Below are 56,597 nucleotides of genomic sequence, written 5' to 3' on the forward strand. Positions count from 1 at the left end.
CCGGGTCAGCGGGCCGCTGCGCTGGGGCGTGGCCGGCGGGTCCTCGACCACGGCGTGCATGGTCTCGATCGGGTCACCCCGGTCGAACGGCGGCCGCCCCTCCACGGCGGTGTAGAGCGTCACGCCGAGCGAGAAGAGGTCGCTGGGCGGCCCGAACTCCTGGCCCATGGCCCGCTCGGGGGAGATGAAGTGCGGCGAACCGAGCACCATGCCGGGGGTGGTGAGCTGGACGTCGGTGGGCATCCGGGCCACGCCGAAGTCGGTCAGCACGCAGCGGCCGTCGGTGCAGATCAGCACGTTGGCCGGCTTGACGTCGCGGTGCAGCACGCCGTTGGCGTGCGCCACCTCCAGCGCGCCGAGCAACGCGATGCCGATCTTGGCCACCGCCCGGGGCGCGACCGGCCCGTCCTCGATCACCATGTCGGCGAGGCTGCGCGCGTCCAGCAGCTCCATCACGATCCAGGGGCGGCCGCCCTCGGTGACCACGTCGTACACCTGGACCACCGCGGGGTGCTGGATGGCCGCCGCGGCGCGGGCCTCGCGCAGGGTGCGTTCGTACATCGAGTCCCGGTCGCTGGGGGCCAGCCCGGGAGGCAGGACGACCTCCTTGACCGCGACGTCACGCCGCAACAGGGTGTCGGTGGCACGCCAGACCGTGCCCATGCCGCCGTTGCCCACCGCGGACCGCAGCGAGTAGCGACCGCCGATGGTGGTGCCGGGTGCCGCACGTCCGTTCGGAGGACTGACTGGTCCGCCGCTCCACGTCGGGATCTGAGTCACAGAAAAGCCACCGGGGGATATCGAGGGGGGCTGGGACACAACCCCCCTATCTTGCTGGTTCCGACGCCCGATGCGAAACCCGACGCGGCGGACCTTTGCGCTACTCGACGGTACGTGCCCGGGTCTTCACCTCCGGTCGATCTCCGTCGGCGCTGGTGTGCGGTATCCCTCACCCATCGACGGCGTCCGGCGTCCTACCATCCGGTAATGAGCGAACGGTCGAGCGAGTCCGGTTTCCCGATCAAGGGCGTCTACACGGCGGCCGACCTGCCCGACGAGTTGGAGACGCGGCTCGGCGGGCCGGGCGAGTATCCCTATACCCGTGGGGTCTACCCCACCATGTACACGTCCCGGCCGTGGACCATGCGGCAGTACGCCGGCTTCGGCACCGCCACCGAGTCCAACGCCCGGTACCACCAGCTCCTGCGGGCCGGCACGATGGGCCTCTCCGTCGCCTTCGACCTGCCCACCCAGATGGGCTACGACTCCGACGACCCGATCGCGCACGGCGAGGTCGGCAAGGTCGGGGTGGCCATCGACTCCATCGAGGACATGCGGCTGCTCTTCGCCGGCATCCCGCTGGACAAGGTCTCCACCTCGATGACCATCAACGCGCCCGGTTCGGTGCTGCTCCTGCTCTACCAACTCGTGGCGGAGGAGGCCGGCGTCGCGGGCGGCGCGCTCAACGGCACCATCCAGAACGACATCCTCAAGGAGTACATCGCCCGGGGGACGTACATCTTCCCGCCGAAGCCCTCGCTGCGGCTGGTGGCCGACACTTTCGCGTACTGCCGCAAGGAGGTGCCGAAGTGGAACACCATCTCCATCTCCGGCTACCACATGGCCGAGGCCGGCGCGACGCCCGCGCAGGAGATCGCGTTCACCCTGGCCAACGGCGTGGAGTACGTCCGGGCGGCGCTGGCGGCCGGGCTGGCCGTGGACGACTTCGCGCCCCGGCTGTCGTTCTTCTTCGTCGCCCGCACCACCCTGCTGGAGGAGGTGGCGAAGTTCCGCGCCGCCCGGCGGATCTGGGCCCGGTTGATGCGCGACGACTTCGGCGCCAAGGATCCGAAGTCGATGATGCTGCGCTTCCACACCCAGACCGCCGGCGTGCAGCTGACCGCCCAGCAGCCCGAGGTGAACCTGGTCCGGGTCGCGGTGCAGGGGCTGGGCGCGGTGCTCGGCGGCACCCAGTCGCTGCACACCAACAGCTTCGACGAGGCGATCGCGCTGCCCACCGAGAAGGCCGCCCGGCTGGCCCTGCGTACCCAGCAGGTGCTGGCGTACGAGACGGACCTGACGGCCACCGTCGACCCGTTCGCCGGGTCGTACGTGGTGGAGGCGATGACCGCGGAGATCGAGGCGGCGGCGCTCGAGCTGATGGAGCGGGTGGCCGACCACGGCTCCGCGGTGGACGCCATCGAGGCGGGTTTCCAGAAGCGTGAGATCGAGCAGTCGGCCTACCAGATCGCCCAGGAGATCGACTCGGGCGAGCGGGTGGTGGTCGGGCTCAACCGCTTCACCATCGACGAGGAGGAGCCGTACGAGCCGCTGCGGGTGGACCCGACGATCGAGGCGGCCCAGGCCGACCGGCTGGCCCGGCTGCGCGCGGAGCGGGACAACGGGGCGGTCGAGCGGGCTCTCGCCGAGCTGCGGGCCGCCGCCGAGGGCAGCGACAACGTGCTCTACCCGATGAAGGAGGCGCTGCGGGCCCGGGCCACCGTCGGTGAGGTCTGTGGGACGCTCCGCCAGGTGTGGGGGACGTACCGTCCCAGCGACCGCTTCTGACCTGCGCTTTTTCGACGGCCCCCGGCGCGATGCGGCGCCGGGGGCCGTCGCGCGTCCGGGTAGGGGTGTCCGGTCAGGGGTCGCGGGCGGGGCCTGGACGGAGCTACCGTCGGTGACAGATTCCTGGTGCGCCGCCCGTGCGGGCCGCCCGGGCAGCGTGGCCCTCCGGGCGCGGGCGTGTGCCCCCGGGGTTCCTGGGTAACCCGAACGGGTGAACCGGACGGACAGCATGTCCGGCCGCGCGCGGGACCGTCGTGTCACCGTCGGGAGTCGCCCGGCTGCCGTGGGTCGTCGGTTAATTGTCGGAGTGCCAGTTAACCGCAAAGACTAATGCGACAATTCGGAACGACGGCTCGGATCGACGGCGATTTCGTGACCGCCGAAACGGTTACGCGTTGTAGGAGGTGTGGGGCAGATGACGGCGTTCGAACGCGATCTACCTGCTGTCCCGCTGTTTTTCGAGCCCTCTCACCAGGGCTTACGTGACGCTGCGCGGTCCGATCACTACCGTAACGAGGTTGCGCAGCGTCACCGCCGGAGGTCTAGGCTGTCTGCTGTCCGCTCCGATGATCCATCCATTCCTAGTGATCGAGAATTCGACGTGACGAGTGCGTTGACGCTGCCGAACGGCAGCCAGCTGGCGTCGTCCTGGCCGGAGGCGCCATCCGGGTCCCAGCCCCTGCCCCATGAGCTCGACCATCTGCTCGCCCTGCGGGTACCCGGCCTCATCGCCACCCGTCGCCACATCCACTCCCACCCGGAGCTCTCCGGCGAGGAGTTCGAGACGGCGGCGCTGGTCGCCCGAGAGCTCTCCCTGGCCGGCCTGCACCCGCGGCTGCTGCCGAAGGGCAACGGGGTCATCTGCGACGTCGACGGGCGCCCCGACGGCCCGGTGATCGCGCTCCGCGCCGACATCGACGCGCTGCCGCTGACCGACCCGAAGGACGTCTCGTACCGGTCCACAGTGGACGGGGCCTGCCACGCCTGTGGCCACGACGTGCACACCACGGTGCTGCTCGGCGTCGGGATGCTGCTGGCCCAGCTCAAGGAGATCGGCCAGCTCGACGGCCGGGTCCGGCTGATCTTCCAGCCGGCGGAGGAGATCCTGCCCTGCGGCTCGCTGGAGGTCATCGAGGCCGGCGGCCTGGAGGACGTGGTGCAGATCTTCGCGCTGCACTGCGACCCGGCCCTGCCGGTCGGCAAGGTCGGGTTGCGGGTCGGCCCGATCACCGCGGCCGCCGACAACGTCACCGTCCGGCTCACCGGCCCGGGCGGGCACACCGCCCGCCCGCACCTGACCGTCGACCTCGTCGACGCGCTCGGTCGGCTGGTCACCGAGGTGCCGGCCCTGGTCAGCCGCCGGGTGCCGGCCAACAGCGGGCTGCTGCTGGTGTTCGGCCACGCCTCGGCCGGCACCCGGTACAACGTCATCCCCTCCGAGGCGTGCGCCTCCGGCACCCTGCGGGTGATGGACCGCGACACCTGGGAGCAGGCTCCCAAGATCGTCGCTCAGGTCGTCCGGGACGTCATCGCGCCCACCGGCGCCACCGTCGACCTCGAATACCTGCGCGGCCGGCCGCCGGTGAGCAACGACTCCCGGGCGATCCAGGTGCTCACCGCCGCCACCGCCGCGTCGCTCGGCCCCGAGGGGATAGCCGAGACCCCGCAGAGCATGGGCGGCGAGGACTTCTCCTGGTACCTGGAGTACGTCCCCGGCGCGCTGGCCCGCCTCGGCGTCGGCCGGTCCGGGCCCAACGTGGACCTGCACCGGGGTTCGTTCGACGTCGACGAACGGGCCATCCCCGTCGGGGTGCGGCTCATGGTCCAGACCGCGCTGCGGGCACTGGCGGCGGCGCGATAGGAGCCGGCGGGTGGCCACCGCCGATCGGCGCCGTCGGGGGCGCCGGGGGTGCGGGCCGCCGCCGACGCCGCCGGCGCGCCAGCACCATCAACAGCGCCACGGGTACGCCGAAGGTCAGCAGCCAGGGCAGCACCGCCCCCAGCACGGTGAGCAGGATGGTCATCGAGGCCACGAAGACCCGCCACCCGCCGCGCAGACCCACCATGAAGCCGGTCTCGGTCTCGTCCTCGGCCGTCGAGGCGTCCTTGCCGACGAAGGTCACGGTGATCGTGGAGAGCGCGGTCAGGTCGCCGAGCTTCCGCTTCTTCGCCTCCAGCGAGGCCAGGTCGGCCTGCCGCTTGCTGACCTCGTCCTCCAGGGACACCAGCTCCGGGATCGAGGACGCCCGGGCGAGCAGCTTGCGGGCGCTCTCCACCCGGGCCCGCTGGGTGATGATCCGCGCGTCCAGGTCGACCACCTCCTCGGTGACGTCCTGGGTCTTCACCTCCCGGCGCTGCTGCTTGCCGTAGGTGGCCAGCTCGTCGATGAGCGCGGTGAACTTCGCCGCGGGCACCCGCAGCTCCAGCTCCGCCTCCGCGTCGGCGGCCACGCTGCGCCGGTTGTCCCCGCCGACGAAGCCACCCGCCTCGCCGACCGCGGCGACCGCCTTCCGGGCCGCACCCTCCACGTCGTCCACCTGCACCCGCATCGTTCCGGTGTAGATGATCGAACGCTGGTCGACCCGCAGGTCCGGCGCCGTACCGCCGGCCTTGCCCGGCTCGGCGGCGCCACCTGCCGGCGCCTGGGCCGCCGGCCGGCCGGAGTCCGAGGCGGAGTCGCTCCCACCCGCCCCGCAGCCGGTGGCCAGCAGGGCCACCAACCCGATCACCGCCAGGGCCACACCCCGGCGTCGTACCGTTCGTCCTGTCATCCCCGCTCCTGTCCCGTGACCGCCCCGACCGCCGGGGCGATGGTTCGGACGCGACGCGACACCGCGCCGGTTCCGGCAGACTGCGCTGAGGACGTCACGATTCGATACGCGAGGAGTCACGATGCGGCTCACCAAATACGCCCACTCCTGCCTCCGGGTCGACCACGACGGGTCGGTGCTGGTCGTCGACCCCGGCGGGTTCAGCGACCCGGCGGCCCTGGACGGGGCGGACGCGGTGCTGATCACCCACGAGCACCCGGACCACGTGAACGTCGAGGCGCTCACCCGGCAGCTGGAGAAGAACCCGGTGCCGGTGCACGGGCCGGCCTCGCTGGCCGGCGTCCTGGGCGACGCGGCCGAGGCGCTGCGCCCGGTACGACCGGGTGAGTCGTTCACCGTCGCCGGCGTGCCGGTACGCGCCTTCGGCGGGCGACACGCCGTCATCCACCCCGACATCCCGGTGATCGACAACATCGGCTACCTGCTCGACGGGCGGATCTACCACCCCGGCGACGCGCTCTTCGTCCCCGAGGACGTCGAGGTGGAGACGCTCTTCGCCCCGATCCACGCGCCCTGGTCCAAGTTCTCCGAGGTGGTCGACTTCATCCGGGCCGTCGCGCCCCGCCGGGCGTACGCCCTGCACGACGCGCTGCTCAACACCAACGGGTACGCCATCCTCGACCGCCAGTACACCGCGCTCTCCGGCACCGAATACCAGCGGCTCGAGCCGGGCACCCGGATCGACGTCTGAGCCGTGCCCGCCGCCCCGTCCGACCTCGTCCGGGAGCTCTACCGCACGCCCCCGGACCGGTTCGTCGCCGCCCGGGACGCCGCCGTCGCCGAGGCCCGCCGGGCCGGTGACGCCGCCGGCGCCCGCCAGATCGCCCGGCTGAAGCGGCCCACCGTGGCCGCCTGGTTGGTCAACCTGCTCGCCCTGGACCGCCCCGAGCTCGTCGCCGACCTGGCCCCGCTCGCCGAGGCGCTACGCGCCGCCCAGCGCGACCTCAAGGGCGCGAAGCTGCGCGAACTCTCCGCCCAGCGGCGGGCCGTGGTCGCCGCGCTGGTCGCGGAGGTCCGCCGGATCGCGGCCGCCACTCCGGACGCCCCCGGGGCCGGAAAGCTGCCGTTGGGCGAGGTCGAGTCGACCCTCAACGCGGCGCTGGCCGACCCGGAGGTGGCCGAGCAGGTGCGCTCGGGGCAACTGCTGCGGGCCGCCCACTACGCCGGCTTCGGCGAGGTGCCCCGTCCACAGTTGCGGCTGGTCACCGGGGGCGAGCAGGAGCTCCGGCGGGCGCCGGACCGGGAGGCGGAGCGGGCGGCGCGCCGGGCCCGGGACGAACGGACGGCGGCCCGGGCCGCCCGGGCCGAGCGGGCGAACCGCCGCCGGGCGCTGGAGCGGGAGCGGAGCGCGGCGCGTACCGACCAGGAACGGGCCGAGTCCGAGCGGGACGGCGCGGCGCAGGCCGAGCAGGACGGTGCCGCCGCCCTGGACCGGATCGAGGCGGAACTGGCCGAACTGGAGCGCCGGCGGGCCGCCGCCGAGCAGGAGCTGAGCCGGTCGAAGCTGGCCCGACGGGCCGCGGAGCGGACGCTGACCGCGGCCCGAAGGCGGGCCGGCGAGGTCGAGGCGGCCATCGAGGCGCTGGATGCCGAAGAGGAGGATGCCGACCCGGCCGACGACCGTCCACAATGAGCTGGATGGATGCGCGCAGCGGGCGGCCGGCGTGACGCCGGAACAGGTGGCAGCCGCGAGCAAGCCCGCCGTGCTGGAGCTGGGCGAGGCGTTCAGCCGCTGCCCGGCGACGCTGCGCCGGGCCCGGCTGCTCGGCATCTCCGGGTGGGCCTTCTACATCACCGGCCGGGCCGGGGCGCTCGGCGACGTCCGCGCCGAGACGGTCGCCGCCGCGCTCGGCTTCATCGCCCCGGAGGCGGTCGCCGACGGGTGGGACGCCGCCGCCCGGGTGGTCCGCCCGCTGGAGGTGGCCTCGGCCAACCTCGCCGAGTGCTGCCGGTGGGGCGGCACGCGCCTGGACGACCTGCCGGGCGTGCCGCGACTGGCGGCCCTGCTGGAACGGGTGGTGGCCGCGGCGGACGCCACCGGGATGCCGCTCTTCGCCGCCTGGCGGGCCATGCCGGCGCCGGCCCACACCGCTGGGGCCCGGGCCGCGGTCGCGCTGCTGCTGCTCCGTGAACACTTCACCGGGGCGTATCTGCTGGCCGTCCGGGCCGGCGGGATGACCCCGCTGGAGGCGGTGCTGGCCGGACCCGAGGGCGCCACCGGGGCGACGGCGTGCGGGTGGTCGCCGCCCTACCCGCCGGTGGGCCCGTTGGTCCGCCGGCGGCTCTGGGCGGAGGCGGTCACCGACCGGCTCACCTCGGCGGCGTTCCGGTCGCTGCGTCCTGGCGAGGGCGCGGAGCTGGTGGAGCTGCTCGCCGGCATCCGGGCCCGGCTCGCCACCCCGGCGGGGCGGTAAATCGGCGGCGGGCGCGCCACCCCGCTGCCACAATCTCCGACCGTGACCCTTCCCGCCGGTTGGACCGCCCGCCGCCCCGCCCTCGACGACGTCCCCGCGATCCTCGCCGTGGTGCACGCCTCCGACACCTTCGCCATCGGGTACCCCGACTTCGACGCCGCGGACGTCCAGGACTGCCTGACCGCGCCCTTCTTCGACCCGGCCCGGGACTCCTGGCTGGTCACCGACCCGGACGGCCGGGTCGTCGCCTGGACGCTGGTGGACAACCCCACCGGCGTCGGACGGGAGTGGGTCGAGGTCTACGTCGACCCCGAGCGGGCGACGGAGCTGCGGGCCCCGCTGCTCGCCCGCCAGCTCGACCGGACGGCCGAGCGTGCCGCCGAGCGTGGGCTGGCCGGGTTGACCGTGCGCACCGGCGTCTACCCGCCGGAGACCCGCTGGGCGGCCGAACTGACCGAGGCCGGCTTCACCCGGCTCAAGCGGTACATCCGGATGAGCCGCGAGCTGGCCGACCTGCCCGCCGAGCCGCCGCCCCCGCCCGGGGTGACCGTCCGCCCGCTGCGCGCCGACGACGAGGCCGACCTGCGCGAGTTCCACCGGATCTACGACACCGCGTTCCGGGACACCCCGGACTACGAGCCGCTGGACTTCGACCGCTGGCGGGAGCACATCCCCGCCTCCTGCCAGGTCTGGGACGAGTGGTTCGTCGCCGAGGTCGACGGCGCCCCGGCCGGCGCCCTCGTCTCCTCCAACCAGGCGCTGGACCAGGACATGGGGTGGGTGCGCACGCTGTCGGTGCTGCCGGAGTACCGGCGGCGCGGAGTGGGCGCGGCGCTGCTGCGGCGGGCCTTCGCGGTGTACGCGGCGAAGGGCCGCACGGCAGCCGGCCTCGGCGTCGACCTCGCCAACCCGACCGCCCCGGTCACCCTCTACCGCTCGGTGGGGCTGCGCGAGGTGCGCTGGACCGACATGTACGAGCGGATCGTCCCCGCCGCCGCTGTGTGATGCACGACCCTCGCCGGGGTCGGCGGCGGAAGCCGGCGGCCCCGGGAGCAGACTGGGGGCGTGCGATACGCGCTACGCCGACGCGGTGCCGGTGGGGCGGGACCGCAGCTCGGTGACGTAGTCGTCCGGCGCGCCCGCCTTCTCCGCCGCGTTCGCGATCTCCGACAGGTACCACGAGGTCGGCAGGCCGCCCTCGTACCCGTCGAAGACGTACACCCAGGCGGTCACGTCCCCGTCGAGGGTCGAGACCCGGACGGTGAGCTTGCGGTACGTGCCGGCGGTGACGCCCTCGATCTCGTCGAGCTGTGCGGCGTCGTACGGGTGGATGTCGTACAGCGCCACGAAGACCCGGTCGCCCGGGGACTCGACGACGGTGCTGACCGAGCCTTCCCAGCCGATCACGTCCTCGCCCGCGAAGGTCAGCCGCCAGCCCTCCAGCCAGCCGACGCCCACCATCGGCGAATGCGGACAGTAGGCGCGCATCCGGGCGGGGTCCAGGTTTGAGCCGTAGGCCGCGTAGTGACGCACGGCGATGACGATAGCCCGGCCGACGGGTGGGGGAGAATACGACGGTGCGTGTCGGACGCGTTCGGGAGAAGAAAGTCACCATGAGCACTGACGGAGGGCGAGGGCTGTGACCCACATCGTGATCATCGGCGGGGGGCCGGCCGGCTACGAGGCGGCGCTGGTCGCCGCTCAGCTGGACGCCGACGTCACCGTGGTGGAGGCCGAGGGGGCCGGCGGCGCCTGCGTGCTCTCCGACTGCGTCCCGTCGAAGACCTTCATCGCCAGCTCGTCGGTGGTGACCGGCTACCGGGACACCGAGGAGTTCGGCGTGCACTCCGACGGCCTGGAGGCGGTGACGGTCGACGCCACCGCGGTCCACGAGCGGGTGAAGCGGCTGGCGCTGGCCCAGTCCGCCGACATCCACACCAAGCTGGTGAAGGCCGGGGTCACCTTCGTCGCGGGCACCGCCCGGCTGGGCGAGGACACGCTCGGTCACACCCACCGGGTGATCGTCACGCCCGCCGACGGTGGTGACGAGTACTCGATCGCCGCCTCGACCGTCCTGGTCGCCACCGGGGCCACCCCCCGCCAGTTGCCCACCGCCGTGCCGGACGGCGAGCGGATCCTGACCTGGCGCCAGGTGTACGACCTGCCGGAGCTCCCCGAGCACCTGATCGTGGTCGGCTCCGGTGTGACCGGCGCCGAGTTCGCCAGCGCCTACCTGGCGATGGGCGTGCAGGTGACGCTGGTCTCCAGCCGGGACCGGGTGATGCCGCACGAGGACGCCGACGCGGCCATGGCGATCGAGCGGGTCTTCCGTAACCGGGGCATGAGCATCCTCAACAACTCCCGGGCGGACGCGGTCCGCCGCACCGACGACGGCGTCGAGGTCCAACTCTCCGACGGCCGCGTCGTGTACGGCTCCCACGCGCTGATCGCCGTCGGTTCGGTCCCGAACACCGCCGGCCTCGGTCTCGCCGAGTACGGCGTCGAGCTGGCCAGGGGTGGCTACGTCACGGTGGACCGGGTGTCCCGGACCAACGTCCCCGGCGTCTACGCCGCGGGCGACTGCACCGGGGTGCTGCCGTTGGCCAGCGTCGCGGCCATGCAGGGCCGGATCGCGATGTGGCACGCGCTCGGCGAGGCGGTCCGGCCGCTGCGGCTGCGTACCGTGGCGGCGAACGTCTTCACCGACCCGGAACTGGCCACGGTGGGCGTCTCGCAGGACGAGGTGGACGCCGGCAAGGTGCCGGCCCGCCAGGTGATGCTGCCGCTGTCGGGCAACGCCCGGGCGAAGATGGACGACCTGGCCGACGGCTTCGTGAAGCTCTTCTGCCGTCCGGCCAGTGGCCAGGTGGTCGGCGGCGTGGTGGTGGCTCCCAAGGCCAGCGAGCTGATCCTCCCCATCACGTTGGCGGTGGAGAACAACCTGACGGTCAACGAGCTGGCCCAGACCATCACCATCTACCCGTCGCTGTCCGGCTCGATCACCGAGGCGGCCCGCCAGCTCATGCTTCACGAACTGGAGTGACCGCCGGGCGGCGGAAGGCGGCCGCGCCGATATCAGCTTCCCGCAGGCGCGCTCACTCGACGGGAAGTTCGGCGCGGGGGTTGCGGGCGCCGACCGCGGTCATCGCCCAGCCGGCCGCCGCGAACCCGGCCGTCGCCGCCCCCGCGATGACGGCCAGCCGCCACGCCGACTCGGTCAGCGCGGTGCCGCCGAGGTGGCCGACCAGCGCGCCGTAGCTCGCCCAGCCCAGTGCCGCCGCGGCCTCGTAGCAGAGGAACAGCCGGTACGGGTAGCGGCTCCGGCCGGCGGAGAAGCAGGCCGCCATCCGGCCGCCGGGCACGAACCGGCAGAGCAGGATCACCAGTGGCCCCGGCTCGCGCAGCCCCCGGGTGACCCGGACGGCGACCCGTCGGGCCCGGCCCGGGTCGGCGTGCCGGGGTTGGCGGCGGTCGGGGGCGGTCCGCCCCAGCAGGTAGCAGGCCAGGTCGCCGGCGAAGACGCCGAGGGCGCCGACGGCGATGGTGAGCGGCAGGTTGAGTCCGCCGTAGACGGTCAGCGCCCCACCGGTGATCATGACGACCTGGGTGGGGATGACCGGTATGAACGCGTCCGCGATCAGCAGTCCCAGCAGCACCAGGTACGCCCAGGTCGGCGACGCGACGTCAGTGAGTAGTTCGGGCACGCCTGCCACCTCGCGGGTCAGGGCCGATTGGGTGTACCGAGCCTGACGGCGTGTCCGCCGTCACGGTGGACGGGCCCGGCCGCGGGTGACCACGGACACGACAGGTCCATCCGTCTACAACGATGCAGTTCAGCGGCGCGTGACGGATCGCCGGTACGCGACTCGCGCCGGTTGCGGTCGGCGGATCGGCGGTCGTGCGCGTACCGTTGTCAACGCGCGGCCCTGCACCCGTCGGGTCCCCCGTTCCTGACGAGCGGGCCGCCGCGGGTCGCCGGCAGGTCCCGTGCCGGCGACCCGCACCCTTCCGCCGCACCGCACCGCCCCGACGCTCCCTGCCGGAAAATTCGTTCGCCGGGCGGCCCGCCGTGCTCGTACCGTCGGCATATGCGCAGCGCGGAAGTGACCACGACGCCGGGAAATCCCGGCGCGCCGCACTGACGCTTGACGTCGACGAGGCCCCGGGCGATCCGCCCCGGGGCCTCGCGGCGTTCCGGACCTGATCGCCTCCGGGTCGTACCCGATCAAGGAGCGCGACATGATCGACCACCGTAGGCTCGGCCGGGAGCTGGACCTGTTCGTCTCCGACCCCCTCGCGGGGGCCGGCCTGCCGATCTGGCTGCCGGCCGGCGCCGCCGCGCGGCATGCCGTCGAGGAGTACGTCCGGGAGTTGGAACGCCGGGCCGGCTACCAGCACGTCTACTCCCCGCCGCTGGGCAAACGGGAGCTTTTCGAGCTCTCGGGTCATCTCGGCTACTTCGCCGACGACATGTTCCCGCCGTTGCGGCTCAGCGCCGACGACGAGTTCGTGCTCCGCCCCGCGCTCTGCCCGCACCACGCCCTGGTGTTCCGTGCCCGCGGCCGCTCCTACCGGGAGCTGCCGCTGCGGATCGGCGAGTTGGGCGGGATGTACCGGGCGGAACGCTCCGGGGTGCTCGGCGGGCTGTCCCGAGTCCGCGCCATCTCGCTCAACGACGCGCACAACTTCTGCGCCCTCGACCAGGTCGGCGAGGAGGTCCGCGAGATCCTGCGGCTGATCGGCGAGGCGCACGCCGCGCTCGGCGTACGACCCGCCGGGTTCCGGCTGTCGCTGCGTGGCCCCGGGGAGAAGTACGTCGGGGACGATGCCCAGTGGGCGCGGGCCGAGGAGCTGCTCCGCGCCGCGCTCGACGGGGTGGAGTTCACCGAGGCCCCCGGCGAGGCCGCGTTCTACGGCCCGAAGATCGACATTCAGATCGTCGACGCGGCGGGTCGGGAGTCGACCATCTCCACCGTCCAGCTCGACTTCGACAAGCCGGAGCGGTTCGACCTGTCGTACACCGACTCGGACGGCGCCCGGCGGCGGCCGGTTATGGTGCACCGCAGCCTCGTCGGCAGCATGGAGCGGCTCTTCGCGTACCTGATCGAGGTGCATCAGGGCGCCTTCCCGCCCTGGTACGCCCCGGTCCAGCTGGTGCTGCTCCCGGTCGACGCCGGGCAGGCCGGGGCCGCCGCCGAGCTGGCCCGGCGGGCCGTCGACGCCGGCCTGCGGGTCGAGGTCGACGCCGCCGGCTCGCTGGGCGCCCGGATCCGCGACGCCGCCCGCCGCAGGATCCCGTACGTCGGGGTCCTGGGCCCCCGCGAGGCGGCCGACGGCCGGCTCTCGCTGCGCCTGCGCGACGGTCGATCCGTGGATCCGATGCCCGCCACCCAGGCCCTCGCCCTCATCGGCGGCGCGATCGCCGCCCGCTGCGCCGACCTCCTCCCGCCCGCCTGAGCAGCCCGCCCACACCCGCGTCGAGCGGGGAGCTGTCGCTGTCAATGGATCTGCGTTCACGGCGACAACCCCTAGATCGACGCGGGCTGGGGGGCTGCGGCGTCGGCGACGTCGTCGACCGCCGGGGCGCTGAACTGGGACTGGTAGAGGCGGTGGTAGGCGCCCTGGGCGGCGAGCAGCTCGTCGTGGGTGCCCTGCTCGACGATCCGGCCGCTCTCCATCATCAGGATCAGGTCGGCGTCCCGGATGGTGGAGAGCCGGTGCGCGATGACGAAGCTGGTCCGGTCCGAGCGCAGCGCCGCCATCGCCCGCTGGAGCAGCACCTCGGTGCGGGTGTCCACCGAGCTGGTCGCCTCGTCCAGGATCAGCAGCGACGGCTCGGCCAGGAACGCCCGGGCGATGGTGATCAGCTGCTTCTCACCGGCGCTGACGTTGCTGCCCTCCTCGTCGATCACGGTGTCGTACCCGTCGGGGAGGCTGTGGACGAAGCGGTCCACGAAGGTCGCCCGGGCCGCGGCGAGGATCTCCTCCTCGGTGGCGTCGGGCCGGCCGTAGGCGATGTTGTCCCGGATGGTGCCGCCGAAGAGCCAGGTGTCCTGGAGCACCATGCCGATCCGGCCGCGCAGCTCCTCCCGGGGCATGCTGCCGATGTCCGTCCCGTCCAGGGTGATCCGGCCCGCGTCCAGCTCGTAGAACCGCATGATCAGGTTGACCAGGGTGGTCTTGCCGGCGCCGGTCGGGCCGACGATCGCCACGGTGTGACCTGGCTCGGCGACCAGCGACAGGTCGTCGATCAGCGGCTTGTCCGGGTCGTACCGGAAGGAGACGTGCTCGAACTCGACCCTGCCGGTGACCCGGGCCGGTGTGGCCCGGTCCGGGGTCTGCTCCTCGGCGTCGAGCACCGCGAAGACCCGCTCGGCGGAGGCCACCCCGGACTGGAGCAGGTTCGCCATCGAGGCGACCTGGGTCAGCGGCTGGGTGAACTGTCGCGAGTACTGGATGAACGCCTGGACGTCGCCGAGGCTCATCGTCCCGGAGGCCACCCGCAGCCCGCCGACCACGGCGATCGCGACGTAGCTGAGGTTCCCGACGAACATCATCGCCGGCATGATGATCCCGGAGATGAACTGCGCCGCGAAGCTGGCCTGGAAGAGCTCCTCGTTCTTGGCCGCGAAGGCGGCCTGCACCTCGCGCTGCCGGCCGAAGACCTTGACCAGTTCGTGGCCGGTGAACGCCTCCTCGATCTGGCCGTTCAGCTCACCGGTGTGCCGCCACTGGGCGATGAACCGGCGCTGCGACCGCTTGGCGATCTGCTGGGTGACGACCACCGACAGCGGCACCGCGACCAGGGCGACCAGCGCCAGCAGCGGCGAGATCCAGAACATCATCGCCAGCACGCCGACCAGGGTCAGCAGTGAGGTGAGCAGCTGGCTGAGCGTCTGCGAGAGGGTCTGCGAGATGTTGTCGATGTCGTTGGTGACCCGGCTGAGCAGTTCGCCCCGAGGCTGCCGGTCGAAGTACGGCAGCGGCAGGCGGTTGAGCTTTTCCTGCACCTCGGCGCGCAGCCGCAGCACGGTCCGCTGCACCACCCCGTTGAGCAGCCAGCCCTGCCACCAGGAGAGCAGGCCGGCCGCCAGGTAGAGGCCGAGCGCGAACAGCAGCACCCGGCCGAGCGCGTCGAAGTCGATGCCGACGCCGGGGACCACGTCCATCCGGGCCAGCATGTCGGCGAGGTTGTCGTTGCCCGAGGCCCGGGCCCCGGCGACGGCCTGGTCGAGGGTGCTGCCGGCGGGCAGTTGCCGGCCGACCACCCCGGCGAAGATGATGTCGGTGGCGTGGCCGAGGATCTTCGGACCCACCACGCTGGCGCCGACGCTGGTCACCGCCAGGGCGATGATGCCCGCCAGCGACCACCGGTGCGGTCGCAACCGGGCCAGCAACCGCCGGGCGGACGGCCCGAAGTTCATCGACTTCTCCGCCGGCATGCCGGCGGCCATCCACGGCGGGCCACCGGTGCGCCGGCCGGCCGCCGGGAGCCGCTTCGGCGTCGCCGCCTCCGGGCCCTTCTTCTGCTCCGGCACGCCGCCCGGTGGCATCCCGGGGCGACCGTCTCTCGTCTCGCCGCCGCGCTCGGTCACGCCGGCACCTCCGCGGTCTGCTGGGACGCCACGATCTCGGCGTACGTCGGGCAGCTCTCCAGCAGGTCCGCGTGTCGTCCCCTGCCGACGACGGCCCCGTCCTCGAGCACGATGATCTGGTCGGCGTCGACGATCGTGGAGACCCGCTGGGCCACGATCACCACCGCCGCGTTCGCGGTGACCGGCCGCAACGCCGCCCGGAGCCGGGCGTCGGTGCTGAGGTCGAGCGCCGAGAACGAGTCGTCGAAGAGGTAGATCTCCGGCTGGCGGACCAGCGCCCGGGCGATGGCCAGCCGTTGCCGCTGTCCGCCGGAGACGTTGGTGCCGCCCTGCGCGATCGGGGCCGCCAGGCCGCCGGGCAGCTCGGCCACGAAGTCCCGCGCCTGGGCGATCTCCAGCGCCCGCCAGAGTTCCTCGTCGGTCGCGTCCGGGTTGCCGTACCGGAGGTTGCTGGCGACCGTCCCGCTGAACAGGTACGGCCGCTGCGGCACCAGCCCGATCCGGCGCCACACCTCGTCCGGTTCCAGCAACCGCACGTCCACCCCGTCGACCAGCACCGCGCCGGCGGTCGGGTCGACCAGCCGGGGGATCAGCGTGAGCAGGGTGGTCTTGCCGGCGCCGGTGGAGCCGATGATGGCCGTGGTCCGGCCGGGGCTCGTCCGGAACGAGATGTCGTGCAGCACCGGCGCGCTCGCCCCGGGGTACTGGAAGGTCACCCGGCGCAGCTCCAGCTCGGCCTGCCTGGTCACCGCGATCACCGGATCGGTCGCCGGCACCACCGACGACTCGGTGTCCAGCACCTCGACGATCCGTTCACTGCAGACCGCCGCCCGCGGCACCATCATCAGCATGAAGGTGGCCATCATGACGGCCATCAGGATCTGCATGAGGTACTGCAGGAACGCGGTCAGCGCGCCGATCTGGATCTGCCCGGCGTCGACCCGCTGTGCGCCGAACCAGAGCACCGCGACGCTGGAGACGTTGAGCACCAGCATCACCACCGGGAAGATCATGGCCATCAGCCGGCCGACGCGCAGCGCGGTCGCGGTGAGGTCGGCGTTGGCGACGCCGAACCGCTCCGTCTCGTACGGCTCGCGGACGAACGCCCGGACCACCCGGATGCCGGTGATCTGCTCGCGCAGCACCCGGTTGACCGTGTCGATCCGGGTCTGCATCTCCCGGAATCCCGGCACCATCCGCCGGATGACCAGGCCCAGCGCGATCGCCAGCACGGGCACGCTGACCAGCATCAGCCAGGAGAGGCCGAGGTCCTCCCGCAGCGCCATCACCACGCCGCCGACGCACATGATCGGGGCGGCGACCAGCATGGTGCAGCTCATCAGCACGAGCATCTGCACCTGCTGCACGTCGTTGGTGTTGCGGGTGATCAACGAGGGTGCGCCGAAGCGGGCCACCTCGCGGGCGGAGAAGCGGTTGACCTGTTCGAAGATCGTCGCCCGGACGTCCCGGCCGAAGGTCATCGCGGTCCGCGCGCCGAGGTAGACCGCCGTCACCGAGCAGGCGATCTGCACCAGGCTGACCAGCAGCATCCAGCCGCCCGTACGCACGATGTAGCCGGTGTCGCCCCTGGCCACGCCCAGGTCGATGATGTCGGCGTTGAGGCTCGGCAGGTAGAGCGAGGCCATCGTGCCGACGAACTGGAACAGCACCACCGCGAGCAGCGGCCGACGGTACGGGCGCAGATGGCTGCGTAAGAGGCGGATCAGCACGGACGGCCCCCGGGTGTCGTCTGGTCTGCGGATTCCTGCGGTGGGTTCAACCTGCCGTCCTCCCCGTCGGACGTGGTCGTGATGAGCTCGATGAGGAACTCGCGGATCACCGCCCGCTTCGCCGGGTCGGCGTCGACGGAGGTCAGCGGCGGATCTCCCTCGATCAGTTCGGTGAGGGCCCGCGCGTGCTGGCGTCCCTTGTCGGTCAGGGTGAGCTGCACGGTGCGGCGGTCGGCGGCGTCCCTGCGGCGTGCGACGAAGCCGTCGCGTTCCAGGGTGTCGACGACGCCGGTGAGCGTGCCGGGCCGGACGAAGCAGCGTTCGGCGACGTCCCGGTGGGTGGTGTCGCCGAGCCGGCTCAGGATGAACAGCACCCGCATGCCCGCCGGGGTGAGGCCGTGGTGCTCGGCCAGGTAGCGGCCCCAGTGCTGGTCGACCAGGTGGCCGGCGACCGAGACCAGCCGGCCCAGCGGCGCGTGCCACATCAGGTCGGGGCGGGGCGGTGGTTCCATCTGCACGCGATGAGGTTAGCTCCCGAACCGTTCGGTACCTAACGGATTTCGGATAGGCGACATCTTGCCGCTGACAAGTTAGGCTGCCGGGTATGGCGAGGGGCGCGTACCACCACGGGGACCTGCGGCGGGCCCTGCTCGACGCGGCGGTAGAGGCGATCGAAGAGTCCGGCCCGGCCGCGCTCAGCCTGCGCGACCTGGCCCGGCGTGCCGGTGTCTCGCACGCCGCCCCCGCGCACCACTTCGGCGACAAGGCGGGCCTGCTCACCGCCCTCGCCGTCGAGGGGTACGACCGGCTCGCCGCGACGCTCGTGGCCGCCGGCGACGACCTGCTGGAGGTCGGGGTGGCCTACGTCCGCTTCGCCGTCGACCACCGGGCCCACTTCGAGGTGATGTTCCGCCCGGACCTGTACCGGCGCGACGACCCCGAGGTCGCCGCCGCCCGGGGCCGCGCCGGGGCGGCCCTGCGTGCCGGGGTGGTGTCGGTACGCCGCGGGCGCGCCCCGGCCGACCCGGCCCCGTCCGCCGGGGACGAGCTGGACCGGGACGCGCTCGCGGCCTGGTCGATCGTGCACGGCTTCGCCACCCTCTGGCTCGCCGGCGCCCTCCCCGGCGGCACCGACCGGGACCCCGAGGCCGCCGCTCGCGCGGTGATCCGCCGCCTCTTCGAGTGAGCGCCCGCCGACGGGAGCCGGTCGGCTCACCAACTGGTCGGCAGTGGCATTCCCTCGGTGTAGCCGGCCGCGCTCTGCACCCCGACGAGCGCCCGCTCGTGGAACTCGTCCAGGTTGCGGGCGCCGGCATAGGTGAACGCGCTGCGCACCCCGGAGATGATCTCGTCGATCAGGTCCTCGACGCCCGGCCGGGTCGGGTCCAGGTGCATCCGGGCCGAGGAGATGCCCTCCTCGAAGATCGCCTTGCGGGCCCGGTCGAACGCGCTGTCCTCCGCGGTCCGCGCGCTGACCGCGCGCGCCGAGGCCATCCCGAAGCTCTCCTTGTACCGCCGGCCGTCCACGTCGGTGTAGAGGTCGCCGGGGGACTCGTAGGTGCCGGCGAACCAGGAACCCACCATGACGTTGGACGCCCCGGCCGCCAGCGCCAGCGCCACGTCGCGCGGATGCCGGACGCCGCCGTCGGCCCAGACGTGCCGCCCCAGCGCGCGGGCCGCCGCGGCGCAGTCGAGCACGGCAGAGAACTGCGGCCGGCCGACGCCGGTCATCATCCGGGTGGTGCACATCGCGCCCGGCCCGACGCCGACCTTGACGATGTCGGCCCCCGCCTCCACCAGATCCCGTACGCCCTCCGCGGTGACGACGTTGCCGGCCGCCACCGGGACGGCCGGGTCGAGCTTGCGCACCGCCCGCAGCGCGGAGATCATCCGCTCCTGGTGCCCGTGCGCGGTGTCCACGACCAGGGTGTCCACCCCGGCGGCGAGCAGCGCCTCGGCCTTGCCGGTGACGTCGCCGTTGATGCCGACCGCCGCAGCGATCCGCAGCCGGCCCCGGTCGTCCACCGCCGGTCGGTAGAGGGTGGCGCGCAGCGCGCCCTGCCGGGTCAGCACCCCGACCAGCCGCCCGTCGGCGTCCACCACCGGGGCGAGCCGGCGCCGGCCGGCGGAGAGCCGGTCGAAGCCGGTACGCGGGTCCGCGTCCGCCGGCACGGTGTGCAACTCGGTGGACATCACGTGCCGCAGCTGGGCGAAGCGGTCCACGCCGACGGTGTCGGCCTCGGTGACCACGCCGAGCGGGCGACCCGCCTCGTCCACCACCACGACCGCGCCGTGCGACCGCTTCGGCAGCAGGTGGATGGCGTCGCCGACCGTGTCGGTCGGGCCGAGCGTGATCGCCGTGTCGTGCACCAGGTGCCGCTGCTTGACCCAGCCGACGACGTTGGCGACCACCTCGATGGGGATGTCCTGCGGGATCACCGCGATCGCGCCGCGCCGGGCGACCGTCTCGGCCATCCGCCGGCCGGCCACCGCCGTCATGTTCGACACCACCAGCGGGATGGTGGTGCCGGTGCCGTCACCGGAGGAGAGGTCGACGTCGAGCCGGGACCCCACCTCGGAGCGGGCCGGGGCCATGAAGACGTCGTTGTAGGTCAGGTCGTGCGCGGGGACCGCGCCATGAAGGAACCGCACGGGCCCCATCATCCCTGCTCCCGTTCCCGCCCGCCGCCGCTGGTGCGCCAAACCACTCGCCGGGCTGCCGGCTGGTGGCCCGTTGCCGGCCGGTCCGGTGGCGGGCGTGTCGGCGCGAGCGGCGGATTCCGCAGTGAGCGATATGACTGAGGGTCATATTCATGACTCCCAGTCATATCGCTCGCGGTGGTGTTCCCCTCGGGGCGATCCGGGCTGCTGGCGCGGCCCCGCTCGCCCCCGTCCGCCAGCCGGGTCGACGGTTGAGCGGTCAGGCGATGGTGCAGATGGCGGCGCCGGCCGTGATCACCGCGCCGACCTCGGCCGAGAGCCCGCTGACCGTACCGGCCTTGTGGGCGTGCAGCGGCTGCTCCATCTTCATCGCCTCCAGGACGACCACCAGGTCGCCCTCGGCGACGGTGTCCCCCTCGGCCACAGCGATCTTGACGATGGTGCCCTGCATCGGGGAGGCGAGCGCGTCGCCGCTGACCGTGGCACCGGCCTTGGCCCCGCCGCCCCGGCGGGCCGGCTTCTTCGCGGTGGTCGCGGCGGTGGTCGTACCCGCGCCGAGGCCGGCGGGGAGGGTGACCTCCAGCCGCTTGCCACCCACCTCGACCACGACGGTCTCGCGCTCCGCCGGCGCCTCGGCGGCGCCCGCGACGGCGGTGAACGGCGGCACGGTGTTGTCGAACTCGGTCTCGATCCACCGGGTGTGCACGGCGAACGGCTCGGCGGTGAACGCCTCGTCGCGGACCACCAGCCGGTGGAACGGCAGCGCGGTGGCCATGCCCTCGACGACCATCTCGTCCAGCGCCCGGCGGGCCCGCTCGATCGCCTCGGTCCGGGTCTCCCCGCTGATGATCACCTTGGCCAGCAACGAGTCGAAGTTGCCGCCGATCACGTCGCCGGCGGAGATGCCGGTGTCCACCCGGACGCCGGGGCCGGTGGGCAGCCGCAGCGCGGTGACCGTGCCCGGGGCGGGCAGGAAGTTGCGGCCCGGGTCCTCGCCGTTGATCCGGAACTCGATGGAGTGCCCGCGCGGCGTCGGGTCCTCGGCCAGCCGCAGCTTCTCCCCGTCGGCGATCCGGAACTGCTCGCGGACCAGGTCGATGCCGGCGGTCTCCTCGGTCACCGGGTGCTCCACCTGCAGGCGCGTGTTGACCTCCAGGAAGGAGATGGTGCCGTCCACGCCGACCAGGTATTCCACGGTGCCGGCGCCGTGGTAGCCGGCCTCCCGGCAGATCGCCTTGGCGCTGTCGTGGATCTGGGCGCGCTGCGCCTCGGTGAGGAACGGCGCGGGGGCCTCCTCGACCAGCTTCTGGTGCCGGCGCTGCAGCGAGCAGTCGCGGGTGCCGACCACGACCACATTGCCGTGCTGGTCGGCCAGGACCTGCGCCTCGACGTGGCGGGGCTTGTCCAGGTAGCGCTCGACGAAGCACTCGCCCCGGCCGAAAGCGGCGACCGCCTCGCGGGTGGCCGACTCGAACAGGTGCGGGATCTCCTCCATGGTGCGGGCCACCTTGAGGCCGCGTCCGCCGCCGCCGAAGGCCGCCTTGATGGCGACCGGCAGTCCGTAGTCGACGGCGAAGGCGAGCACCTCGTCCGGCCCGGAGACCGGGTCGGGGGTGCCGGGCACCAGGGGAGCGCCGGCGCGCTGGGCGATGTGCCGGGCGGTGACCTTGTCACCGAGGTCGCGGATCGCCTGCGGGGTGGGGCCGATCCAGGTCAGCCCGGCGTCCATGACGGCCTGGGCGAAGTCGGCGTTCTCGGAGAGGAAGCCGTAGCCGGGGTGCACCGCGTCGGCGTCGGCCTTCGCGGCCACTTCGATCAGCTTGTCGATCCGCAGGTACGTGTCGGCCGCGGTGTCGCCGCCCAGGGCGTACGCCTCGTCGGCCAGAGTGGCGTGCAGGGCGTCCCGGTCGGAGTCGGCGTAGACGGCGACGCTGCCCAGACCGGCGTCGCGGCAGGCGCGGATGACGCGGACGGCGATCTCTCCGCGGTTGGCGATGAGTACCTTGCGCACCTTGGTGGCTCCTCCCAGGCTCGTTGCCGGGAGTGTATCGGCCACTCTGATCGCCCTAACGATCGCTCAGTGTGGGATGCCGCACTGTGGCGCCGCACGGTAGTCAAACTTGGCTATTACGCTTGTCCGATGTCTGCGACTCGGATGATGATCCTCGGCCTGGTCCGGTGGATGCAGCCGGTGCACGGGTACGACGTGCGCCGCGAGCTGCTCAGCTGGAACGCCGACCGGTGGGCCAACGTGCAGCCCGGCTCGATCTACCACGCGCTGCGCAAGCTCACCGAGGAGGGGCTGCTCCGGACGGTCGCCACCGAGCAGGTGGGCGCCCGGCCGGCCCGGACCACGTACGAGGTCACCCCGAAGGGGGAGGACGAGTTCGAGTCGCTGCTGCGGGGCCTGTGGTGGCAGCTGCACGAGACGCCGGACCCGTTCGTCGCGGCGTTCTCGTTCCTGCCCGCGATGCCCCGCGAGGAGGCGACGGCCGCGCTGCGCAACCGGGCGAACCTGCTCCGCGCCGGTGTCGAGTCGATGCGTGCCTCGTTGGACTCCGACTGGATGCGCGACACCAAGCCGGTGCACGTGGCCTGGATGTTTGAGCTCTGGGCGGCCCGGGCGGAGGCGGAGATCGCCTGGTGCGAGCGGATCGCCGAGCGGATCGAGTCCGGGGTGTCGTACCTGCCTGCTGGACTCGCGGAGGCGGAGGGCTGGCAGGGCTGGACGGACGGCCGGCCGGCGCGCGGCCAGGACGCGCAATAATCAACATTGACCATAAGAGCTATATCGCGTTAGCCTTCTCGCGGCACAACGGGGGAGCACGCCGTCCGGCGTCGTCCCCGGGGAGGGCGGCCGGTGCGGCCGGCCCGGACGACCAGGAGCAGACATGATCGAGACCAGGGGGCTGCGGAAGTCGTTCCGCTCCCGTGAGGGTCGCCAGACGAAGACGGTCGACGCCGTCCGGGGGGTGAACCTGGAGGTCGCCGAGGGGGAGATCTTCGGGTTCCTCGGCCCCAACGGCGCCGGCAAGACCACCACGCTGCGGATGCTCGCCACGCTGATCGAGCCGGACGGCGGCGAGGCCACCATCGCCGGCGCCGACCTGCGCAAGGACCCGGCCGAGGTCCGCCGGCGGATCGGCTACGTCCCGCAGGGCGGCAGCACGTGGGACGAGTCCACCGCCCGGGAGGAGCTGGTCCTGCACGCCCGGCTGTACGGGATCGGCAAGGCCGACGCCCAGCGCCGCGCGGCCCGGGCCCTGGATGCGTTCCAGCTCACCGAGTACGCCGACCGCAAGTGCAAGACGTACTCCGGCGGCCAGCGGCGCCGGGTGGAGATCGCCCTCGGCATCATCCACGACCCGAAGGTCGTCTTCCTGGACGAGCCGACCACCGGCCTCGACCCGCAGAGCCGCGCCCACATGTGGGACGAGATCCGCCGGCTGCGTACCGAGGGGATGACCGTCTTCATCACCACGCACTACCTCGACGAGGCCGACGCGCTCTGCGACCGCATCGCGATCATGGACCACGGCGAGGTCGTCGCCGAGGGCACCCCGGCCGAGCTGAAGCGGGAAATCTCCGGCGACGTGGTGCTGGTCGGCCTGGACGTGGCGACCACCCCCAAGGCGGCCGACGTGCTCGACACCGAGCCGTACGTCAACAAGCTGGAGACCGCCGACGGCGGCGGGCTGCGCCTCTACGTCGACGAGGGCGCCACCGCCATCCCGCAGGTGCTGCGCCGACTCGACCACGCCGGGCTGGACCTGCGCTCCATCGAGCTGCACCGCCCCAGCCTCGACGACGTCTTCCTCACCAAGACCGGCCGCTCGCTGCGCGAGTCCTGAGACACCGGAGACAAGACCATGAAGCTCCTCCGTGACACCTGGCTCATCTTCGAGCGCCAGATCCAGCTGCTGCTGCGCAACCCGGTCTGGGTCTTCGTCGGCGTCTTCCAGCCGGTGATGTACCTGCTGCTCTTCGCCCCGCTGCTCAAGCCGGCGCTGAACGCGCCCACCCAGGCCGCCGCCTACAAGATCTTCGTCCCCGGCCTGCTGGTGCTGCTGGCCATCTTCGGCGGCCTGTTCCAGGGCTTCGGCCTGATCGCCGAGCTGCGCGCCGGCGTCATCGAACGCTCCCGGGTCACCCCGGTCAGCCGGCTCGCCCTGCTGCTCGGCCGCTCGCTGCGGGACGTGGTCTCGCTGATCGCGCAGGCGGTGATCATCACCCTGCTGGCGCTCCTGTTCGACCTGCGCGTCTTCATCGGCGACCTGCTGCTGGCGTACCTGATGCTGGCCCTGATCGCGCTGATGACCTCGGCGGTCTCCTACGGCGTCGCGCTCAAGGTGAAGAGCGAGGACGCGCTGGCCCCGCTGATGAACACCGTCGCCCAGCCGGTGCTGCTGCTCTCCGGCATCCTGCTGCCGCTGACCTTCGCCCCCGGGTGGTTGCAGGGCATCGCCGACTGGAACCCGTTCTCCTGGGCGGTCGACGGCACCCGCGCGCTCTTCGCCGGTGACCTGGGCAACGACAAGGTCTGGCAGGGGCTGACGATCATCGCGGTGCTCGCCGCCGCCGGGGTGGTCTGGGCGGCCCGGCAGTTCGCCCGCAGCGTGCGCTGAGGCGAGAGCTGCCTCTCACCAGGGGCGGGGCGCCGGCCGGACGCTTGTAGCGTAAGGCCAGTGCCCCGCCTCACCCGTGACAGCACCACCTGGTTGACCTACGCCCAGCTCGGCCTCTGGGGCTTCTTCCTCTACGGATTCGGCCCGGTCGTGCCGCTGCTCCGCGACGAGCAGGGCATCAGCGCCGCCGTCGCGGGCCTGCACAGCACCGCCGTCGCCGTCGGCGCGCTGCTCGGCGGGGCGCTCTTCGCCCCACTGGCCCGCCGGCTCGGCCGCGGGGCCGCCATCTGGACCGGCCTGGCCGGCCTGGCCGTCGGCGTGACCGCGTTCGGCCTGCTGCACCCGCTGCCCGCCACCCTCACCGCGGTCGTGGTCATCGCCACCGGCGGGATGATGGTGATCAGCGGCGTCGCCGTGGTGCTCACCGCCCGGCACGGCCCGGCCGCGCCGGGCGCGCTCACCGAGGCCAACGCCGTTTGCGCCGGGATGGGCATCCTCGCCCCGCTGGTCATCGGCGCCAGCGTCGACGCCGGTCACGGCTGGCGGCCGGTGATGGCCGTCGAGGTCGGGCTGATCGCGCTGGTCGCGCTCGCCGCCCGCCTCTTCCGGGTACGCCTGCCGCAGGCCGCCCCCGCTACCGCGGCTGCCGCCGACCCCGCCGGGGTGACCGCCCCCGCCGAACCCGCCCGACCGCCCCGGCGATCCGCCCCGGCGCGGCCCGCGCCGGCCGGCCGGCTGCCCAGGGCGTACTGGATCGCCTGGGTGCTGATGTCGGTCACCGGGTCGATCGAGGTCTGCCTGTCGCTCTGGACCGCGGACGTGCTCCGCTCACACGCCGGGATGACCGCCGGGGCCGCCTCGGCGGCCGTCGCGGCGATCGTCTGCGGCATGTTCCTCGGCCGGCTGGTCGGCGGACGGATCGCGCTGCGCTGGCCGCCGGCGCCGCTGCTGCTCGGCGCCCTGACCGTGTCGCTGGTCGGGTTCACCCTGTTCTGGCTGGCGCCGGTCGGCTGGCTCGCGGTCACCGGACTGGTCGTGCTCGGGCTGGGCAACGCGCTGCACTACCCGCTGGCGATCTCGATCGCGCTGGCCGTGGCCGGGCCGTCCGCCGACAAGGCGGCCGGCTGGGCGTCGTACTCCATGGGGGTGGGCTTCGGGATCGCGCCGGTGGCGCTGGGCGCGGTGGCCGACGGGGTCGGACCCCACCTGGCCTTCCTCGCGCTGCCCGGCTTCATCGTCGCGGCCGTGCTGCTCACCGTGCGGCTCGGCCGCGCACTACGGGCCACGCCGCCGGCCGCCGCCGACCGGACGCCGGCCGCCGTCGGCGCGTGACCCGAATCGGGGATCAGAGCACCCGGGCGAGGGTCACCCCGTCGGCGAGGGGAAGCATCACCGCGTCGACGCGGACGTCGGCCAGCACCTCGTCGTTGAACGCGGCGATCGCCCGATCGTCGGCGTTCTGCGGCGCGATGACCCGCCCGCCGCGCAGGGTGTTGTCCACCGCGATCACCGCGCCGGGCCGCATCCGGGGCACCAGTTCGTCCCAGTAGATCGGGTACCCGGTCTTGTCGGCGTCGATGAACGCGAAGTCCAGGTAGCGCTCCCGAGGCAACTCCCGCAGCCGGTCCGCGGCCGGCCCGATGCGCAGGTCGATTCGCTCGGCGACGCCCGCACGCGCCCAGTAGGACCGGGCGATCCCGGTGTACTCCTCGGAGATGTCGAAGCAGGTCAGCCGGCCGTCCTCGGGCAGGCCCCGGGCGATCGCCAGCGACGACAACCCGGTGAAGGTGCCCACCTCGACCGCCTGCCGCACGCCCAGCAGCCGGGTGAGGAACGTCAGGAACGCCGCCTGCTCCGGCGCGACCTGCATCGTCGCCTGGTCCGGCAGCATGGCGAGCGTCTCCGCGGCCAGGTCGCGGACGATCTCGTCCGGCGGCGAGCCGTGCGCGACGAGGTAGGCGTGCAGTTCCGGAGTGAGCGGCAGCGGCTTGGTGGTCATGACCCGACGCTAGTGCGGTGTCCACTAACGTTCAGCGGTTGGGTCGCGCTGGGGAATTGTCGTACCGGTGGTGTTGGGTAGGTTCGTGCCCCGCCGTCGGAATCCCGCTGCGCCTCTGGCGGTGCATCGGACCGCCAGAGGCGAGTTGCGGGTGACGGCGGGCCAGCGGCGGCGGTGTTTCGGCCTGCTGCGCTCTGCTGGTGATGTGTGGGCATGCGCGTTGGAGGTCAACTCGTGGCGGCGCCGCCGCAGCGATGCGCCGTTGGCTGGCTTTCAGGAGTTGTGTCGGGAGTTGTCTGGGTCGGGGCCGGGGACGTTCGGTGAGTTGGACACGACGGGGGCCCGGTCGGTGTTGCGCCGTTTCTCGGATGCGTGGTTCGCGGCGGCGAAACGCCGCAAGGGCGGTGACCTGGAGGTGCGGTTTCCGCGCCGGCGACGTGCGTTAGTGCCGGTGCGCTGGTATCACGGCACGTTCCTGTTGGACGGGCGTCGGGTCCGGCTCCCGATCGCGAAGGGCGGCCAGGCGTTGTGGGTCAGGCTGGCGCGGGGGGTGCCGTATCCGGCCGAGCAGGTCCGGTCGGTCACCCTGCTGTGTGAGGGCGGGCGGCTGTTCCTCGACGTCACCGCCGAAGTCCCGGTCGCGACCTACCTGGCCGGGCAGGGGCCGGATCCTGACCGGGTGGCTGGGGTGGATCTCGGGATCATTCACCCGTTCGCGGTGGCCGGCCCGGACGGTGCGGGGTTGCTGGTGTCGGGGCGGGCGATTCGCGCCGAGCACCGTATGCACCTGGCCGACAGCAAGGCCCGCCGCCGTGCGGTCGCCCGCCGCGCGCCTATGCGGGGTCAGCGGGGGTCGCGGCGGTGGCGGAAGTATCGGCGGCGTTCCCGGCTGGTGGAGGGCCGGCATCGGCGCCGGGTGCGGCAGGCGCAGCACGAGGCCGCCCGCACGGTCGTGTCCTGGGCGGTGGAGCGGCGGGTGGGGGTGCTGCGTGTCGGTGACCCGCGCGGGGTCCTCCAGGTTGAGGCGGGGCGGCGGCACAACCTGCGGCTGCGGCAGTGGCAGATCGGCCGGCTCCTGCAGGTCCTGACCGACAAGGCTGTACTGGCCGGCATCACCGTCCACCTCGTCAACGAGCGCGGCACCTCCTCCACCTGCCCCACCTGCCACCGGCGGGTGCCGAAACCTCGCGGGCGGAGCCTGTCCTGCCCGCACTGTCAGTTCTCCGGGCACCGCGACCTGGTCGCGGCCGCCACAATCGCCACCCGCAGCCCGGGCGGCGGACTTACCACCCCCACCGCCGTCGTGCTACCCGGGGTGGTCACGCACCGTCGAGCCGGCCGACACCTTCCCGGTGCCGGCCAGTCCCGACGTGACCCCCGCCGCCCACCTGCGGCGCGAGGTCCAGTTGGCCCGCGGAGGCCCGCCCCACCACCCGGTGGGGAGTCGCTCGCCCAAACGACGAGGATCCCCAACACTCACCGCACACTGGTGAACGTTCGTGGACACCGCACTAGCCCAGATGCTCGACCTCCTGGCCGCCCGGCGCGACCTTCGTCCACAGGTCGGTGATGCTGAGGTCCAGATCGTTCAGGAGTTGGCGCAGCAACGGCAGGGAGAGCCCCACCACCGTGCCCGGGTCACCCTCGATGCCGGTGAGGAACGCCCCGCCGATCCCGTCGATGGTGAACGCGCCGGCCACCGCCAGCGGCTCGCCCGTGGCCACGTACGCCGCGATCTCCGCGTCGCTGATGTCGGCGAAGTGCACCGTGGTCGAGGCGACCGCCTCCGCCCGCGCCTCGTGCGTCACGTCGATCAGGCTGTGCCCGGTGTGCAGCACCCCGCTGCGACCGCGCATCCGCTGCCACCGGCGGGTCGCGTCGGCGGCATCCTCCGGCTTGCCGAGGATCTCCCCGTCGAAGGCGAGCACCGAGTCGCAGCCCAGCACCAACGTCCGCTCCTCCGGGGTGGCACGCAGCCGATCCAGCACCGCCCGCGCCTTCAACCGCGCCAGCTCCAGGCAGAGATCCTCCGCCCGCTCGGCGACCACCTGGGACTCGTCGACGCCGCTCACCAGCACGTCGGGTTCGATCCCGGCGGCCTGAAGGAGCTTACGGCGAGCGGGACTCTGGGACGCGAGCACAAGGCGCAGCGGCAGGGAGTTCGGCACGTCGCCGACGCTACCGGCTGATCCTTGGCGGCGGGTCGCCGGCACATCGCCGCCGCCGCCAGAACAGGTAGCCGCCGCCGGCCGCGATGATCGCGGTGAGGGTGGCCAGGCCGCGCGCAGTCGCGCCGCCGCCGTCCTCGTTGCCCGCCGAGCCGCCGATCGCCGTCGTGGTGGTGCCGGCGGAAGGGGAGGTTGCGGTCGGGGATTCGAAGCCGAGCGGGGGTACGTCGGCGGTGAGCGCGGCGACGAGATCGATCACGCCGTAGCCGTACTCGTCGTCTTTTCCGGGCGGACCCTTGTCCACTGCGGTGGCAGTTAGCCGGTGGGCGACTTCGGCTGCTGGCAGGTAGGGGTACTTGGAGCGAATCAGGGCGGCTGCGCCCGCGACGATAGCGGTGGCGTCGGAGGTGCCGATGCCCTTGCGGTACTTGCCATCGATGCTGGTGCTGTAGATGTCGACGGCCGGAGCGACGACGTCAATTTCAGGGCCGGTCACGGCGGTGGTCGCCCGCCTGCCGGATCGGTCAATTCCGCCGACAGCAATAACGCCGGGGTAAGCTGCGGGGAAGCCAACGCTCTTTCTTGGCGGGTGATTACCGGCGCCCGCCACCACGACAACGTTCGCCGTGACCGCCACCTCGATCGCGTGCTGCAGCCTCGCGTCGGGCTCACCGACCAGAGAAATGCTGATGATTCCAGCCCCCTGGTCGACAGCGTATGTAACTGCTTCTGCTAGATCGTCGCTATTGCCACGCTCGTTGGTCGCCTTTATGCGAATCGGCAATATCTTGGCTCGAGGTGCGACACCAAGCGCTCCTAGATTGGCCCGACCATGGGCCGCGATTAGGCCAGCCATGCCTGTTCCATGGCTGTCCTCGTCATGCCGGCCATCGCCGCTAGCGGGCGAAATCATATCGGTTCCGGGAAGGAGATTGTTTCGCAAATCTGGGTGGGGGTCGACGCCGGTATCTGGCACCGCCACCAAGACTCCCGCGCCTTGGCTTATTCGCTGAGCCTCCGCTGCCCGTAGGTATCGTAGATGCCATTGGTCGCCACGCACGCGTTCGTTGCCACCTTGTATAGCGGCGGAAGTTGCTGTCGGCGGAGCCGGCACGGTTGTTGCGGGGATGAGCAGAAGCCCTAACAGTGCTCGAGCGCGGTGGTCCCTCACCGGCCGAAGCCGATGGCCGGGCCAGGATCAATCGGGCCCTCTTCGTTGGGCGGCTCGACGACCGGTGCCACTCCCTCATCGGTTTCCCATGGGTTGTCGGCGTCCCAATGTCGCGACTCGTCATCCGTTGGTTCTGGACGCCCCAAGCGTCCTTGCGTGCCGCTTACAACAGGATTGTTTGTAAAGCCGGGGCCGCCGCCTATTGGAGATGCTCCGTGTGCGCCGCTGAATTGAGGGGCTCGGCCTCCTCCAGGGCGTGATCCCGCCGCACCCGTTGGTGCCGTTCCTGCCCCACCGCCACCGATTACGCCTCCGACAGGATTGACGCGGCGAGCAGGAACAGAGCCGCCTGGTTGGTTGAGCCCAATTCCAGGCGTGCCGCCGATCATTCCGCCCGGGGGCATTGGCCGTGGCGGAGTGCTGTGCGGAAGGCTGGGGTCGATACTCCCCGGCCTAAATGTCGATCCCGACTGCCCGCGAACGGGGCCAATTGAAGTATTACGTCGGCCCCCATTTCGGGCTGGCATCGACGGCAGGGGAGGCAGGCTCCCGGAGATGGGTGGCACCCCGGGGGGAGTGGGTGGCGCCACGCTTGGCAGCCCCGGGGTGTACGAACTTGGCGCAAACCCGGCTCCCGCTCCACCCAAAATGGGGCCGACATTCGAGATTCTCGGGGGAGGCAGAGGCCTCGTTGACTGGCTCGGTTGCGATGGCCTCGTGACGCGGACTGGCGGTGTCATCGGAACCGGCACAACTGGCGGAATAATCGGCGCCGAGACGGCTGAGCCGTATACATCTGGATTGCTTTGGTCTACCCCAGGGATCGCCTTCGGCCGCGGGGGCGGTTGCCGGAGCATCACCTGTGCCTGCTGCAGTTCGCCGCTCAACCCGAACATGATCCCGCGCGCTCGTACGTTGAGCTGCTCCAACTCCGCGTCCGTCACCGGCGGGTCCACGACCCGGCTACCCGCGACAGCCTTGGGGTCGGCGGCGGTCGCCTCGTACGACCGCTTCTGCTGGAGTTTGGTCGTGTACTCCTCGTACACCCGCTTGAGTTCGGGGCGGCTGCTGTCGATGGCCCGGGTGGCCGCGGCGAGCGCGTCGTGGTTGGCGGCGGCCGCGTCGTGGGTGCGTTGCACCTTGTCGATGAGGGTGTCGAGTTCGCTGACGTAGGCCCGCGCGGCGGCGTTGGTATCCGGCGGCCACGCCTCGGCCAGCCCACGGCGGTATTCGCGGAGCCGGCTGAGGTGGGTCAGCGCGAGGTCGCAGACCTTGCGCCACCCGGCGACCTGCTTCCAGTGACCCGTGGTGTCGTGGTCCTGGAGGCAGGCCCACATGCTGAGCACGTCCATCAACTGCCAGTCGGTGAGGCCGGAGGTCCGGCCGCTGCCCCTCTCGATCACGGCAGCACCACCGGCCCGCTCTCCGGGCCGGTGGGATCGGGCAACACAGGTCGATGTTCCGGCATCACGGAGTACGGGTCGGCGAGCGCCCGTCGTACGTCAGCGACCTTGGCCAGCGCGAATGCGTCGGAGCCCTCGTAGTGCGCGGCGACCGTGCCGGCCGCCGAGGCCAGCTGGCCGGTGGCGCCGCCCATCGACCAGACCATGTCGGCGGTGGCCTTCTGCGTCTCGTGGTGCGCCTGGAGGAACTGCACCAGCTCCACGAACGCGTCACACGGGTTGGGGATGGCGGCTGTCATGTCGTCGGCGATGTACGTCAGGTGTGGCGCGTAGTTCCGTTCGACCTCGGCCTGGAGCCGGTCGGCGAACTCGCGCATCTGGCGGATGTCGGCCTCGATGCCGCCGTAGTCGCGCAGCCAGGAAGCTGGGCGCTCGTCCTCCGGGATCATCGACCCTCCTTACCGTCACGGCCCCGTTTCCCTGAGTGAGGTTAATGGCTGCGCCGCGATCTCGGCAGTCCCAGCGAGCTACTGGCAACTCAGTCGGGGCGTACCCGGGGAAGGGTCAGCGCGGAAGGCCGGAGACGCGCCACGCGCCCGGGCCTGCGGCGGGCGCCGCGCCGGCCGGTCGGCCACTGCGCGACCACGCGGAGGTGGCCACCGGTGCGGGCGCGGCGGCAGGACGGGATCGGCCCAGGATGACGCCGACCAGCGCGGCCAGCTCATCGGCGGTGGGGACGCCTCGGACGACCCGGAACAGCGGCTCATCGGCAGACATGGCGCCAGCGTACGCGTCAGGATGTTGACCTTCACCGCACAGTGGCGTGCCGGCGGTGTGAGCATTGCCCGCGCCGGGTACCGTCTCACCGATGTCCAACGCGCTTCCCCAACTTGTCGCTGACCGATACCGGCTACTGTCGCCGCTCGGTCAGGGCGGCATGGGCCGGGTCTGGAAGGCGAGGGACGAGGTACTGCACCGGGACGTCGCCATCAAGGAGCTCGTCCCGCCGTCCAACCTCACCGACGAAGAGCGCCGGGAGATGCGGGAACGTTCGCTGCGTGAGGCCCGGGCCATCGCCCGCCTCAACAACGTCAACGTGGTCCGCATCTTCGACGTGCTCCGCACCGACGGCGACCCGTGGATCGTCATGGAGTACGTGCCGTCGAAGTCCCTTCAGGACACTCTCACCGAGGACGGCCCCGTCTCGCCGGCCAAGGCGGTGGAGATCGGCCTCGGCGTGCTCGGCGCGTTGAAGGCGGCCCACAAGGCCGGCGTGATGCACCGCGACATCAAGCCCGGCAACGTGCTGCTCGGCGACGACGGTCGGGTGGTGCTGACCGATTTCGGGCTGGCGACGATCCCGGGTGACCCGAACGTGACCCGGACCGGCATGGTGCTGGGCTCGCCCGCGTACATCGCGCCGGAGCGGGCCAAGGACGGCACCACCGGGCCGGAAGCAGACCTCTGGTCGCTGGGCGCCACCCTCTACGCGGCGGTCGAGGGGAAGTCCCCGTACGCCCGGACGTCGGCGATCGCCACCCTGGCCGCGCTGGCCACCGAGCCGATGCCGCCGCCGAAGAACGCCGGGCCGCTCAAGCCGGTCCTGAACGGTCTGCTTCGCAAGGACCCGAAGGAGCGGATCACCGCCGAGGTGGCCGAGCGGCTGCTGCGCCGGGCCGGCGGCAAGCGGGCCAAGGGCATCTCGCTGCTCGACGGCGTACGCCGGCCGGGGCCGAACGGTCCGCGCGAGCCGCGTCCGCCGCTGGTGCCGGCGCCGCGCCCGGCCGAGGAAAGCGTCGAGGCGAGGACCCCCGCGCCGCAGGTCGCTGCGGGCGCTGCCGCCGCTGCGGCGGCGGCGGGCGCGAAGGCTGCCGACAAGGTGAAGACCGCGGCCGGCGCCGGGCCGACCGCGAAGGTCGACCCCCCGGCCGCCGACGCCGAGCCCACCAGCAAGCTCGACAAGCCCGGACCGAACAACCCCACGTCCGTCATGCCCGCGCCGGTGAGCCCGCCGGCGCCGCCCGCCGAGCGCGTTCCCGGCTCGGTGTACGACGGAAAGAGCCGTGACCGCCGTCGGCGCAACCTGTTGATCGGCGCCCTGGTGGCGGTGCTGCTGGTCGGCCTCGCGATCGCCGTGCCGCTGCTGACCAGCGGCGGCGACGACCCGAAGGGTGGCGACACCCCGCAGGCCGGGGCGACCTCCGCCGCCTCGACGGCACCGTCGACGGCGCCTTCGACCTCGGGGCCGGCCGCCCCGGCGCCCGCCACGAGCAGCGCCGCACCGGCGAGCCCGACGGCGGTGGATACGCCGTCGACCGATCCGAACGCGCTACCGGCGGGCTGGAAGCGGTTCCCGGAATCGACCTTCTCCCTCCCGCTCCCGCCGGGCTGGCGGGTCACTCAAAGGTCCTCGAGTTCAGTCACCTTCCGGAACGGACTCAGCGAGCTGTTCGTCCAGTGGACCAACTCGCCCAAGGCGGACGCGGTCGCGGACTGGCAGAGCATCGAGTCGGGCCGAAAGGACAGGGTCAACGACTACAAGCTCCTGGGCATCGAGCGCTGCAACTGGTACCGGACCTGCGCGGACTGGGAATGGTTGGAGAGCCGAGAGGGCGCCCGGATCCACGTCCGCAACCGCGGCGTGGCCACCGCCAGTAACCGGGGTTTCGCCCTTCGCTGGGAGATCCCGGTGACGGAGTGGCAGGCCAACCTGGCGAACTTCGACCAGATCGTCAAGGGCTTCCAGCCCGACCGGGTGAACTGACCGGGCGGAAATCGCGCTGCCGCGAATTTGATTCGCATGACTCTCCGTCGTATGGGGTATCTGACCTTCGACGACGGAGGGAGGCACGACATGAGTTACCGACGGAGGGACGCCCGCCCGCGGGTGGCACTGTGGATGCTGGTCGCGCTCGGCGATGTCGTACTGCTGATGGTCAGTGCCGGGCTGCCGGCGATGGTGGCGCTGCTCGCCGTGGCGACGATGGTCGCCGCCGGGGTGGCCGCCTGGAAGCTCAGCCGGCGTGACGCGCTGGCCGGCAAGGACGCCGTGCCCGTGCCGGTGGTGGCACGACGGCGGGCCTGACCCTCGCGCAGGACGGCGGCGGCAGCCGGACCAGTCATCGACCCTACGGTGATGACCGATCCCGCTGCCGCCGACCTGTGTCCGGCGCCGGTCAGGTGTTGTTGGCCAGCGCGATCAGCCGGGTCCGGTCGCCGTTCCAGTAGTTGCGGTCGACGTTGCCGCTGATCCCGGAGACGCTGCCGGTGCTGGTGTACTGCCAGAAGCTCCAGACCGAGGCGCCGGCCGGCAGGGTGCCCGGGGTGCTCGACCAGCGGGCCAGCCAGAGCGGGTGGTTGGCCCACGGGCTGGTCCAGCTGCCGGTGCACTGGTTCCACCAGCTGGTGGTGGTGTAGATGACCGCGTACCGGCCGGTGCGGGACCGGTAGGTGTTCAGGAAGTCCTGGATCCAGCTGCGCATGCCGGACGTGGTGAGGCCGTAGCAGTAGCCACCGCTGTACGGGTTGGCCTCGATGTCGAGCGCCGCGGGCAGCGTACGGCTGTCGGCCGACCAGGCCCCGCCGTTGCTGGCCAGGTAGCCGGCCTGGGTGGCCCCGGAGGAGATGTTCGGTCGGGCGAAGTGGTACGCCCCGCGGATGACCCCGGCGTAGTAGGCGTTGACGTAGTTGGTGTTGAAGTTGGCGTCCTTGTAGCTCGTACCCTCGGTGGCCTTGATGAAGGCGAACTGGATGCCCGCGTTGCGGACGCTGGTCCAGTTGATGGTGCCCTGGTAGCGGGAGACGTCGATGCCGGGAGTGGTGGCCGCGGCGGCCGGTGCGGCGGTGACGACGAGGGCCGCCGCCGCGGTGGCGGCGACGGTGAGGCCGGCGGCGAGCAGCCGGCGCAGCGAGAATCTGGTACGGGTCATGGATGCCTCCGCAGGACGCCGATCGATTGACGCCAATCTTTGGAGGTAGTTGCCCTAGATCGCAAGGGGGGTCAAGGAAATTTTCATCGACATCGGTAAGTCTCGCGCGAGACGAGGCCACACCCGCGGAACGACGTGAGCGCATACCGGTAGGCTCCCCGCCCATGGTGTCGATCGAGGGCCTCGGTGACCTCTGGGACAAGCTCTTCAGCGCACAACCCGACCCACCGCCCCTGCTGGTCCTGCTCACCGCCGTCGTCGCGCTGGCGGTGGTCGCGACCCGGCTGCCCTGGCGGGTCGCGCGCAACGCCGTCACCATCGCGCACGAGGGCGGGCACGCCCTGGTGGCGCTGCTCACCGGGCGCCGGCTGCACGGCGTCCGGCTGCACTCGGACACCTCCGGCCTCACCCTCTCCGCCGGCCGCCCCACCGGCCCCGGCATGATCCTCACCCTGCTCGCCGGGTACGTCGCGCCGTCGCTGGTCGGCCTCGCCGGCGCCTGGCTGCTCGGCGGCAACCGGATCACCCTCCTGCTCTGGGTCGCCGTGGCGCTGCTGCTGGCCATGCTGGTGATGATCCGCAACGTCTTCGGCGTCGTCTCGCTGCTGGTCACCGGGGGAGTGGTGCTCGCCGTCTCCTGGTACGCCTCACCGCAGGTGCAGGCCGCGTTCGCCTGGACCGGCGTCTGGTTCCTGCTGCTCGGCGGCGTACGGCCGGTCTTCGAGCTGCAACGGCTGCGCTCCCGGGGCCGGATGCCCCAGTCCGACGCCGACCAGTTGGCCCGGCTGACACCCTTCCCCGCGTTCTTCTGGGTGACCTTCTTCGGCCTGGTCAACCTGCTCGCCCTGGCCGTCGGCGCGGCCCTGCTCGCCGGCCCGATCCTCACCGACGCCGGCCTGACCCTCTGATGTCCCTGCGCCGGACGGGGCGGCGGGGGTCCGGCGCGGTGGCTACTCTCCGCAGGCATGGACGAGGTGACCGCACGCAACCGCGCCGCGTACGACCGAATCGCCGGTGACTTCGCCGTCCGCAACGCCGCCATGCCGCCGACCTACCTCGCGCTCGCCGACGATTTCCGTCAGCGCTGCGCAGGGCCGATGCTGGATCTGGGCTGTGGCGTCGGCCGGGACCTGGTCTTCTGGGCGGCTCAGGGAGTGGCTGCGGTGGGGCTGGACCTGTCCCGGCGAATGCTCGACCACGCCCGCAGCACCACCTCCGCCCCGCTGGTGCAGGCGGACATGGTGCGGCTGCCTTTCGCCGACGCCGTGTTCGGCGGCATCTGGTGTTCCGCGTCGCTGCTCCACCTGCCCAGGACGCTCGCCCCGTCGGCACTGGCCGAGATGCGGCGGGTGCTCCGGCCGGGCGGAGTGCTGCTGGCCTCGTTGCAGGAGGGTGCCGGGGAGGCCTGGGACGGCTGGCCGGGCGAGGATGTCGACCGGTTCTTCGCCCGTTACGACGCCGGCGGGTCGACGGCCCTGCTGGCGGGTGCCGGTTTCACCCCGCTGCGGTTGGAGCGGGGCGTCTCGCCGGTCGGGCAGCGCTGGCTGGTCCACCTTGCCGACCTGGCCTTACCGGCAGAATGAGCCGGTGCGATACCTGATCATCGGGGCGGGCGCGGTCGGCGGCACCATCGGCGTACGGCTGGGGGAGGCCGGCCACGACGTGACGCTGGTGGCCCGCGGCGCGCACCTGGACGCGATCCGGCGGCGCGGTCTCACCCTGCGCCGGCCCGAGACCGAGGCGACCTGGCGCGGGGAGGCCCTGGACGGCCCGGGTGAGCGGCCCTTGCTGGCCGACACCGTCCTGGTCCTCACGGTGAAGTCGCAGGACACCGCCGCTGCGCTCGACGCCTGGGCCGACGCCCCGGTCGCCGGCGGCGGTACGGCGGGGGAGCGGCTACCGCTGTTCACCGCGCAGAACGGGGTGGCCAACGAGCCGGCCGCGCTGCGACTCTTCGCCGACGTGCACGGCGTCTGCGTCTGGCTGCCCGCCACCCACCTCGAACCGGGCGTGATCGTCGCCAACGGGCACCCGTACCCGGGGATGCTGCATCTCGGCCGGTATCCGTCCGGGGTGGACGCCACCGACCGCGCGGTCACCGCCGACCTGGCCGCCGCCGGTTTCGTCGCGCGGGTGCGCGAGGACGTGATGCGCTGGAAGTACGGCAAGCTCCTGGCCAACCTCGGCAACGGTCTTCAGGCGCTGCTCGGCCCGGACGTCCCGGACGACCTGCGGGAGCGGGTGCGGGCCGAGGGTGAGACGGCCCTCGCCGCTGCCGGGATCGCGCACACCAGTCGCGCGGAGGAGGCGGCCGAGCGGGGTGACCGGGTGGGTCTGCGCCCGGTCGCCGGCCAGCCGCGCAGTGGCAGCTCCACCTGGCAGAGCCTGGCCCGGGGCACCGGCTCCACGGAGGCCGACCACCTCAACGGGGAGATCGTCCTGCTCGGCCGGCGGCACGGTGTGCCGACCCCGGCCAACCTCGCCGTCCAGCAGGCGGTACGCCGCGCGGTGCGCGAGGGTGTTCCGGCGGGCGGCTTCGGCCGCGCTGAATTGGAAAAAATGCTGGGCTGACCAGGCCACTGTCGAATGCCGGAGGCGTCCTGTCCGGCGGCGCTTCTTCGTGTCATCGCAATCTCTGTAAACGATAGCGGTGGTGTTGCGCAACTCATTTCCCAACCTGATGACTGTCCGCTTACGAACGATTACGCGGCCTTGACACTCAGCGTCGAGCGTCGATAGGTTCCTACGCAGGGAGAGCGACGCATGTCGCTCCGTAACCGATCTCAGGGAGGATCAGTATGCGAGCACCAGCACGGGGGGCACTGGGGATCGTCGCGATGACGGCGGCCTTCGTGGTCGCTCCGGTCATCACCGCGAGCCCTGCCATGGCGCATGCGTCCTGCGGCAAGACGGTCAGCGACAAGGACAGCAGGAGCTGGCCGAAGTCGGCCAACGAGGCCCGCGAGCGGAGCGGTTCCAGCACGTCGTGCGCGATCAACGGGATCGCGTACTCGACCCAGCAGCTGGACTACCACTGCTACACCGTGGGCAACGACGGCTACACCTGGACCTACCTCCGGAACAACTCCACCGGGGTTTACGGATGGGTCCGGGACGACCTCCTGAGTGACTACGGAAGCGGTGTCTACTGCGGCTTCTGATGCCACTTCGGATCAGTGGGACGGCCTCGATCTGATCATCGTGTGAGTGCATGAAACTGCGCCGCACGCAGATCGGTCCGTCAACGCACCCGATGATGGCCGGAATCGTGCGGAATGCAGTGCTCACCTGATCGGTATCGAAAAAGAACGGCCCGCCGGTCCGCCGCGCGGGCCGTTCGCCGTGCCTGAAAACAATTCATCGAGTCGATTGGTGATCAGCCGGCAGGGCGATGACGAACGTGGTGCCGGCCCCCGGCCGGCTGTCGGCCGTGATGGTGCCACCGTGGTTGGTGACGATCTGCCGGGCGATGGCAAGGCCCAGGCCGCTCCCGCCGGACATCCGCCCGCGCGCGCTGTCCGCCCGCCAGAACCGGTCGAAGATGTGCGGCAGGTCCTCCGGGCCGATCCCGATGCCGGTGTCCGCGACGCTGACCGTGGCGTCGGTGCCCTGCCGACCGACGGTCAGCGTGATCCGGCCACCCGGGCGGGTGGCCGCGATGGCATTGCGGATCAGGTTTCCCAGGACCTGCCGCAGCCGGTCCGGGTCGCCGTCGACGTCGACCGGGCCGGAGGCTGCCACGTCCAGCGCGATGCCGGCCGCCTCGGCGAGCGCGCCGTGGGTGGTGCGGCAGGTCTCCACCAGTTCGGTCAGGTCGATCCGGGCGAGGTGCAGCGTCATCGCCCCCGCCTCCGCCATGGCGAGGTCCTGGAGGTCGTCGACGATCCGCTGTTGCAGCAACGCCTCCTCGTGCAGCGAGGCGAGCAGCTCCGGAGTCGCCGGCAGCACCCCGTCCTTCAGCGCCTCGAGGTAGCCACGGAGGTTGGCCAGCGGGGTACGGAGTTCGTGGGCGACGTCGGCCACCATGCGACGTTGCCGTTCCTCGCTGCGCTGCAACGAGTCGGCCATCCGGTTGAACGTGCGCCCCAGCTCGGCGAGCTCGTCGTTGCCCCTGACGTGCACCCGTTCGGTGAGTGCGCCGGCCCCCAGCCGCCGGGACGCGGCGGTCAGGGCGGCGATCGGGCGCAGCACCCGCCGGCTGAGCAGCAGCGCGCTGATGATCGCCGCCGCCGCCACGACGGCCGCCGTCACCGAGACCGAGCCACGGGCCAGCTGTGGGGGCGCCTCGTCGCGCGCGCCGACGTAGAGCTGCACCGGCGGCGGTGCGAAGGCGCTGATCTGCTCGATGAACACCTGCTGGAGGCACTCGGCCGCCTGGTCGACCTCCGGCGCCGTGCACGGCCGGACCAGCACCGTCAGCTGCGACCGGGTCACCGGTGGGCGAAGCTGCTTCGCCGCCGCCTTGCACCGGGTGGACCCGGGTTGTTCCGGTTCGCCGGAGACGAACACCGGGACGCCGAACAGCGGCGGCTCGGCCTTCACCGCCAGGCCGAGCCGGGTCAGGCAGGCCACGTCGTGCAGGACCAGCTGGTACCTCGCGATCGCCGTCAGCACATTGCCGGCGACGGTGTCGACGGCGTCGCCGGTCGGCACCCGCAGGATCGGCCGGGGGTCGACCAGCGACGGTGGGCCCGCGGTGGGTCGTGCGTCCCGGCCGGCGAGCAGGTCCGAGTCCGCCAGCACCGCACCGGACTCGGTGACCAGCCGGATCCGCTCACCGGTCTGTGCGGACAGGGCACTCACCTGCGACCCCACCCCGTTCCAGGTGCCCCTGCGCCCGTATTCGCCCAGCTTCGAGGTGATCAGCGTGACGTCGTCCTGCCCCGCCGCGACCGACTTCGTGAACTCCCGCGACGCCTGCCGCAGGGTCAGCCAGGCGGTGGCCGTCGTGGCGGTCACCGCGATGAGCATGGTCAGCAGGAACACCCGCAGCCGGAAGCTCATCGGGGCTGCTCCGGCATGCGGTAGCCGCGGCCGTAGACGGTCTGGACGTAGGACGGCTCCGCCGGATCCTTCTCGATCTTGCGACGCAGGTTCATCACGTGCGCGTCGACCGTCCGCTCCACGATGTACCGGTCGAAGCCGAAGGCCCGGTCGATGATCTGGGCCCGGGTGAACACCCGGCCGGGTTCCGACGCGAGCGTCCGCAGAATGCCGAACTCCTTGGCGGTCAGCGGCACGACCTGCCCGCAGACCCGTACCTCGAACCGGCTGACGTCGATCACCAGCTCACCGACGTGCAGCACCTCGGCCTCGGCGGCGATCCGACCGGAGCGGCGCAGCAGCACCCGGACCCGGGCCGCCAGTTCCCGCGGGCTGTACGGCTTGGTGATGTAGTCGTCCGCGCCGAGGTCGAGCCCGAGGAGGATGTCGTCCTCGGTGCTGCGGGCGGTCAGCAGCATGATCGGGACGTCGGATTCGGCCCGCAGGATCCGGCAGACGTCGAGACCGTCCACCGAGGGCATCATCACGTCCAGGATCACCAGGTCCGGCTGGTTGCCACGGCATCGATCCAGGGCGGCCTTGCCGTCGGCGACGACCTGCACGCTGTGGCCCTCGCGTTCGAGGTAGACCCGGAGCAGTTCCGACTGTTTCCGATCATCCTCGGCGACCAGTATCCGCGCGACCAACAGCACCCCTCGATGGAACCGTGACCCCGGCGGCGTGCGCCTGCCGGACCGGTGGGCAGGCCCCGCGGACCATGCCGGACCGGAACGGGTGGCCCCCGCCCGCCTCCGACATCATCGCCCGACCGGGCCCGTCCACGACACCCCGGATCGGCGCCACGCGGGCGAAGGGCGGCGGATCCGCCAACTTCGCATCGTGATCGCACAGCTTCTTCACGAGATCTTCATAGCTGCCTTCTTAGGCTTCCGCCGGGTCGTTCGACCTGTGACGTCCGCATCGAATCGGAGGGCATCGTGCCGGTCTCGGCAGCAGCAGCACGGGCGGCGCTCGGCGCCGCGGCGTTGGTACTCCTCGTCGGCGGGTGCGGCGGTGACACCAAGGAGCCGTCCGTCGCCTCCGCGGGTGGTACGCCCGCGGCCGCGTCCACCGCCGAGGCGGTGACCGCGTACGTCGAGGGTGTCCGCAAGTACGTGGCGTGTCTGCGCGATGAGGGCGTGCAGGTGTCCGATCCGGATGCCAAGGGCAAGATCGAATTCAGCGGTGACCGCCGGGCGCTGAAGTCCGACCCGAAGTGGCGGGCCGCGCAGATCAAGTGCAACGACCTCAACCCTCCCGTGCCGCAGGGGCTCGAGGACAAGCCGGTGTTGACCCCCGAGCAGATCGAGGCGGCGCGCCGGTACGCGCAGTGCATGCAGACCAACGGCGCCCCCAGCTTCCCGGACCCGGGCCCGGACGGGTACCAGCCGGACTCCAACGACGGCACCAGCGCCTGGGACCCGACCAGCCCGGGGGCGAAGCGGGCCAGCGCCGCGTGTGCCTCGATCGTCGGGCAGCCGGCCAGCCCGGGGGCGGGCGTCGGGTGACCGGCCGCCGGCGGTCGACACACCGGTAGGAAATTTCGGCAGTGCCTGCGAAGGAGAACAGGGTGAGCGGGGTGGACGGGGGGCCGACCATGAGCGGATGGCGGCGACGGCGGCGGATCCGGACCTGGGCGATGGCGGGCACCGGGGTGGCCGTGCTCGCCGTGGCGGCCGCCGCGACCGTCGGGTTGGGTACCGGGGACCCGGAACCGGCTGCGTCGGACCCCCGGTCGGTGCGCACGGTCGAGGTGACCCGGGGGAACCTGGTCGACTACGTCGTCCTCGACGGTCAGGTGGGCTACGGTCCACCCACCCCGATGCGCTGCGAGGCGACCGGGACGACCACCTGGCTCGCCCCCGCGGGCGCGACCGTCCAACGGGGCGGAAGCCTGCTGCGGGTGAACGACCAGCCGGTCGTGCTGCTGTACGGGTCGCTGCCGATGTACCGGTCGCTCGCGGCCCCGGCCACCGGCAAGGACGTCGAGCAGTTCGAGCGGAACCTCCGGGAGTTGGGCTACACGGGCTTCTCCGTGGACGAGGTCTTCTCGGCCGCGACCACCGCCGCCGTGAAGCGCTGGCAGCGCGACCTGGGCCGGCCCGAGACCGGCACGGTCGAGGTGGGCCAGCTCATCTACGCGCCGGGACCGGTCCGGGTGGCCCGTCAGTCCGTCCGGGTCGGCGCCGCCGTTCCGGCCGAGGTGCTCACCTGGACCGGCACGACCCGGGTGGTCACGGCCGCCGTCGAGCCGGCCGACGCCACGTGGGCCACGCCCGGGGCGAAGGTGGCCGTCACCCTGCCGGACGGCCGGACGACCCCGGGCACCGTCCGGACCGTCGGGGAGGAGGCGACACCGGGCGGTGCCGAGGGCGACGGGGCGGCACCCGCGCAGCCGGCCGCCGGGTCCACCATCCCGATCGCCATCACGGTCGCCGACCAGAAGTCGCTCAGCGGGGCGGCGCGGGGTGCGGTCGAGGTGCGGCACGTGGCCCAGGAACGCAAGAACGTCCTCACGGTGCCGGTCAGCGCCCTGCTCGCCCTCGCCGAGGGCGGGTACGGGGTGGAGGTCGTCGAGGCGGAGTCGACCCGGATCGTGGCCGTGAAGGCCGGCATGTTCGCCGACGGCCGCGTCGAGGTGAGCGGTCCCGGCATCCAGGCCGGCGCGATGGTACGGATCCCGCAGTGAGCGCCGTCGTCGAGCTCAGTCGCGTCTCCAAGAACTACCCCGGCGGGGTGAAGGCCCTGGACGGCGTCGACCTGACCATCGAATCGGGCGAGCTGGTGGGGATCGTCGGCCCGTCCGGGTCCGGCAAGTCGACGATGTTGCACCTGCTCGGCACCCTGGACCTCCCCTCGGCCGGCACCATCCGCATCAACGGGTACGACGTCGCCCGGTTGTCCGACCGGGCGCTGTCGGCGATCCGGGCGACCACGATCGGTTTCGTCTTCCAGCAGTTCCATCTCGCCGCCGGGACCCCCGTGCTGGACAACGTGGCGGACGGCCTGCTCTACGCCGGCGTGCCGCTGCGCGAGCGCCGGCGTCGCGCCCAGGCGGCGCTGACCCGGGTGGGCCTCGCGCACCGGCTCGACCATCTGCCGCACGAGCTCTCCGGAGGGGAACGGCAGCGGGTCGCGATAGCCCGGGCGGTGGTCGGCGAGCCGGCCCTGTTGCTCGCCGACGAACCGACCGGGAACCTCGACTCCGTCTCCGGCGGTGCCGTGCTGGCCCTCCTCACCGAGCTGCACGCGGCCGGCACCACGGTCATCGTGATCACGCACGACCGGACCATCGCGGCGCAGCTGCCGCGGCGCATCGAGCTGCTCGACGGCCACATCATCAGGGACACCGGCCGAGAGGCGCGACCGTGAACGAGCAGCCCCGTGCGGGACGTCTGGCACCCGCGGACATCGCCCGGCTGGGCGCGGCCGGGCTGCGGTCCCGGTCGCTGCGGGTCTTCCTCTCCGCGTTGGGAATCGCCATCGGCATCGGCGCGATGGTCGCCGTGGTCGGCATCTCCACGTCGAGTCGCGCCGAACTGGAACGCACCCTGGCCCAGCTCGGCACCAACCTGTTGACGGTCAGTCCGGGCAGGACGGTCTCCGGCGAGGACGCCCGGCTGCCGACGGAGGCGACCGCGATGATCGGGCGGATCGGCCCGGTGGAGTCGGTTGCCGCGACCGGTCAGGTCAAGGCGTACGTCTACCGCAACGACCACGTCCCGGTCGGTCAGACCGGCAGCATCGCCGTGCTGGCCGCGCACCAGGACCTTCCCGCCACGGTGGGCGCCAGCATGTACGCCGGGGCGTGGCTCAATCACGCCACCGCCGCCTACCCGGCGGTCGTGCTCGGGTCCCGGGCCGCGGCCCGGCTGGACCTGACCACTCCCGGGATGCGGGTCTGGCTGGGCGGCCGGTGGTTCGCCGTGGTCGGCATCCTCAATCCGGTCCCGCTCGCGCCGGAACTGGACAGCGCCGCCCTGATCGGGTGGGAGGCGGGGCAGACCTACGTCGGCTTCGACGGGCACCCCACGATGGTGTACGCGCGGTCCGCCGAGAGTCAGGTGGCCGCGGTGCGGGCCGTGCTCGGCGCGACGGCGAACCCGCGGGCGCCCAACGAGGTCGCGGTCTCCCGGCCGTCCGACGCGCTCGCCGCCAAGCAGGCCACCGACGACACGCTGACCGCGCTGCTGCTCGGCCTCGGTGGCGTCGCCCTGCTGGTGGGTGGTGTCGGGGTGGCCAACACGATGGTCATCTCGGTGCTGGAGCGGCGTACCGAGATCGGTCTCCGCAGATCGCTGGGCGCCACCCGGGGTCACATCCGGACGCAGTTCCTCACCGAGTCCCTGATCCTCTCCGCCATCGGCGGCGGGGGCGGAATCCTGCTCGGCATCATCGCGACCGGGATCTACGCGCTCACCCAGGGCTGGCCGACGGTCGTACCGGCCTGGGCCACCGCCGGGGGTCTCACCGCCACCCTGGTCATCGGCGCACTGGCCGGGCTGTACCCTGCGCTGCGCGCCAGCCGGATGGCGCCCGCGCACGCCCTCGCCGCGTCCTGACGGGCCGACGGCCGGGCCGGCCAGAATGATCGGCTGACCGGGCAACCGAACCGCACCCGCCAGGCGTGTCACCTGCGATCGACCACGGGGAGGTCACAGGTGCCGGACGTCGACGGGTTCGACGAGTTCTACCGGGGCAGCCGGCAACGACTGCTCGGCTACGTCTACGTGCTGACCGGCGACCTGGCCGAAGCCCAGGACGCGGTGCAGGAGGCGTACATCCGGGCGTGGCAGCGCTGGTCGACGGTGGGCGGGTACGACGACCCGGAGGCGTGGGTACGCGTGGTGGCCAGTCGGATCGCGGTCAGCCGGTGGCGCCACCTGCGCAGCCGCGCCCGGGCCTACCTGCGGCACGGGGCGCAGGAGAGCGTGCCCGGCCCCGGCACCGACACCGTCGAGGTGGTCGCCGCCCTGCGCCGGCTGCCCGAGGAACAGCGCGTCGCGCTCGCCCTGTACTACCTGCTCGGCATGCCCGTCGCCGAGGTCGCCCGGCAGACCGAGGCCCCCGTCGGCACGGTCAAGGCCCGGCTCTCCCGGGGGCGCGCCGCGCTCGCCGGACTGCTCGCCGCCGCTGACCTGGAGGAGGCCCGATGAGCGAGGATCTGAGCTTCGTCGACCGGGTGCACCGGGACCTGGGCGGGGTCCGCTGGCCGGAACCGAGCGAGCTGCGTGCCCGGGCTCGCCGGCGCAGTCGGCGTACTGCGGCGTCTGCCGCGGCGGCCGTCCTGGTGGTGGTGTCGGCCTCGGTCGCGATGACGGCCTGGCGACCCGAGGAGCCGCCGCCGGTGGCGTCCTCGTCCCCCTCCGCCGCCCTCCTTCGCGCGGAGATCCCGCTGGACGCGCTGGTGTCCGCCGCCGACCTGCCCGCGCCGGCCGACCCGCCGCTCACCACCGCCGGCGTCGCTGAACCGGCCCGCGTCGACGACATGCTGATGGTGTGCCTGGCGGACCAGGGGATCCCGGCGGAGTGGCAGGTTTCCCGGTACTCGCGCTCCCAGACCGTCCTACCCAAGCGACGGGCGGGCGACCCGCCGGGCGAGCCGCTACTGCGTCAGGATCTCTACCGCATCCGACCGGAGGCGGCCCGTTGGCTCTTCGACGACCTCGACCGGTTCCTGGCCTCCTGCCGCGAATGGCAGAGCAGCGGGCCGATCGAGGGGGGCGGGCGCGACTCGCGGGTCACGGTGACCCACCGCTGGACGGTGGTGTCGCGGGACTTCGCCGGCGATCAGGCGGTGCTGCTGCGACACACCATGTCGACGCCGCTCAAGGTCCCGGCAGCCGCGCGGAACGAGGCACCGAAACCGATCAGCACGGTCGTCGTGCGCTCCGGTGACCTGGTCACGGTCATCACCCCCGCCCGTGGTGGCACGGATGCCCAACTGCGTGGCCTGGCCACGGCTGCCGCCCGCCGGATGTGCACCGCCGCCAACCCGACCTGCTGACCGCTAACGAACGCGAAGATCCGCGCGACTTCGGGAAAGTGCCGCCTCCCAACAACGGGAGGGCCACCTTCCCCGAAGTCGCGCGGATCTCGGAGAGCCCGCTCAGAGCGGGATGTTGCCGTGCTTCTTCGGCGGCAGGGTCTCCCGCTTGGTGCGCAGCACCCGCAGCGCCCGGACGATCTGGGTCCGGGTCTCGTGCGGCGGGATGACGCTGTCGACGTACCCGCGCTCGGCGGCGATGTACGGGTTGGCCAGGGTGTCCTCGTACTCGGCGATCTTCTCGGCCCGGACGGCGGCCGGGTCCTCGGCGTTCGCCAGCTCCGAGCGGTAGAGGATGTTCACCGCGCCCTGCGCGCCCATCACCGCGATCTGCGCGGTCGGCCAGGCGAAGTTCAGGTCCGCGCCGAGGTGCTTGGAGCCCATCACGTCGTACGCGCCGCCGTAGGCCTTGCGGGTGATCACGGTGACCTTCGGGACGGTGGCCTCGGCGTACGCGTAGATGAGCTTCGCGCCGCGACGGATGATGCCGTCCCACTCCTGGCCGGTACCGGGCAGGAAGCCGGGCACGTCCACGAAGGTCAGCACCGGGATGTTGAAGGCGTCGCAGGTCCGCACGAAACGGGCGGCCTTCTCCGAGGCGGCGATGTCGAGCGTGCCGGCGAAGTGCATCGGCTGGTTGGCGACCACGCCGACCGGGCGTCCCTCGACCCGGCCGTAGCCGATCAGCAGGTTCTGCGCGTAGAGCGGCTGGACCTCCAGGAACTCGCCGTCGTCGAGGACGTGCTCGATCACCCGGTGCATGTCGTACGGCTGGTTGGCCGAGTCGGGGATCAGCGTGTCCAGCTCCCGATCCTCCTCGGAGATGTCGAGGTCGGCGGGGGCCTCGTAGACGACCGGCTCGTCGAGGTTGTTCGACGGCAGGTACGACAGCAGCGCCTTGACGTAGTCGATCGCGTCGGACTCGTCGGTGGCGAGGTAGTGCGCGTTGCCGCTGCGCGAGTTGTGGGTGCGGGCGCCGCCCAGCTCCTCCATCTCCACGTCCTCGCCGGTGACCGTCTTGATGACGTCCGGGCCGGTGATGAACATGTGTGAGGTCTGGTCGACCATCACGGTGAAGTCGGTGACCGCCGGGGAGTAGACCGCGCCGCCCGCGCACGGGCCCATGATCAGGGAGATCTGCGGGATGACGCCGCTGGCCCGGACGTTGCGGAAGAAGATCTCGCCGTAGAGGCCGAGGGAGGCGACGCCCTCCTGGATGCGGGCGCCGCCGGAGTCGTTGATCCCGACGACCGGGCAGCCGATCTTCATGGCCAGGTCCATCACCTTGACGATCTTCTCGCCGAAGACCTCGCCGAGGGAGCCGCCGAAGACCGTGAAGTCCTGGGCGAAGACGCAGATCTGCCGGCCGTCCACGGTGCCGTAGCCGGTCACCACGCCGTCGCCGTACGGCCGGTTCTTCTCCAGCCCGAAGGCCGTCGACCGGTGGCGGGCCAGCTCGTCCAGTTCGACGAAGGAGCCCTCGTCGAGCAGCAGCTCGATCCGCTCGCGTGCGGTCTTCTTGCCCCTCGCGTGCTGCTTCTCGACCGCGCGCGCCGACCCGGCGTGCACCGCCCCGTCGACCCGTCGCTCCAGGTCCGCCAGCTTGCCCGCAGTGCTGTGGATGTTGATCCCGGTCTCGGTAGTCACCCAGGGAATATAACGATGGTTCAGGACTCCGCCGCTGTGCAGTACGCCTCAGTGCCGCCCGTAGGCTGTCGGGATGCCGGGCTCGCCGTACACCGATCTGGACCGCCCGCCGCTGTCGGCGGCGCGGCTGGGCCGCGCGTTGACCGCGCCGCTGGGCCCGTGGCGCCGGCTGGACCTGCGGGTCGAGACCGGCTCGACCAACGCCGACGCGGTGGCGGCCGCCCGCGCCGGCGAGCCGGAGGGCCTGGTGGTGGTCGCCGAGCGGCAGACCGCCGGCCGGGGCCGGCGCGGCCGGGTCTGGCAGTCGCCGGCCCGCGCGGGCATCGCGACGAGCGTCCTGCTCCGGCCGGGCGAGGCCGACGCCGCGCGCGGCTGGCCGCCGGCCCCCGCCACCGGGTACGGCTGGCTGCCGCTGCTCGCCGGCGTCGCGCTGGTCGAGGTGGTGACCCGGCTGGCCGAGGTGGAGGCCGGCCTGAAGTGGCCCAACGACCTGCTGGTCGGCGAGGCCAAGTGCGCCGGCATCCTCGCCGAGGCGGTGCCGGGCACCTCACCGGCGCAGCCGCCCGCGATCGTGCTCGGCGTCGGCCTCAACGTCACGTTGCACGCCGACGAGCTGCCGGAGAACCCGACCGGGCTGCCGGCCACCTCGCTGCAACTGGCGGGCGCCACCGCCACCGACCGGGACCCGCTGCTGCGGGCCCTGCTCCGCTCGCTCGCCGACTGGTACGACCGCTGGCGCGTCGCGAGCGGGGACGCGCAGGCCTGCGGGCTGCGCGAGGCGTACCTGGACTCCTGCGACACGATCGGCCGGCCGGTCCGGGTGCTGCTGCCCGACGGTGCGGAGCTGACCGGCCTGGCCACCGGGGTGGACGCCGACGGCCGGCTGGTGGTCGACACGTCCGCCGGGGAGCGGCGGGTGGCCGCCGGGGACGTGCTGCACCTGCGCTGATCTCCGGCGCGGCGGGCGGTTCGGGCGCCGGGGGCGATGGAAGCCGCGCGGCTGATCCGTCCGGTCGCCGGTACCGGTTACGGTCAGCGCGTCCGGTTCTGGCGATGGAGGTTCCCGTGGCGTTCCCCGAAGACGTGCTCACCGAGGACGAGCACGTCGTCCTGCACCTGCACCCGCACTGGAAGGCGCTGCTGCGGCCGATCCTGGTGGTGCTCCTCGGCGTCGCCGCCGTGGTGGCGGGCTGGCTCCTCCTGCCGGAGGGCAACGGCGCCACGATCGCGCTGTACGTGATCGCCGGCCTGGCCCTGGTGCTGGCGCTCTGGCTGGCGCTGTGGCCGTTCCTGGTCTGGCGCACCACCCACTACCTGTTCACCAACGAGCGGGTGCTGCTCCAGGAGGGCGTCTTCTCCCGGCACCGCCGGGACCTGCCGCTGGCCCGGATCAACGACCACTCGATGAGCCAGCGCTTCCTGGAGCGGCTGCTCGGCTGCGGCACCCTCACCATCGAGTCGGCCGGCGAGCGCGGCCAGTCGGTGCTGCGCGACGTCCCGCGGGTCGACCGGGTGCAGACCACCCTCTACGAGCTGGTCGAGGCGCAGCACGACAAGCACACCCTGGGCGACGGCGAGATGCGCGAGATCCTCGCGGACATGCGCGACGGCAAGCCGCTGCGCGACTCCACCAGCTGATCCACCCCGTAACCCACGACGTGGCGGTGTCCGAGAGGTTCGGACACCGCCACGTCGGCGTCGTGCGTTGGGGACGGGCCCCGGCTGGGTCAGCTGCGGGGACGGCGCGTGCCGGCGTGCAGCTCGGCGGCCAGCTCCGCGTCCAGGTCCGCGCCGATGGTGCCGCCGAGGCCCGCGTCCAGCGGGGCCGGACGGCTCCTGGGCTGCGTGAAGGCCTGCCCGGCGGTGGCGCCGTCGCGCTGGCCCGCATGCTCCTGAGCCTCTTCCAGCTCGCTGACCGACTCGGCCAGCTCGGCCACCGGGTCCATCTCGGCCATGGTGTCCCACTCGTCCCGCTGAATGGTGTGCCAGTTCTCCTCGGCGTGCTGCGGGACCGGCTGGAAGACGAAGGTGCGGTACGACCAGAACCGGAACAGCGTGCCGAGCACGACGCCGCCGGTCTTCGCGACGTTCAACGCCAGCAGGCCGTTCACGCCCAGGCCGTACTTGGCGGCGGCCAGGACGCCGAGTTCGATCAGCAGGCCGGCCCCGTTGAAGAGGAAAAAGAGGGCGTATTCGCGCCGCAAGGCTGATTTCGGTCGATCACGGTACGTCCAGTGCCGATTCATCAGATACGACGTGATCGTCGCCACGGTGGTGGCGATGACCGTCGCCTTCAGTTGACCGTCGACAAAGACCGTGAGTGCGAGCGCATTGAACACCGCGTAATTGATCGCGGTGTTGATGCCCCCGACGATGCCGAATTTGAGCGCCTCGTGGATGAACTTCTGCCAGCGCTCGGGCAGCAGACGGACAAGACGCATGCGGAACACCTTAGGGCAGTAGACGGGCCGGCCGGGGCCGGCGGGACTGGATGGGCGGCAGGTCACGCCCCGGACGCCCGGTCGGGGGCCGCCTCCGGAACACCGGGGGTTCCCGTATCCACGAAGACGAACCGTCGGTACGACCAGAATCGGAACAGCGTCCCCAGCCCTGTGCCGATGATGAAGCTGGCGATGTTGTCGGCCAGCGGGGTCTGGAACACCGCCGGCCAGATGCTGCCCAGGCCGTACCGGCTGATCGCCAGGCAGGCCACCGCGATGCCCAGGCCCACCGCGTTGAAGAAGAAGAAGAGCGCGTACTCGCGGGCCGGGTTGGAGCGCTGGCGGTGCCGCCACGTCCAGAACCGGTTGCCGAGGAAGGCGACGCTCGCCGCGATGACGGTGGAGATCGTCTTCGCGGTCACCTGCTCGATCCCCCGGACCGTCGTCAGGTAGTTGAAGAGCGCGAAGTCGATGAGGAAGGCGATGCCACCCACCGTGGCGAACTTGCTCAGCTCGCGGATGAGGTGACCGAAACGGTCCAGCAGTGCGCGGACCAGACCCGGGCGGGTCGGCGGGGAACTCGGTTGGTCCCCGGTCATCGTCGCGGCCACCCGCCGAGAGTACCGGTTGAGGGCACGCCGGAAGGGGAGCAACGACCCAGCGGCCCGGAGGTCGTGGGCGCGCCGCGCTCGCGGCGGGCCGACCCGGGTGTCGGGAGGCTCCCGGTGGTGAGCAGATCGTAACCCTTCGTGGATGGTTCGCGGCTGCGCCGACGGAATCAGGGCACCCGATACCCGACGTCCGGTTCCGCTGTTCCGCATCCTCCGATCTACCGCTCCGCGACAGTTCCTCGAAGGATTTGCGTGAAACTGCGCGCGAAAGCGGGTATCAGCTCGTGATGCCGCAGCCGGGCCGTACCTTGTGCAGTTCTTCACAACCAGTCCCACTGACTCGCGGCTCGGCCCGGTTTACGCTGAGCCCAATCCCAAGGTTTCCACGAAGGCGACGCGGCCCGCGCCCGCCAAAACTCGTGCATCCCATAGATCGGTCAGCGTCGACCACAAGGAGATGTGACATGGTTGCTCCGGCTACTGTGCGGGGTATCGATCAGGCCCCGACGTCCCACCCCAAGCTGCTCGCCTGGGTCAGAGAAGTCGCGGAACTGACCACCCCTGACCGGGTGGTCTGGGTGGACGGGTCCGATGAGGAGTGGCGGCGCCTCACCGACGAGCTGGTGGAGAACGGCACGCTGGTCCGGCTGAACCCGGAGAAGAAGCCCAACTCGTTCTACGCGCGCACCGACCCGACGGACGTCGCCCGGGTCGAGGAGCGCACCTTCATCTGCTCCGTCGACGAGGCGGACGCCGGCCCCACCAACAACTGGATGGCGCCGGCCGAGATGAAGCGGACGATGACCGAGCTGTACCGCGGCAGCATGCGCGGACGCACCATGTACGTCATCCCCTTCTGCATGGGCCCGGTCGAGGCCGAGAACCCCATGTTCGGCGTCGAGATCACCGACAGCCCGTACGTGGTCGCCTCGATGCGCATCATGACCCGGATGGGCGCCAAGGTCCTCGAGGCGATGGGCGACGACGCCGACTTCGTGCACGCGCTGCACTCGATCGGCGCCCCGCTCGCCCCCGGCCAGCAGGACGTGGCCTGGCCGTGCAACGAGACCAAGTACATCTCGCACTTCCCGGAGAGCCGGGAGATCTGGTCCTTCGGCTCCGGCTACGGCGGTAACTCGCTGCTCGGCAAGAAGTGCTACTCGCTGCGGATCGCCAGCGTGATGGGGCGCGACGAGGGCTGGCTCGCCGAGCACATGCTGATCCTCAAGATCACCTCGCCGGAGGGCAAGGTCTACCACGTCGCCGGTGCGTTCCCGTCCGCCTGCGGCAAGACCAACCTCGCCATGCTGGAGCCGACCATCCCGGGCTGGAAGGTCGAGACCATCGGCGACGACATCGCCTGGATGCGCTTCGGGGAGGACGGCCGCCTCTACGCGGTGAACCCGGAGTACGGCCTCTTCGGCGTCGCGCCCGGCACCGACTGGAAGACCAACGCCAACGCCATGCGGACGCTGGACCGCGGCAACTCCGTCTTCACCAACGTGGCCCTCACCGACGACGGCGACATCTGGTGGGAGGGCATGGGCGAGCCGCCGGCGCACCTGATCGACTGGAAGGGCAACGACTGGACGCCGGAGAGCGGCGAGCTCTCCTCCCACGCGAACAGCCGGTTCTGCACCCCGATCACCCAGTGCCCGATCCTCGCCGACGACTACTACGACCCGAACGGCGTGCCGATCGACGCGATCCTCTTCGGCGGCCGTCGGCGGGACACCATCCCGCTGGTCACCGAGGCCCGCGACTGGGTGCACGGCGTCTACATGGGCGCGACGCTCTCCTCGGAGACCACCGCCGCCGCGTCCGGCGCGGTCGGTGTGGTCCGCCGCGACCCGATGGCCATGCTGCCGTTCATCGGCTACCACGCCGGCGACTACTTCCGGCACTGGATCGAGATGGGCAAGGGCGTCGACGGCGACGAGGCCAAGCTGCCCAAGATCTACTACGTCAACTGGTTCCGCAAGGACGCCGAGGGCAGCTTCCTCTGGCCGGGCTTCGGCGAGAACTCCCGGGTGCTCAAGTGGGTCATCGAGCGCATCGAGGGTCGGGGCGACGCCATCGAGACCCCGATCGGCATGGTGCCGGCGCAGGACGCGCTGGACGTCGAGGGCCTGGACATGACCCCGGAGGACGTCCGGATCGCGCTCAAGGTCGACCCGGAGGAGTGGCGCAAGGAGCTCCCGCTGGTCACCGAGTGGTTCGAGAAGTTCGGCGACAAGCTGCCCGGCGTGCTCTGGGCCGAGCTGGACGCGCTGCGGGCCCGCCTCGACGCGGAGCAGCCGCAGAAGCAGGTGTGACGGACGCCCGCGCAGGGCAACAACGGATCCCATGAGGACGGCCGCCGAGACCGAGGTCCGGCGGCCGTCCGCCGTCCGGGCGCTGACCACCCTGCTCGCCGTGACCGCGGCGGCCACCGTCGTGGTCGAGCTGCTCAACTGGTGGTACGCCCCGGAGCAGGGCTTCGGCCTGGCGGTACGCACCGGCTGGGCGATGCTGCGCTCGCTCGGCTTCCTGGTGCTCATCGGGCACGTCAACCGCGGTCGTACGGTGGCGAGGCCGTTCGGGTTGATCCTCGCGGTCACCACCGTCTTCGCCGTCGGCCGGCTGGTGGTGCCCCGGCAGGGCGTGCCGCCGCTGCCCGGTCTGCTCGGCTTCGCGCTGCTCACCGCCCTCTGCGTCAGCGTGGTCGCGCTGCTCTACCGCTCGGACGCGGTCGGCGGGCACCTGGTCCGGCACCGCAAGGGCCTGGTCGTCGAGGGCGGGACGATCACCTGGCGGGAGGTCGCCCCGAAGCGGCCCCCGGTCACCGGCTGGCTGCTGACCAGCCGGGTCGCCGCGTTCACGTACAGCCCGCTGATGCTGGTGCCCGCGCTGATCGCCGGGGGCGCCGTCCTCGACGGTCGGCTCGCCGCGGTGCCGGCGGTGCTGTTCTGGTTCCTGGCCGGCATCGTGGCCAGCTACGCGGTGCTCTTCTGCACCGCCTTCCTCATGCGCGGCCGGCGCTGGGCCCGCCGGCTGCTGGTCGGCATCACCCTCGCCGTGCTCGCCGTCGACCTGCCGCTCTGCTGGTGGCTGCTCGGCGTCGACGGCCTCGTCCGCGACGGCGCCCCCCTCGTGGCCGCAGCCCTGCTCGCCCTCTACGGCCTCCGACGCGCCACCCAAACCGAATCCACCCCACCCTGATCCCCACCTCCCCCCTCCCCCCTCCCTCCCACCCCCGCTCTCTCCGCCGTTGATCAAGGAGTTTGGGCACCGGAACGGGCCTGATCCAGGCACAAACTCCTTGATCAACGGGGTGATGGGTGGGTGGGGGCGGGCAGGATGGGTGGGGTGGGGGTGGGGGGTGGGAGGGAGGGGGTCGGCGTGGGTGAGGAGTTCGACCTGATCGTGGTCGGGGCGGGGCCGGCCGGGTCCGCCGCCGCGCTGGCCGCCCGCCGGGCCGGTGCCCGGGTGCTGCTGCTGGACCGCGCCGACTTCCCCCGGGACAAGGCGTGCGGGGACGGCATCGCCGCGCACGCGCTGGACGTCCTCGCCGAGCTGGGCGTCACCGGCGCGGTGGCCGGGTACCCGCCGCTGCCCGCGCTGCGCCTGATCGGCCCGGACGGCGGGGCGGTGGCCCGGGCGCTGCCCCGGCCGGCGTACACCGTGCCCCGGAAGGTCTTCGACGCGCGGCTGGTGGCGGCGGCGGTCGCGGCCGGCGCGCAGCTGCGCCGACACACCGTCCGCCGGGTGGAGCTGCGCGACGACCGGGTGGTGCTCGACGGGGAGCTGTCCGGCCGGGCGGTGGTCGGGGCGGACGGCGCCGGGTCGGTGGTCCGCCGGGCGCTCGGCCGGCCGGTCAACCCGGACCGGCACCTCGCGCTGGCCATCCGGGGGTACGCCCCGGCCCGCCCCGGCCCGCCCGAGCAGCTCATCGTCACGTCGAAGCCGCGCTGGCCGGCGTACGCCTGGTCGTTTCCGATCGGTGACGGCCGGGCGAACGTCGGGTACGGGGAGGTGCTGCGGGGCGAGCCGCTGAGTCGGGCGCACCTGCTCGACCGGCTCGCCGTGCTGCTGCCGGGGACCGACCCGGCCTCGGTCACCGGGCTGCGCGCCCACCACCTGCCGCTCTCCACGCACCGGCCCCCGCCCGGCCGGGGCCGGGTGGTGCTGGCCGGCGACGCGCTCTCGCTGATCAACCCGTTCACCGGCGAGGGGATCTTCTACGCGCTGCTCTCCGGGGCGCTGGCCGGGGCGGCCGCCGCGGCGACGCCGGAACGGGCCGCCGTCCGGTACGCCGCCGCGATGCGCCGGCGGCTCGGCACCCACCTGCGGCACAGCTCGGTCACGGCCTGGCTGGCCCGCCGGCGGTGGGTGGTGGACGCGGCGGTGCGGGCGGCCCGCCGGGACGACCGGGTCTACGCCACCGTGGTCGAGCTGGGGCTGGGCGACGGCCGGCTCGACGCGCGCACCCTCGCGATGATCGGCATCGGTCTCTCGGCATCGGATCGGCCACCGAGGCGATGATCCGTCCGGTGGGTCGCTACCCTGCAAGGTGATGACTCTGCGGAAACTTATCTACTCCGTCTACGAGCGCCGGCTGACGGCCAAGCTCGCGGGCCGCCCGGTGCCCCAGCACGTCGGTGTGATGTGCGACGGCAACCGCAGGTGGGCGCGGGAGATGGGCTTCGTCGACCCCAACGACGGGCACCGGATGGGCGCCGAGCGGATCAAGGAGCTGCTGCGCTGGTGCGACGCGGCCGGCGTCGGCCACGTCACGCTCTGGCTGCTCTCCACCGACAACCTCTCCCGGCCGGCCGAGGAACTCGACCCGCTGCTGCAGATCATCGAGGACCTCACCACCGAGCTGGCCGAGGAGGGCAACCCCTGGCGGCTGCGGATGGTCGGCGCGCTCGACGTGCTGCCCGCGCAGCACGCGCAGGCCCTCAAGGCGGCCGAGGAGCGCACCCGCACCCGTACCGGCGGCGCCCAGGTCAACATCGCCGTCGGGTACGGCGGCCGGCGCGAGATCGCCGACGCCGTCCGGTCGCTGCTGCTGGAGCACGCGGCGAAGGGCGGCACCATCGAGGAGCTGGCCGGCGCGCTGGACGTCGAGCACATCTCCGAGCACCTCTACACCCGGGGCCTGCCGGACCCGGATCTGATCATCCGGACCAGCGGGGAGCAGCGCCTCTCCGGCTTCATGCTCTGGCAGTCGGCGCACTCGGAGTTCTACTTCTGCGAGCTCAACTGGCCCGACTTCCGTCGCGTCGACTTCCTCCGCGCCCTGCGCTCCTACGCCACCCGGCAACGCCGCTTCGGCAGCTGACCCGAACCTCGGGCGGTTGTCAGGTCAGGTGGGGCAGGGCGGCGGTGAGGAAGTCGCCCAACGCGGCGGGGGAGTCCAGGGTGAGGTCGGCCGCGTCGGCCACCTCGTGACCGGTCTCGGGGTTGGCCACCGCGACGCAGACACCGAGGAAGTCCGGGTCGGCGGCGGCCCGGGCGCGCAGCGCGGCGAAGGCCTTGATGTCGGAGACGTCGTCGCCGAAGTACCAGGCGCCGCCGGCGTCCCGGACCACCTCGCCGATGACGAGGCCCTTGTCCCGGTCGACCGGGGGTTTGAGCTCCAGCACCATCCGGCCGGCCTGCACCTTCAGCCCCAGCCGCTCGGCCTGCGCCCGGCCCCACGCCTCGATCTGCGCGCCGAGGTGCGGCGCG

Annotated in this window: 53 protein-coding genes (2 of these 53 cut by a window edge); 32 read left to right on the forward strand and 21 right to left on the reverse strand. The window is 72.2% G+C overall.

Annotation, left to right across the window (positions count from 1 at the left end; genetic code table 11):
* On the reverse strand, window positions 1-780 hold the 5' portion of the coding sequence (locus V6U81_RS05270) for a serine/threonine-protein kinase (protein ID WP_334485014.1). 1,299 nt of this gene lie to the left of the window's left edge; the window shows 780 of its 2,079 coding nt (coding positions 1-780); the start codon lies at window positions 778-780; the stop codon falls past the left edge of the window.
* Window positions 781-987: 207 nt separating this feature from the next.
* On the opposite strand from V6U81_RS05270, the gene V6U81_RS05275 reads away from it, so the two are divergent.
* Window positions 988-2,568, forward strand: a complete 1,581-nt coding sequence (locus V6U81_RS05275; RefSeq protein ID WP_334485016.1) for an acyl-CoA mutase large subunit family protein — start codon at window positions 988-990, stop codon at window positions 2,566-2,568.
* Window positions 2,569-3,169: 601 nt separating this feature from the next.
* Complete coding sequence (locus V6U81_RS05280; RefSeq protein WP_334485018.1) at window positions 3,170-4,429, forward strand: amidohydrolase; 1,260 nt, start codon at window positions 3,170-3,172, stop codon at window positions 4,427-4,429.
* Here the strand turns inward: V6U81_RS05280 and V6U81_RS05285 are convergent.
* On the reverse strand, window positions 4,386-5,339 hold the full coding sequence (locus V6U81_RS05285; protein ID WP_334485020.1) for a DUF4349 domain-containing protein: 954 nt from the start codon (window positions 5,337-5,339) through the stop codon (window positions 4,386-4,388). The genes V6U81_RS05280 and V6U81_RS05285 overlap by 44 nt on opposite strands.
* 121 nt (window positions 5,340-5,460) lie before the next feature.
* Between V6U81_RS05285 and V6U81_RS05290 the strand changes: the two genes are divergently transcribed.
* Genes V6U81_RS05290 through V6U81_RS05305 form a run of 4 tightly spaced genes read left to right on the forward strand, consistent with a single transcriptional unit; the run spans window position 5,461 to window position 8,818 of the window.
* Window positions 5,461-6,090: an MBL fold metallo-hydrolase gene (locus tag V6U81_RS05290; RefSeq protein ID WP_334485021.1), complete on the forward strand. Its 630-nt coding sequence runs from the start codon at window positions 5,461-5,463 to the stop codon at window positions 6,088-6,090.
* Window positions 6,091-6,093: 3 nt separating this feature from the next.
* Window positions 6,094-7,032: a hypothetical protein gene (locus tag V6U81_RS05295; RefSeq protein WP_334485024.1), complete on the forward strand. Its 939-nt coding sequence runs from the start codon at window positions 6,094-6,096 to the stop codon at window positions 7,030-7,032.
* 31 nt (window positions 7,033-7,063) lie between these two features.
* Window positions 7,064-7,813: an SCO6745 family protein gene (locus tag V6U81_RS05300; protein ID WP_334485025.1), complete on the forward strand. Its 750-nt coding sequence runs from the start codon at window positions 7,064-7,066 to the stop codon at window positions 7,811-7,813.
* Window positions 7,814-7,855: 42 nt separating this feature from the next.
* Window positions 7,856-8,818, forward strand: a complete 963-nt coding sequence (locus V6U81_RS05305) for a GNAT family N-acetyltransferase (RefSeq protein ID WP_334485027.1) — start codon at window positions 7,856-7,858, stop codon at window positions 8,816-8,818.
* A 72-nt stretch (window positions 8,819-8,890) separates the two neighbouring features.
* Here the strand turns inward: V6U81_RS05305 and V6U81_RS05310 are convergent, their stop codons facing one another.
* Window positions 8,891-9,346, reverse strand: a complete 456-nt coding sequence (locus V6U81_RS05310) for a gamma-glutamylcyclotransferase (RefSeq protein ID WP_334485029.1) — start codon at window positions 9,344-9,346, stop codon at window positions 8,891-8,893.
* 106 nt (window positions 9,347-9,452) lie between these two features.
* Here V6U81_RS05310 and V6U81_RS05315 point away from each other — a divergent pair, with 106 nt between their 5' ends.
* Complete coding sequence (locus tag V6U81_RS05315) at window positions 9,453-10,856, forward strand: NAD(P)H-quinone dehydrogenase (RefSeq protein ID WP_334485031.1); 1,404 nt, start codon at window positions 9,453-9,455, stop codon at window positions 10,854-10,856.
* A 52-nt stretch (window positions 10,857-10,908) separates the two neighbouring features.
* Here V6U81_RS05315 and V6U81_RS05320 read toward each other — a convergent pair whose 3' ends face one another.
* Window positions 10,909-11,517 carry a DedA family protein gene (locus V6U81_RS05320; RefSeq protein WP_334485033.1) on the reverse strand — a complete coding sequence of 203 codons (609 nt, stop codon included), beginning with the start codon at window positions 11,515-11,517 and terminating at the stop codon, window positions 10,909-10,911.
* Window positions 11,518-12,052: 535 nt separating this feature from the next.
* Between V6U81_RS05320 and thrS the strand changes: the two genes are divergently transcribed.
* Entirely contained in the window at window positions 12,053-13,270 is a 1,218-nt protein-coding gene (thrS, locus tag V6U81_RS05325; protein ID WP_334485035.1) for a threonine--tRNA ligase, read from the forward strand.
* A 71-nt stretch (window positions 13,271-13,341) separates the two neighbouring features.
* Here thrS and V6U81_RS05330 read toward each other — a convergent pair whose 3' ends face one another.
* The 3 genes from V6U81_RS05330 to V6U81_RS05340 are packed head-to-tail and all read right to left on the reverse strand — an operon-like array spanning window position 13,342 to window position 17,650.
* On the reverse strand, window positions 13,342-15,366 hold the full coding sequence (locus V6U81_RS05330; protein ID WP_334485195.1) for an ABC transporter ATP-binding protein: 2,025 nt from the start codon (window positions 15,364-15,366) through the stop codon (window positions 13,342-13,344).
* 38 nt (window positions 15,367-15,404) lie between these two features.
* On the reverse strand, window positions 15,405-17,138 hold the full coding sequence (locus tag V6U81_RS05335) for an ABC transporter ATP-binding protein (RefSeq protein ID WP_334485037.1): 1,734 nt from the start codon (window positions 17,136-17,138) through the stop codon (window positions 15,405-15,407).
* Window positions 17,132-17,650, reverse strand: coding sequence for a MarR family winged helix-turn-helix transcriptional regulator (locus V6U81_RS05340; RefSeq protein ID WP_334485197.1), 519 nt, complete (start codon window positions 17,648-17,650; stop codon window positions 17,132-17,134). Before V6U81_RS05340 ends, V6U81_RS05335 begins: the two co-directional genes overlap by 7 nt.
* A gap of 92 nt (window positions 17,651-17,742) precedes the next feature.
* Between V6U81_RS05340 and V6U81_RS05345 the strand changes: the two genes are divergently transcribed.
* Window positions 17,743-18,324, forward strand: a complete 582-nt coding sequence (locus V6U81_RS05345; RefSeq protein ID WP_420883975.1) for a TetR/AcrR family transcriptional regulator — start codon at window positions 17,743-17,745, stop codon at window positions 18,322-18,324.
* 26 nt (window positions 18,325-18,350) lie between these two features.
* Here V6U81_RS05345 and V6U81_RS05350 read toward each other — a convergent pair whose 3' ends face one another.
* A complete protein-coding gene (locus V6U81_RS05350; RefSeq protein ID WP_334485039.1) occupies window positions 18,351-19,790 on the reverse strand; it encodes a GuaB1 family IMP dehydrogenase-related protein in 1,440 nt (479 codons plus the stop codon).
* Window positions 19,791-20,058: 268 nt separating this feature from the next.
* The gene (locus V6U81_RS05355) at window positions 20,059-21,810 is read right to left on the reverse strand and encodes an acetyl/propionyl/methylcrotonyl-CoA carboxylase subunit alpha (protein ID WP_334485041.1); all 1,752 of its coding nucleotides are present in this window, start codon (window positions 21,808-21,810) and stop codon (window positions 20,059-20,061) included.
* 129 nt (window positions 21,811-21,939) lie between these two features.
* Between V6U81_RS05355 and V6U81_RS05360 the strand changes: the two genes are divergently transcribed.
* The 4 genes from V6U81_RS05360 to V6U81_RS05375 all read left to right on the forward strand — a co-directional run bounded on the left by V6U81_RS05360 (window position 21,940) and on the right by V6U81_RS05375 (window position 25,756).
* Window positions 21,940-22,566, forward strand: a complete 627-nt coding sequence (locus V6U81_RS05360; RefSeq protein WP_334485043.1) for a PadR family transcriptional regulator — start codon at window positions 21,940-21,942, stop codon at window positions 22,564-22,566.
* A gap of 124 nt (window positions 22,567-22,690) precedes the next feature.
* Window positions 22,691-23,650 (forward strand): ATP-binding cassette domain-containing protein, encoded by a 960-nt coding sequence (locus V6U81_RS05365; protein WP_334485045.1) that lies wholly within the window; start codon window positions 22,691-22,693, stop codon window positions 23,648-23,650.
* Window positions 23,651-23,668: 18 nt separating this feature from the next.
* Window positions 23,669-24,424, forward strand: a complete 756-nt coding sequence (locus tag V6U81_RS05370; RefSeq protein ID WP_334485047.1) for an ABC transporter permease — start codon at window positions 23,669-23,671, stop codon at window positions 24,422-24,424.
* A 60-nt stretch (window positions 24,425-24,484) separates the two neighbouring features.
* On the forward strand, window positions 24,485-25,756 hold the full coding sequence (locus tag V6U81_RS05375; protein ID WP_334485049.1) for an MFS transporter: 1,272 nt from the start codon (window positions 24,485-24,487) through the stop codon (window positions 25,754-25,756).
* A 13-nt stretch (window positions 25,757-25,769) separates the two neighbouring features.
* Here the strand turns inward: V6U81_RS05375 and V6U81_RS05380 are convergent, their stop codons facing one another.
* Window positions 25,770-26,423 (reverse strand): O-methyltransferase, encoded by a 654-nt coding sequence (locus tag V6U81_RS05380; RefSeq protein ID WP_334485050.1) that lies wholly within the window; start codon window positions 26,421-26,423, stop codon window positions 25,770-25,772.
* 151 nt (window positions 26,424-26,574) lie between these two features.
* Between V6U81_RS05380 and V6U81_RS05385 the strand changes: the two genes are divergently transcribed.
* Window positions 26,575-27,993 carry an RNA-guided endonuclease InsQ/TnpB family protein gene (locus V6U81_RS05385; protein ID WP_334485051.1) on the forward strand — a complete coding sequence of 473 codons (1,419 nt, stop codon included), beginning with the start codon at window positions 26,575-26,577 and terminating at the stop codon, window positions 27,991-27,993.
* Here the strand turns inward: V6U81_RS05385 and V6U81_RS05390 are convergent.
* The 4 genes from V6U81_RS05390 to V6U81_RS05405 all read right to left on the reverse strand — a co-directional run bounded on the left by V6U81_RS05390 (window position 27,935) and on the right by V6U81_RS05405 (window position 31,942).
* Complete coding sequence (locus tag V6U81_RS05390; protein ID WP_334485053.1) at window positions 27,935-28,591, reverse strand: Maf family protein; 657 nt, start codon at window positions 28,589-28,591, stop codon at window positions 27,935-27,937. The two genes, V6U81_RS05385 and V6U81_RS05390, sit on opposite strands and share 59 nt — an antisense overlap.
* Before the next feature lie 10 nt (window positions 28,592-28,601).
* Window positions 28,602-29,762 carry a type VII secretion-associated serine protease mycosin gene (gene mycP, locus V6U81_RS05395; protein ID WP_334485055.1) on the reverse strand — a complete coding sequence of 387 codons (1,161 nt, stop codon included), beginning with the start codon at window positions 29,760-29,762 and terminating at the stop codon, window positions 28,602-28,604.
* Window positions 29,763-31,161: 1,399 nt separating this feature from the next.
* Complete coding sequence (locus V6U81_RS05400; RefSeq protein WP_334485057.1) at window positions 31,162-31,614, reverse strand: hypothetical protein; 453 nt, start codon at window positions 31,612-31,614, stop codon at window positions 31,162-31,164.
* Between the two features lie 115 nt (window positions 31,615-31,729).
* Complete coding sequence (locus V6U81_RS05405) at window positions 31,730-31,942, reverse strand: acyl-CoA carboxylase subunit epsilon (RefSeq protein ID WP_334485059.1); 213 nt, start codon at window positions 31,940-31,942, stop codon at window positions 31,730-31,732.
* 91 nt (window positions 31,943-32,033) lie between these two features.
* Here V6U81_RS05405 and V6U81_RS05410 point away from each other — a divergent pair, with 91 nt between their 5' ends.
* Together V6U81_RS05410 and V6U81_RS05415 are read left to right on the forward strand one after the other, a co-directional pair.
* On the forward strand, window positions 32,034-33,929 hold the full coding sequence (locus V6U81_RS05410) for a serine/threonine-protein kinase (RefSeq protein ID WP_334485061.1): 1,896 nt from the start codon (window positions 32,034-32,036) through the stop codon (window positions 33,927-33,929).
* A 90-nt stretch (window positions 33,930-34,019) separates the two neighbouring features.
* Complete coding sequence (locus V6U81_RS05415; RefSeq protein WP_334485063.1) at window positions 34,020-34,250, forward strand: hypothetical protein; 231 nt, start codon at window positions 34,020-34,022, stop codon at window positions 34,248-34,250.
* A 91-nt stretch (window positions 34,251-34,341) separates the two neighbouring features.
* Here the strand turns inward: V6U81_RS05415 and V6U81_RS05420 are convergent, their stop codons facing one another.
* Window positions 34,342-35,094 (reverse strand): GH25 family lysozyme, encoded by a 753-nt coding sequence (locus V6U81_RS05420; protein WP_334485065.1) that lies wholly within the window; start codon window positions 35,092-35,094, stop codon window positions 34,342-34,344.
* Between the two features lie 164 nt (window positions 35,095-35,258).
* Between V6U81_RS05420 and V6U81_RS05425 the strand changes: the two genes are divergently transcribed.
* The 4 genes from V6U81_RS05425 to V6U81_RS05440 all read left to right on the forward strand — a co-directional run bounded on the left by V6U81_RS05425 (window position 35,259) and on the right by V6U81_RS05440 (window position 38,255).
* Window positions 35,259-36,002: a M50 family metallopeptidase gene (locus V6U81_RS05425; RefSeq protein WP_334485067.1), complete on the forward strand. Its 744-nt coding sequence runs from the start codon at window positions 35,259-35,261 to the stop codon at window positions 36,000-36,002.
* A gap of 57 nt (window positions 36,003-36,059) precedes the next feature.
* Window positions 36,060-36,677 carry a class I SAM-dependent methyltransferase gene (locus tag V6U81_RS05430; RefSeq protein WP_334485069.1) on the forward strand — a complete coding sequence of 206 codons (618 nt, stop codon included), beginning with the start codon at window positions 36,060-36,062 and terminating at the stop codon, window positions 36,675-36,677.
* Window positions 36,678-36,681: 4 nt separating this feature from the next.
* Window positions 36,682-37,665 (forward strand): ketopantoate reductase family protein, encoded by a 984-nt coding sequence (locus V6U81_RS05435; RefSeq protein ID WP_334485071.1) that lies wholly within the window; start codon window positions 36,682-36,684, stop codon window positions 37,663-37,665.
* Window positions 37,666-37,892: 227 nt separating this feature from the next.
* The gene (locus tag V6U81_RS05440) at window positions 37,893-38,255 is read left to right on the forward strand and encodes a hypothetical protein (RefSeq protein WP_334485073.1); all 363 of its coding nucleotides are present in this window, start codon (window positions 37,893-37,895) and stop codon (window positions 38,253-38,255) included.
* A gap of 196 nt (window positions 38,256-38,451) precedes the next feature.
* On the opposite strand, the gene V6U81_RS05445 is transcribed toward V6U81_RS05440, so the two are convergent.
* A complete protein-coding gene (locus tag V6U81_RS05445) occupies window positions 38,452-40,098 on the reverse strand; it encodes a sensor histidine kinase (protein ID WP_334485075.1) in 1,647 nt (548 codons plus the stop codon).
* Window positions 40,095-40,784, reverse strand: coding sequence for a response regulator transcription factor (locus V6U81_RS05450; protein WP_334485201.1), 690 nt, complete (start codon window positions 40,782-40,784; stop codon window positions 40,095-40,097). The genes V6U81_RS05445 and V6U81_RS05450 overlap by 4 nt, the downstream gene beginning before the upstream one ends.
* Before the next feature lie 291 nt (window positions 40,785-41,075).
* Here V6U81_RS05450 and V6U81_RS05455 point away from each other — a divergent pair, with 291 nt between their 5' ends.
* From V6U81_RS05455 to V6U81_RS05480, 6 genes are all read left to right on the forward strand, one after another.
* On the forward strand, window positions 41,076-41,645 hold the full coding sequence (locus V6U81_RS05455; RefSeq protein WP_334485077.1) for a hypothetical protein: 570 nt from the start codon (window positions 41,076-41,078) through the stop codon (window positions 41,643-41,645).
* Window positions 41,646-41,707: 62 nt separating this feature from the next.
* The gene (locus V6U81_RS05460) at window positions 41,708-42,826 is read left to right on the forward strand and encodes a peptidoglycan-binding protein (protein ID WP_334485079.1); all 1,119 of its coding nucleotides are present in this window, start codon (window positions 41,708-41,710) and stop codon (window positions 42,824-42,826) included.
* Window positions 42,823-43,509, forward strand: a complete 687-nt coding sequence (locus V6U81_RS05465; RefSeq protein ID WP_334485081.1) for an ABC transporter ATP-binding protein — start codon at window positions 42,823-42,825, stop codon at window positions 43,507-43,509. Before V6U81_RS05460 ends, V6U81_RS05465 begins: the two co-directional genes overlap by 4 nt.
* Window positions 43,506-44,699 (forward strand): ABC transporter permease, encoded by a 1,194-nt coding sequence (locus V6U81_RS05470; RefSeq protein ID WP_334485083.1) that lies wholly within the window; start codon window positions 43,506-43,508, stop codon window positions 44,697-44,699. Before V6U81_RS05465 ends, V6U81_RS05470 begins: the two co-directional genes overlap by 4 nt.
* Before the next feature lie 99 nt (window positions 44,700-44,798).
* Window positions 44,799-45,293 (forward strand): SigE family RNA polymerase sigma factor, encoded by a 495-nt coding sequence (locus V6U81_RS05475; protein WP_334485085.1) that lies wholly within the window; start codon window positions 44,799-44,801, stop codon window positions 45,291-45,293.
* Window positions 45,290-46,144, forward strand: a complete 855-nt coding sequence (locus V6U81_RS05480) for a hypothetical protein (RefSeq protein ID WP_334485087.1) — start codon at window positions 45,290-45,292, stop codon at window positions 46,142-46,144. Before V6U81_RS05475 ends, V6U81_RS05480 begins: the two co-directional genes overlap by 4 nt.
* A gap of 102 nt (window positions 46,145-46,246) precedes the next feature.
* On the opposite strand, the gene V6U81_RS05485 is transcribed toward V6U81_RS05480, so the two are convergent.
* Complete coding sequence (locus V6U81_RS05485; protein ID WP_334485089.1) at window positions 46,247-47,830, reverse strand: acyl-CoA carboxylase subunit beta; 1,584 nt, start codon at window positions 47,828-47,830, stop codon at window positions 46,247-46,249.
* 73 nt (window positions 47,831-47,903) lie between these two features.
* Between V6U81_RS05485 and V6U81_RS05490 the strand changes: the two genes are divergently transcribed.
* Window positions 47,904-48,779, forward strand: coding sequence for a biotin--[acetyl-CoA-carboxylase] ligase (locus tag V6U81_RS05490; RefSeq protein WP_334485091.1), 876 nt, complete (start codon window positions 47,904-47,906; stop codon window positions 48,777-48,779).
* A gap of 116 nt (window positions 48,780-48,895) precedes the next feature.
* Window positions 48,896-49,468: a PH domain-containing protein gene (locus tag V6U81_RS05495; RefSeq protein ID WP_334485093.1), complete on the forward strand. Its 573-nt coding sequence runs from the start codon at window positions 48,896-48,898 to the stop codon at window positions 49,466-49,468.
* Between the two features lie 89 nt (window positions 49,469-49,557).
* Here the strand turns inward: V6U81_RS05495 and V6U81_RS05500 are convergent, their stop codons facing one another.
* Window positions 49,558-50,271 carry a GtrA family protein gene (locus tag V6U81_RS05500; protein ID WP_334485095.1) on the reverse strand — a complete coding sequence of 238 codons (714 nt, stop codon included), beginning with the start codon at window positions 50,269-50,271 and terminating at the stop codon, window positions 49,558-49,560.
* Between the two features lie 62 nt (window positions 50,272-50,333).
* Window positions 50,334-51,206, reverse strand: coding sequence for a GtrA family protein (locus tag V6U81_RS05505; protein ID WP_420883977.1), 873 nt, complete (start codon window positions 51,204-51,206; stop codon window positions 50,334-50,336).
* Window positions 51,207-51,346: 140 nt separating this feature from the next.
* Here V6U81_RS05505 and V6U81_RS05510 point away from each other — a divergent pair, with 140 nt between their 5' ends.
* The 4 genes from V6U81_RS05510 (at window position 51,347) to V6U81_RS05525 (ending at window position 56,208) form a co-directional block, all read left to right on the forward strand.
* Window positions 51,347-53,197, forward strand: coding sequence for a phosphoenolpyruvate carboxykinase (GTP) (locus V6U81_RS05510; RefSeq protein ID WP_334485100.1), 1,851 nt, complete (start codon window positions 51,347-51,349; stop codon window positions 53,195-53,197).
* A gap of 31 nt (window positions 53,198-53,228) precedes the next feature.
* Window positions 53,229-54,083 (forward strand): hypothetical protein, encoded by an 855-nt coding sequence (locus V6U81_RS05515; RefSeq protein WP_334485102.1) that lies wholly within the window; start codon window positions 53,229-53,231, stop codon window positions 54,081-54,083.
* 138 nt (window positions 54,084-54,221) lie between these two features.
* Complete coding sequence (locus tag V6U81_RS05520; protein WP_420883978.1) at window positions 54,222-55,406, forward strand: geranylgeranyl reductase family protein; 1,185 nt, start codon at window positions 54,222-54,224, stop codon at window positions 55,404-55,406.
* Between the two features lie 31 nt (window positions 55,407-55,437).
* Entirely contained in the window at window positions 55,438-56,208 is a 771-nt protein-coding gene (locus V6U81_RS05525; RefSeq protein ID WP_334485106.1) for an isoprenyl transferase, read from the forward strand.
* Window positions 56,209-56,227: 19 nt separating this feature from the next.
* Here V6U81_RS05525 and otsB read toward each other — a convergent pair whose 3' ends face one another.
* Window positions 56,228-56,597: the 3' end of a trehalose-phosphatase gene (otsB, locus tag V6U81_RS05530; RefSeq protein WP_334485108.1), read on the reverse strand. 455 nt of this gene lie beyond the right edge of the window; 370 of the gene's 825 nt are visible here — the last part of the coding sequence; its start codon lies beyond the right edge, outside the window; the stop codon is at window positions 56,228-56,230.

Source organism: Micromonospora lacuserhaii (assembly GCF_036902735.1).
Taxonomy (GTDB): domain Bacteria; phylum Actinomycetota; class Actinomycetes; order Mycobacteriales; family Micromonosporaceae; genus Micromonospora.

Coding starts and splice junctions, on each gene's coding strand:
- V6U81_RS05275 (WP_334485016.1), top strand. CDS start 988: ATGAGCGAACGGTCGAGCGAGTCCGGTTTCCCGATCAAGGGCGTCTAC.
- V6U81_RS05285 (WP_334485020.1), bottom strand. CDS start 5,339: ATGACAGGACGAACGGTACGACGCCGGGGTGTGGCCCTGGCGGTGATC.
- V6U81_RS05290 (WP_334485021.1), top strand. CDS start 5,461: ATGCGGCTCACCAAATACGCCCACTCCTGCCTCCGGGTCGACCACGAC.
- thrS (WP_334485035.1), top strand. CDS start 12,053: ATGATCGACCACCGTAGGCTCGGCCGGGAGCTGGACCTGTTCGTCTCC.
- V6U81_RS05330 (WP_334485195.1), bottom strand. CDS start 15,366: ATGCCACCGGGCGGCGTGCCGGAGCAGAAGAAGGGCCCGGAGGCGGCG.
- V6U81_RS05340 (WP_334485197.1), bottom strand. CDS start 17,650: ATGGAACCACCGCCCCGCCCCGACCTGATGTGGCACGCGCCGCTGGGC.
- V6U81_RS05345 (WP_420883975.1), top strand. CDS start 17,743: ATGGCGAGGGGCGCGTACCACCACGGGGACCTGCGGCGGGCCCTGCTC.
- V6U81_RS05360 (WP_334485043.1), top strand. CDS start 21,940: ATGTCTGCGACTCGGATGATGATCCTCGGCCTGGTCCGGTGGATGCAG.
- V6U81_RS05365 (WP_334485045.1), top strand. CDS start 22,691: ATGATCGAGACCAGGGGGCTGCGGAAGTCGTTCCGCTCCCGTGAGGGT.
- V6U81_RS05370 (WP_334485047.1), top strand. CDS start 23,669: ATGAAGCTCCTCCGTGACACCTGGCTCATCTTCGAGCGCCAGATCCAG.
- V6U81_RS05380 (WP_334485050.1), bottom strand. CDS start 26,423: ATGACCACCAAGCCGCTGCCGCTCACTCCGGAACTGCACGCCTACCTC.
- V6U81_RS05400 (WP_334485057.1), bottom strand. CDS start 31,614: ATGATCCCGGAGGACGAGCGCCCAGCTTCCTGGCTGCGCGACTACGGC.
- V6U81_RS05405 (WP_334485059.1), bottom strand. CDS start 31,942: ATGTCTGCCGATGAGCCGCTGTTCCGGGTCGTCCGAGGCGTCCCCACC.
- V6U81_RS05410 (WP_334485061.1), top strand. CDS start 32,034: ATGTCCAACGCGCTTCCCCAACTTGTCGCTGACCGATACCGGCTACTG.
- V6U81_RS05415 (WP_334485063.1), top strand. CDS start 34,020: ATGAGTTACCGACGGAGGGACGCCCGCCCGCGGGTGGCACTGTGGATG.
- V6U81_RS05420 (WP_334485065.1), bottom strand. CDS start 35,094: ATGACCCGTACCAGATTCTCGCTGCGCCGGCTGCTCGCCGCCGGCCTC.
- V6U81_RS05425 (WP_334485067.1), top strand. CDS start 35,259: ATGGTGTCGATCGAGGGCCTCGGTGACCTCTGGGACAAGCTCTTCAGC.
- V6U81_RS05430 (WP_334485069.1), top strand. CDS start 36,060: ATGGACGAGGTGACCGCACGCAACCGCGCCGCGTACGACCGAATCGCC.
- V6U81_RS05440 (WP_334485073.1), top strand. CDS start 37,893: ATGCGAGCACCAGCACGGGGGGCACTGGGGATCGTCGCGATGACGGCG.
- V6U81_RS05445 (WP_334485075.1), bottom strand. CDS start 40,098: ATGAGCTTCCGGCTGCGGGTGTTCCTGCTGACCATGCTCATCGCGGTG.
- V6U81_RS05480 (WP_334485087.1), top strand. CDS start 45,290: ATGAGCGAGGATCTGAGCTTCGTCGACCGGGTGCACCGGGACCTGGGC.
- V6U81_RS05490 (WP_334485091.1), top strand. CDS start 47,904: ATGCCGGGCTCGCCGTACACCGATCTGGACCGCCCGCCGCTGTCGGCG.
- V6U81_RS05500 (WP_334485095.1), bottom strand. CDS start 50,271: ATGCGTCTTGTCCGTCTGCTGCCCGAGCGCTGGCAGAAGTTCATCCAC.
- V6U81_RS05510 (WP_334485100.1), top strand. CDS start 51,347: ATGGTTGCTCCGGCTACTGTGCGGGGTATCGATCAGGCCCCGACGTCC.
- V6U81_RS05515 (WP_334485102.1), top strand. CDS start 53,229: ATGAGGACGGCCGCCGAGACCGAGGTCCGGCGGCCGTCCGCCGTCCGG.
- V6U81_RS05520 (WP_420883978.1), top strand. CDS start 54,222: ATGGGTGGGGTGGGGGTGGGGGGTGGGAGGGAGGGGGTCGGCGTGGGT.
- V6U81_RS05525 (WP_334485106.1), top strand. CDS start 55,438: ATGACTCTGCGGAAACTTATCTACTCCGTCTACGAGCGCCGGCTGACG.